Origin of the sequence: 'Nostoc azollae' 0708, from assembly GCF_000196515.1 — a bacterium.
Lineage (GTDB): Bacteria > Cyanobacteriota > Cyanobacteriia > Cyanobacteriales > Nostocaceae > Trichormus_B > Trichormus_B azollae.
Genome location: NC_014248.1, coordinates 3441373 through 3499043, shown reverse-complemented (window position 1 = coordinate 3499043; position 57671 = coordinate 3441373). Strand labels below are relative to the sequence as shown.

The 57671-nt window shown below is 37.6% G+C and carries 45 protein-coding genes and 13 pseudogenes (2 of these 58 only partly in view); 28 read left to right on the top strand and 30 right to left on the bottom strand.

Annotation, left to right across the window (positions count from 1 at the left end):
• From AAZO_RS16280 to AAZO_RS16265, 5 genes and pseudogenes are all read left to right on the top strand, one after another.
• Positions 1 to 235: the 3' end of a DNA-formamidopyrimidine glycosylase gene (locus AAZO_RS16280; protein WP_013192085.1), read on the top strand. Its footprint begins 602 nt before the window's first position; only the last 235 of its 837 coding nucleotides appear in the window; its start codon lies off the left edge, out of view; it ends in the stop codon at positions 233 to 235.
• 547 nt (positions 236 to 782) lie between these two features.
• Complete coding sequence (locus AAZO_RS43915) at positions 783 to 1100, top strand: hypothetical protein (protein ID WP_420807026.1); 318 nt, start codon at positions 783 to 785, stop codon at positions 1098 to 1100.
• A 60-nt stretch (positions 1101 to 1160) separates the two neighbouring features.
• Positions 1161 to 1289 carry a hypothetical protein gene (locus AAZO_RS43910; protein WP_420807025.1) on the top strand — a complete coding sequence of 43 codons (129 nt, stop codon included), beginning with the start codon at positions 1161 to 1163 and terminating at the stop codon, positions 1287 to 1289.
• Between the two features lie 345 nt (positions 1290 to 1634).
• Positions 1635 to 1850: an NAD(P)H-quinone oxidoreductase subunit O gene (gene ndhO / locus AAZO_RS16270; protein WP_013192084.1), complete on the top strand. Its 216-nt coding sequence runs from the start codon at positions 1635 to 1637 to the stop codon at positions 1848 to 1850.
• A gap of 71 nt (positions 1851 to 1921) precedes the next feature.
• Positions 1922 to 2893: pseudogene (locus AAZO_RS16265) on the top strand (malate dehydrogenase).
• Between the two features lie 24 nt (positions 2894 to 2917).
• Here the strand turns inward: AAZO_RS16265 and AAZO_RS16260 are convergent.
• Positions 2918 to 3528, bottom strand: a pseudogene (locus AAZO_RS16260) (metallophosphoesterase); the annotation flags it as partial.
• 169 nt (positions 3529 to 3697) lie between these two features.
• A pseudogene (locus AAZO_RS38795) lies at positions 3698 to 4672 on the bottom strand (metallophosphoesterase); the annotation flags it as partial.
• Positions 4673 to 4876: 204 nt separating this feature from the next.
• On the opposite strand from AAZO_RS38795, the gene AAZO_RS16245 reads away from it, so the two are divergent.
• Positions 4877 to 5710 carry a carbohydrate ABC transporter permease gene (locus tag AAZO_RS16245; protein ID WP_013192083.1) on the top strand — a complete coding sequence of 278 codons (834 nt, stop codon included), beginning with the start codon at positions 4877 to 4879 and terminating at the stop codon, positions 5708 to 5710.
• A 56-nt stretch (positions 5711 to 5766) separates the two neighbouring features.
• Here AAZO_RS16245 and AAZO_RS16240 read toward each other — a convergent pair.
• Positions 5767 to 6405 (bottom strand): annotated as a pseudogene (locus AAZO_RS16240) (sugar transferase).
• 745 nt (positions 6406 to 7150) lie between these two features.
• Positions 7151 to 11275 carry a coiled-coil domain-containing protein gene (locus AAZO_RS16235; RefSeq protein ID WP_013192082.1) on the bottom strand — a complete coding sequence of 1375 codons (4125 nt, stop codon included), beginning with the start codon at positions 11273 to 11275 and terminating at the stop codon, positions 7151 to 7153.
• 661 nt (positions 11276 to 11936) lie between these two features.
• Here AAZO_RS16235 and AAZO_RS16225 point away from each other — a divergent pair.
• The 3 genes from AAZO_RS16225 (at position 11937) to cobT (ending at position 14743) form a co-directional block, all read left to right on the top strand.
• Positions 11937 to 12635: a Crp/Fnr family transcriptional regulator gene (locus AAZO_RS16225; RefSeq protein ID WP_013192081.1), complete on the top strand. Its 699-nt coding sequence runs from the start codon at positions 11937 to 11939 to the stop codon at positions 12633 to 12635.
• Positions 12636 to 12780: 145 nt separating this feature from the next.
• Entirely contained in the window at positions 12781 to 13509 is a 729-nt protein-coding gene (locus AAZO_RS16220) for a DUF2232 domain-containing protein (RefSeq protein ID WP_013192080.1), read from the top strand.
• 109 nt (positions 13510 to 13618) lie between these two features.
• The gene (gene cobT / locus AAZO_RS16215) at positions 13619 to 14743 is read left to right on the top strand and encodes a nicotinate mononucleotide-dependent phosphoribosyltransferase CobT (RefSeq protein ID WP_013192079.1); all 1125 of its coding nucleotides are present in this window, start codon (positions 13619 to 13621) and stop codon (positions 14741 to 14743) included.
• Here cobT and AAZO_RS16210 read toward each other — a convergent pair.
• Positions 14720 to 15094: a hypothetical protein gene (locus AAZO_RS16210; protein WP_013192078.1), complete on the bottom strand. Its 375-nt coding sequence runs from the start codon at positions 15092 to 15094 to the stop codon at positions 14720 to 14722. The genes cobT and AAZO_RS16210 overlap by 24 nt on opposite strands.
• A gap of 395 nt (positions 15095 to 15489) precedes the next feature.
• Between AAZO_RS16210 and AAZO_RS16205 the strand changes: the two genes are divergently transcribed.
• Positions 15490 to 16641, top strand: a complete 1152-nt coding sequence (locus AAZO_RS16205; RefSeq protein ID WP_013192077.1) for an extracellular solute-binding protein — start codon at positions 15490 to 15492, stop codon at positions 16639 to 16641.
• 182 nt (positions 16642 to 16823) lie between these two features.
• Here AAZO_RS16205 and AAZO_RS16200 read toward each other — a convergent pair whose 3' ends face one another.
• Positions 16824 to 17354: a hypothetical protein gene (locus tag AAZO_RS16200; RefSeq protein ID WP_013192076.1), complete on the bottom strand. Its 531-nt coding sequence runs from the start codon at positions 17352 to 17354 to the stop codon at positions 16824 to 16826.
• Positions 17355 to 17450: 96 nt separating this feature from the next.
• On the opposite strand from AAZO_RS16200, the gene bchM reads away from it, so the two are divergent.
• The 3 genes from bchM (at position 17451) to AAZO_RS16185 (ending at position 19207) form a co-directional block, all read left to right on the top strand.
• Positions 17451 to 18137 carry a magnesium protoporphyrin IX methyltransferase gene (bchM, locus tag AAZO_RS16195; protein WP_013192075.1) on the top strand — a complete coding sequence of 229 codons (687 nt, stop codon included), beginning with the start codon at positions 17451 to 17453 and terminating at the stop codon, positions 18135 to 18137.
• Positions 18138 to 18283: 146 nt separating this feature from the next.
• Complete coding sequence (locus AAZO_RS16190; protein ID WP_013192074.1) at positions 18284 to 18796, top strand: hypothetical protein; 513 nt, start codon at positions 18284 to 18286, stop codon at positions 18794 to 18796.
• Positions 18797 to 18826: 30 nt separating this feature from the next.
• Positions 18827 to 19207: a DUF423 domain-containing protein gene (locus AAZO_RS16185; RefSeq protein WP_013192073.1), complete on the top strand. Its 381-nt coding sequence runs from the start codon at positions 18827 to 18829 to the stop codon at positions 19205 to 19207.
• A 596-nt stretch (positions 19208 to 19803) separates the two neighbouring features.
• Here the strand turns inward: AAZO_RS16185 and AAZO_RS16180 are convergent.
• Positions 19804 to 20298, bottom strand: coding sequence for a DUF427 domain-containing protein (locus tag AAZO_RS16180; protein WP_013192072.1), 495 nt, complete (start codon positions 20296 to 20298; stop codon positions 19804 to 19806).
• 606 nt (positions 20299 to 20904) lie between these two features.
• Here AAZO_RS16180 and AAZO_RS38790 point away from each other — a divergent pair.
• Positions 20905 to 21078, top strand: a complete 174-nt coding sequence (locus AAZO_RS38790; RefSeq protein ID WP_228371241.1) for a hypothetical protein — start codon at positions 20905 to 20907, stop codon at positions 21076 to 21078.
• Between the two features lie 315 nt (positions 21079 to 21393).
• Here AAZO_RS38790 and egtD read toward each other — a convergent pair whose 3' ends face one another.
• The 10 genes from egtD to AAZO_RS16125 all read right to left on the bottom strand — a co-directional run bounded on the left by egtD (position 21394) and on the right by AAZO_RS16125 (position 29914).
• Complete coding sequence (gene egtD, locus AAZO_RS16170; RefSeq protein ID WP_013192071.1) at positions 21394 to 22371, bottom strand: L-histidine N(alpha)-methyltransferase; 978 nt, start codon at positions 22369 to 22371, stop codon at positions 21394 to 21396.
• Between the two features lie 40 nt (positions 22372 to 22411).
• Positions 22412 to 23779, bottom strand: a complete 1368-nt coding sequence (gene ovoA / locus AAZO_RS16165) for a 5-histidylcysteine sulfoxide synthase (protein WP_013192070.1) — start codon at positions 23777 to 23779, stop codon at positions 22412 to 22414.
• A 241-nt stretch (positions 23780 to 24020) separates the two neighbouring features.
• Entirely contained in the window at positions 24021 to 25208 is a 1188-nt protein-coding gene (locus AAZO_RS16160; RefSeq protein ID WP_013192069.1) for an FtsW/RodA/SpoVE family cell cycle protein, read from the bottom strand.
• 564 nt (positions 25209 to 25772) lie between these two features.
• Positions 25773 to 26381 carry a class I SAM-dependent methyltransferase gene (locus AAZO_RS16155; protein ID WP_013192068.1) on the bottom strand — a complete coding sequence of 203 codons (609 nt, stop codon included), beginning with the start codon at positions 26379 to 26381 and terminating at the stop codon, positions 25773 to 25775.
• 291 nt (positions 26382 to 26672) lie between these two features.
• Entirely contained in the window at positions 26673 to 27044 is a 372-nt protein-coding gene (locus tag AAZO_RS16150; RefSeq protein ID WP_013192067.1) for a hypothetical protein, read from the bottom strand.
• The gene (locus tag AAZO_RS16145) at positions 27037 to 28038 is read right to left on the bottom strand and encodes an LLM class flavin-dependent oxidoreductase (RefSeq protein WP_013192066.1); all 1002 of its coding nucleotides are present in this window, start codon (positions 28036 to 28038) and stop codon (positions 27037 to 27039) included. The genes AAZO_RS16150 and AAZO_RS16145 overlap by 8 nt, the downstream gene beginning before the upstream one ends.
• 122 nt (positions 28039 to 28160) lie before the next feature.
• On the bottom strand, positions 28161 to 28496 hold the full coding sequence (locus tag AAZO_RS16140) for a hypothetical protein (protein WP_041643312.1): 336 nt from the start codon (positions 28494 to 28496) through the stop codon (positions 28161 to 28163).
• Positions 28497 to 28871: 375 nt separating this feature from the next.
• Positions 28872 to 29183: a hypothetical protein gene (locus AAZO_RS16135; RefSeq protein WP_013192064.1), complete on the bottom strand. Its 312-nt coding sequence runs from the start codon at positions 29181 to 29183 to the stop codon at positions 28872 to 28874.
• Positions 29184 to 29185: 2 nt separating this feature from the next.
• The gene (locus AAZO_RS16130) at positions 29186 to 29449 is read right to left on the bottom strand and encodes a hypothetical protein (protein ID WP_013192063.1); all 264 of its coding nucleotides are present in this window, start codon (positions 29447 to 29449) and stop codon (positions 29186 to 29188) included.
• Between the two features lie 36 nt (positions 29450 to 29485).
• On the bottom strand, positions 29486 to 29914 hold the full coding sequence (locus AAZO_RS16125) for a hypothetical protein (RefSeq protein ID WP_013192062.1): 429 nt from the start codon (positions 29912 to 29914) through the stop codon (positions 29486 to 29488).
• Positions 29915 to 31149: 1235 nt separating this feature from the next.
• Between AAZO_RS16125 and cysK the strand changes: the two genes are divergently transcribed.
• From cysK to AAZO_RS38765, 4 genes and pseudogenes are all read left to right on the top strand, one after another.
• Positions 31150 to 32091 carry a cysteine synthase A gene (cysK, locus tag AAZO_RS16120; protein WP_013192061.1) on the top strand — a complete coding sequence of 314 codons (942 nt, stop codon included), beginning with the start codon at positions 31150 to 31152 and terminating at the stop codon, positions 32089 to 32091.
• 825 nt (positions 32092 to 32916) lie between these two features.
• Positions 32917 to 34543 (top strand): annotated as a pseudogene (locus AAZO_RS43905) (IS1634 family transposase).
• A gap of 294 nt (positions 34544 to 34837) precedes the next feature.
• Positions 34838 to 35947: pseudogene (locus AAZO_RS16100) on the top strand (ISAs1 family transposase).
• A 255-nt stretch (positions 35948 to 36202) separates the two neighbouring features.
• Positions 36203 to 36409: pseudogene (locus AAZO_RS38765) on the top strand (C4-dicarboxylate ABC transporter); the annotation flags it as partial.
• A gap of 198 nt (positions 36410 to 36607) precedes the next feature.
• On the opposite strand, the gene purF reads toward AAZO_RS38765, so the two are convergent.
• The 3 genes from purF to AAZO_RS38760 form a co-directional block, all read right to left on the bottom strand.
• Positions 36608 to 38086, bottom strand: a complete 1479-nt coding sequence (gene purF / locus AAZO_RS16095) for an amidophosphoribosyltransferase (protein WP_013192060.1) — start codon at positions 38084 to 38086, stop codon at positions 36608 to 36610.
• 367 nt (positions 38087 to 38453) lie between these two features.
• Entirely contained in the window at positions 38454 to 40862 is a 2409-nt protein-coding gene (purL, locus tag AAZO_RS16085) for a phosphoribosylformylglycinamidine synthase subunit PurL (protein ID WP_013192058.1), read from the bottom strand.
• Between the two features lie 530 nt (positions 40863 to 41392).
• Positions 41393 to 41512, bottom strand: a complete 120-nt coding sequence (locus AAZO_RS38760; protein ID WP_266889582.1) for a hypothetical protein — start codon at positions 41510 to 41512, stop codon at positions 41393 to 41395.
• A gap of 316 nt (positions 41513 to 41828) precedes the next feature.
• On the opposite strand from AAZO_RS38760, the gene AAZO_RS35505 reads away from it, so the two are divergent.
• Positions 41829 to 41990 (top strand): hypothetical protein, encoded by a 162-nt coding sequence (locus AAZO_RS35505; RefSeq protein WP_013192057.1) that lies wholly within the window; start codon positions 41829 to 41831, stop codon positions 41988 to 41990.
• Between the two features lie 896 nt (positions 41991 to 42886).
• On the opposite strand, the gene acsF is transcribed toward AAZO_RS35505, so the two are convergent.
• The 4 genes from acsF to AAZO_RS35490 form a co-directional block, all read right to left on the bottom strand.
• Positions 42887 to 43963, bottom strand: coding sequence for a magnesium-protoporphyrin IX monomethyl ester (oxidative) cyclase (gene acsF / locus AAZO_RS16075; RefSeq protein ID WP_013192056.1), 1077 nt, complete (start codon positions 43961 to 43963; stop codon positions 42887 to 42889).
• Positions 43964 to 44335: 372 nt separating this feature from the next.
• Positions 44336 to 44692: a hypothetical protein gene (locus tag AAZO_RS42665; RefSeq protein ID WP_187289502.1), complete on the bottom strand. Its 357-nt coding sequence runs from the start codon at positions 44690 to 44692 to the stop codon at positions 44336 to 44338.
• Positions 44693 to 44821: 129 nt separating this feature from the next.
• The gene (locus tag AAZO_RS42660) at positions 44822 to 45004 is read right to left on the bottom strand and encodes a hypothetical protein (RefSeq protein ID WP_187289501.1); all 183 of its coding nucleotides are present in this window, start codon (positions 45002 to 45004) and stop codon (positions 44822 to 44824) included.
• A 240-nt stretch (positions 45005 to 45244) separates the two neighbouring features.
• Positions 45245 to 45415 (bottom strand): hypothetical protein, encoded by a 171-nt coding sequence (locus AAZO_RS35490; RefSeq protein ID WP_187289500.1) that lies wholly within the window; start codon positions 45413 to 45415, stop codon positions 45245 to 45247.
• A 112-nt stretch (positions 45416 to 45527) separates the two neighbouring features.
• Between AAZO_RS35490 and AAZO_RS35485 the strand changes: the two are divergent.
• The 8 genes and pseudogenes from AAZO_RS35485 to AAZO_RS30900 all read left to right on the top strand — a co-directional run.
• Positions 45528 to 46302, top strand: a pseudogene (locus tag AAZO_RS35485) (ATP-binding protein); the annotation flags it as partial.
• 302 nt (positions 46303 to 46604) lie between these two features.
• Complete coding sequence (locus tag AAZO_RS16060) at positions 46605 to 47279, top strand: biliverdin-producing heme oxygenase (protein WP_013192054.1); 675 nt, start codon at positions 46605 to 46607, stop codon at positions 47277 to 47279.
• A gap of 218 nt (positions 47280 to 47497) precedes the next feature.
• The gene (gene hemN, locus AAZO_RS16055; RefSeq protein ID WP_013192053.1) at positions 47498 to 48880 is read left to right on the top strand and encodes an oxygen-independent coproporphyrinogen III oxidase; all 1383 of its coding nucleotides are present in this window, start codon (positions 47498 to 47500) and stop codon (positions 48878 to 48880) included.
• A 477-nt stretch (positions 48881 to 49357) separates the two neighbouring features.
• A complete protein-coding gene (locus tag AAZO_RS16050; RefSeq protein WP_041643308.1) occupies positions 49358 to 49630 on the top strand; it encodes a GlsB/YeaQ/YmgE family stress response membrane protein in 273 nt (90 codons plus the stop codon).
• 52 nt (positions 49631 to 49682) lie between these two features.
• Positions 49683 to 50378, top strand: a complete 696-nt coding sequence (locus tag AAZO_RS16045; RefSeq protein ID WP_013192051.1) for a manganese catalase family protein — start codon at positions 49683 to 49685, stop codon at positions 50376 to 50378.
• 29 nt (positions 50379 to 50407) lie between these two features.
• Positions 50408 to 50686 (top strand): annotated as a pseudogene (locus AAZO_RS16040) (DUF3891 family protein); the annotation flags it as partial.
• An 86-nt stretch (positions 50687 to 50772) separates the two neighbouring features.
• Positions 50773 to 52047, top strand: a pseudogene (locus AAZO_RS30905) (IS701 family transposase).
• A 59-nt stretch (positions 52048 to 52106) separates the two neighbouring features.
• Positions 52107 to 52625: pseudogene (locus tag AAZO_RS30900) on the top strand (DUF3891 family protein).
• A 310-nt stretch (positions 52626 to 52935) separates the two neighbouring features.
• Here the strand turns inward: AAZO_RS30900 and AAZO_RS16025 are convergent.
• The 3 genes from AAZO_RS16025 to psaK (AAZO_RS16015) all read right to left on the bottom strand — a co-directional run bounded on the left by AAZO_RS16025 (position 52936) and on the right by psaK (AAZO_RS16015) (position 55154).
• Positions 52936 to 54126: a site-2 protease family protein gene (locus AAZO_RS16025; RefSeq protein ID WP_013192050.1), complete on the bottom strand. Its 1191-nt coding sequence runs from the start codon at positions 54124 to 54126 to the stop codon at positions 52936 to 52938.
• Positions 54127 to 54318: 192 nt separating this feature from the next.
• Positions 54319 to 54594: a photosystem I reaction center subunit PsaK gene (psaK, locus tag AAZO_RS16020; RefSeq protein ID WP_013192049.1), complete on the bottom strand. Its 276-nt coding sequence runs from the start codon at positions 54592 to 54594 to the stop codon at positions 54319 to 54321.
• A 305-nt stretch (positions 54595 to 54899) separates the two neighbouring features.
• Positions 54900 to 55154, bottom strand: a complete 255-nt coding sequence (gene psaK, locus AAZO_RS16015) for a photosystem I reaction center subunit PsaK (RefSeq protein ID WP_013192048.1) — start codon at positions 55152 to 55154, stop codon at positions 54900 to 54902.
• Between the two features lie 127 nt (positions 55155 to 55281).
• On the opposite strand from psaK (AAZO_RS16015), the gene AAZO_RS16010 reads away from it, so the two are divergent.
• Complete coding sequence (locus tag AAZO_RS16010; RefSeq protein WP_013192047.1) at positions 55282 to 55917, top strand: phosphoribosylanthranilate isomerase; 636 nt, start codon at positions 55282 to 55284, stop codon at positions 55915 to 55917.
• Between the two features lie 132 nt (positions 55918 to 56049).
• Here AAZO_RS16010 and AAZO_RS38750 read toward each other — a convergent pair whose 3' ends face one another.
• The 3 genes and pseudogenes from AAZO_RS38750 to AAZO_RS30890 all read right to left on the bottom strand — a co-directional run.
• A complete protein-coding gene (locus AAZO_RS38750) occupies positions 56050 to 56172 on the bottom strand; it encodes a DUF4351 domain-containing protein (RefSeq protein WP_013192046.1) in 123 nt (40 codons plus the stop codon).
• Between the two features lie 232 nt (positions 56173 to 56404).
• Positions 56405 to 56612, bottom strand: a pseudogene (locus AAZO_RS34020) (IS5/IS1182 family transposase); the annotation flags it as partial.
• A gap of 524 nt (positions 56613 to 57136) precedes the next feature.
• Positions 57137 to 57671 (bottom strand): annotated as a pseudogene (locus tag AAZO_RS30890) (Rpn family recombination-promoting nuclease/putative transposase); it runs 309 nt beyond the window's last position.

Here is a 57671-nt window from a genome sequence, read left to right as displayed (position 1 = left end):
AAAACAAGTCGAACCTTTAAGAACAGCAATAATTAAAGTTCTATCTGCAAGTATTGCCGCAGGTGGGACAACTTTTAGTAATTTCCTCAATGTTAAAGGTATAAATGGCAACTATGGCGGTGAAGCTTGGGTTTACAAACGCACTGGTAAGCCTTGTAAAGTTTGTGGTAATGTCATTCAGCGTATTAAGTTAGGCGGGCGTTCTAGTCATTTCTGTTCTCAGTGTCAGAAGTAGGGAACAGGTGAAAGGAAGGAGTTTTTCCCAATCACAATGGTTAACCAAGAATTGCCGATAAACATTTAAAGGTAGAGTTTTAAATTTATATTTCTTTCTTTAAATCAATTTCAATGACTCGCTTTATACATGAGCAATTTGCCAAACAATATCTAACTGAACTATTAACACCCTATGGTCAAGTAGAAACCAGCAAAGATATCACAACAGAAGTAAGATAAATTGACGTTTTATTTATTCCTTCCTTCATCCCAATGTACAGAAAGTCTAGAAATACTAGGAATCCTGGGAAGAATGGCGACAAACTATGCTATACTTGAACCATTACGTAATGCTATCACCAAAAGTGAAACTCGCAGTTGTATGGGTAAATTATTTGACCTCGATCTACAAATAGAACGTCAATATCATCGCAACAATACCCGAATAAATGAAGTAGCGTTACCAAGTCTGTGGATTTTTTCTTCTACTGCATCAGTAGAACTCCCAGGGAGTTTTAATACTACTGTCGATGAAGAAAACTGGTCTAAAGAAAGGTATTTATTTCTTGGGAGAGGGATTAAAAACTATCATTATTGCTATTCATCAACTTCCCAACACGCCGGAAACGCTGTTTCTTAGGATATTAGGTAAAGGGAAAGTTCAACGACAAGCGGTTAAAGAACTAGAAGCACTACCTAAAAATGGTCCATTTCTTTCCCATATCATACAATTAGTACATGACCTAATTGCTGTTTTATCGGCTCGTCAACGTCAAGAACAAGATATTGATAAAGATGATCAGGAGTTGATTATGAAATTATCGGAAATGTATCAACAACAATTAGAAGAACTGAAAAGACAAAGACTTCAAGAAGGACGATAAGAAGGACGACAAGAAGGTATAGAAAGAGAACGACGCGCTATGATTGAAAGTATCATGTAAGTGCGTTTTGGGGAAGTTAATTCAGAATTAGTAAGAATTATCGACTTTCTCATTACTATGACTAGAGAAGAATTTAGTCCCTTGCTTTTACAATTATCTCGTGAGGAGTTATTAGCTAGATTTGCATAACAATTGATGACAAGAGCGAGAAATCAGTAGCCTCCCACAGAATTTGAGCATCAATCAATAGTTGACGACTGAATGCTTATCATTTTTTTGAGTTCTCTGATTCAGCGCAAAAACAGAGTATTGGGGCTTGACACCTGATTTTAGATTTGTTATCATTAATTTGACTATTAAAGAATAAATATTCATAAATAAATATCATCACAAATAAATATCATAATTTTCTCCAAGACTGCTGACCTGATGGTAGGCGGTTATATTTTTTCAGTAAACAAATTGCGCTTTCACGTCTTGGTGCGAGATATTTTTTTAAATAAAAAAAGCAATTATAAATTGTAAGGGGAACTCATGACAGTTAAAAAAGGAAATATGGTTCGGGCTCTGCGCGAAAAGTTGGAGAATAGCTTAGAAGCCCAAGCTAGTGATTCTCGCTTTCCTTCCTATTTATTTGATAGCGAAGGGGAAGTAGTAGATATCAAAGGTGATTATGCTTTGGTGAAATTTGGAAAAGTACCAACGCCAAATATTTGGTTAAAGCTAGAACAATTAGAAGAGTTTAAATAGGCTTTCCATAGTTATGCTTGTGGTAGGGATTATCTACCCGACTACTGATAACTGATAACTGATAACTGATTATGTCTTCTTCCCCAGTTTTTTGTAAATCTCCCCGTGTGACTGTTGTGGGTGCGGGTAGAGTTGGTAGGACTTTAGGCCAACGGATTGCAGAGAAAAATTTGGCTGATGTGGTGTTGTTGGATATTATGGAAGGAATGGCTGAAGGTTTACCTTTAGATTTGCTGGAAGCGCGGGGACTGGAGTTACTTACATAATCGGCAAATTAGCGGTACTAATAATTATGCTGATACGGCTAATTCAACACAACAATTGTGGTAATTGCCGCTGGTTTTCCCCGTAAACCTCGAATAAGTCAGGATAATTTGTTGAAAATTAATGCCAAAATTGTGGTTGAAGCAGCAAAAAATGTGATCGCACATTCTCCCCATGCTATTTTTATAGTCGTCACAAATCTTTTAGATGTGATGACTTATTTAACTTGGCAAGCCACAAACTTACCCAGAAATCAAGTCATGGGAATGGCTGGAGTTTTAGAATCAGCCAGATTTGAAACTTTCATCGCTTTAGAATTCGGGGTTTTATCTGCGGATGTCAAAGCAATGGTTTTGGGTAGCCACGGTGATTTAATGGTACCTTTAGCCCGTTATGCAACTGTCACCGGTATTCCCATTACAGAATTATTAGATGTAGCCACAATTGAAAATTTAGTAGCAAGAACCTGCAACAGTAGCGCAGAAATTGTACAATTAATGCACACAGGAGGCGCGTTTTTTGGCCCTGCATCTGCCACATCCCTGATGGTAGAATCAATTATATTAAATCAGTCGCGATTATTACCAGTTGCAGCTTATTTACAAGGCGAATATGGTTTAAATGATGTGGTTATCGGTGTTCCTTGTCGTTTGGGATGTACTGGAGTTGAGAGTATTTTAGAATTGACTCTCAATGATGAAGAAAAAGCAGCCTTGCAAACCTCAGCCGATTCTGTAAGCCAAAATATTAAAAGGGCACAGGAAATTTTAGAGAATTAAAAATTTAAAAACCCCAATTAGGAATTACGAATTAATCTTAAATTCATCAAACTTAACCACTTCATAATCAGGATTGCTAGTATCAAAGTGATAACTGCTAATAGTACCTGTTCCTGTGTTGAAAATGCTAAAAACTGTAATCTGATTACTGGCAATATAAGGTAGCGGTTTGCCGTCTTTTGCTCATAATGGAGAAATAGTTGGTATGACTGGTTTTAAAACGTTAGGATCACCAACTGTAGTATAATGTTCTTGATCTTTTGTTGGTACTTCTCGCCTTTCTTCATCCCAAGCAGCACCATAGGAATTACCAACATTAGAAGTTCCTAAGAAGTTCATTCCACTGTCACTAACAAAGTGATTCCATAAATGGGAATTTCCATAAAATACTAACTGCACTTTAGCTGCTTCTAATAAAGGAATTACATCACAAATAATGTAATCTGCATTTTTTGGATATTCATAACGAACAGCTTTGATATTTCCTTCTTGGTTTCTTTCAACATAGTCACAGTATTAGTGTAAGCTGGAACAATATTATCACCCAAAGTGTGGTGTGGATGATGCAACATCACAACTTTATATTTTGCCCGTTGAAATTCAGGACTGTTTAATTCTTGCTGAAGCCAGTTATATTAGACCTATTGTAAAATTGTTTCTGTGGTATGATAGAGAGTTTTAGATTGTATGTATTTTAAGTTTTCTGTGGGCTCCCTAATTGAAACATAACCGTATAAATCTAACTTTTGGCTCAAACAAATACACCCCCCATTATAACATAAAATTAATTCTGCAAGAGGACTATTGTTGACTTTCTTTAAAAATTGGTTCATAAATTAACTGTCCATACCCCCAATTTTTAGGATTCTGCAAATCTTTTTCTGGTTCTATATATCTACCTTTAATGTTGGAATCTAATTTTGGATGTCGCCACATATTCGTAATATACAAAACCACCAAGCGGACATCACCAAAGGTAACTGCATAATATGTCTTTCCACCTGCTTTAGTTTCAGGTAAAGTCAAAATTTATTCGTAAGTGACAGTATTAAAAGAATTATCCGTTAGAGATTTTTCTCCATACAATTTTTCGGTAACTTCACAGGGAATAGTATCATTAAATTCATCATTTAAACTTTCTGTTCTAGCAAATCTCCCCATCACTTCATGATTACCAATGCAAGTCAACATGGGCGCATTTCGAATAATTCTCCCACCTATGTAGGTGAATTTTACGCCGTTATGTTCCATTTTATAATTAGCGCGACCTTGCAAAGCTGGAAATCAAGCATTTCCTCGATTATCATCAAACCATTCTGAAGCACAGTCCAGAATATTAACCAAATCTCCTGGAAACCATACCCCATAAACTCTCTCTACAGTTTCCACCACTTTTTGCAGATTCACGGCTGTCATCGGTTTGAATTGATGATCGGAAGTGAGGAGGATTTTTAAAGGTTTACCAGGTTTTGGGGAAGGTGCAAGGGTAAAAGCTTCGCTGCTAACTTTTTCACCATCTTCTCTAATACTGGTGACTTGATAGGGAATTCGTAGATTCGGAGTTAAACCTGTAACTTAGGCTTCATGTCGCCAAATTTCTCGTTTTACAGGTTGTTGATAAATTTGCCCGTTTTCAATTTGATTTGCTAATCTTGATAGTTGGTCTTCTCTAGTGCGGCTAAGTTTGGTAGTTTTTGTAATTGAACTTTGATCAAGTTTCTCACCGTAAAATACCAAATGTTTATCACCAGGAAACTCGGCCAACCAAACTACTAGCACTCAATTTGCTGTTGGTAGTTGCAAAAACGGGTCTGTCAGCAGTTGAAGTGGTGATATCATAGTAGTTTTACCCAAGGAACTCACGCCTACTACCATCAGACATATTACCAGAAAAAGTACAGCTTTTACAGTATTTCTCATGTATTTAGACCACACACTGAATTAATATACTTCTGACTTTGCGTCTTTGCGTGAAACAAAAATATGAATATCAAAAAATCACAACTGCAAATCTTGATCACATACGGTTTATTGGGTGTGATCGCAGTCCTGACCCTTTTTCCCCTACTATGGCTAATTAGTACAGCCTTAAAATCCCCAACCGAAAATATTCTAGAGTCACCACCTCAGTTATGGCCTAGTCAACCGACTTTAGAGAACTTCACTCGTGTTTGGGAATCTTTACCCTTTGGGCAATATTTATATAACAGTATCACAGTAGCTTTACTAACTGTAATATTGAATTTACTATTTTGTGCTTTAGCTGCTTATCCTTTAGCGAGATTATCATTTGTGGGACGAAATGGAATTTTTATTGCTATTATTTCCACAATTATGATTCCCTTCCAAATCGTGATGATTCCCTTATATATTTTGACAGTTCAATTAAGGTTGACAAATAGTTATTTAGGGATGATTTTTCCCAGTTTAGCTTCTGCTTTCGGCATTTTTTTATTAAGACAAGCTTTTATGGGTGTGCCTAAAGAAATTGAAGAAGCAGCCCGCATGGATGGTAGTTCTGAGCTAGCATTATGGTGGTTTGTAATGTTGCCAGCTATTCGTCCAGCACTCATAACTCTGGCTATTTTTGTATTTATTGGTGCTTGGAGTGACTTTTTATGGCCTTTAATTGTCATCCAAGATGAGAGTTTATATACTTTACCCTTGGGAGTTTCTAAATTAGCAGGTACGTTTTCTCTAGATTGGCGATTGGTAGCAGCTGGTTCTATAATTTCTATTGCACCAGTATTGCTATTATTTATATTTTTACAGAAATTTATTGTACCCACCGATACGGGTAGCGGTGTCAAAGGATAATCAGTTATCAGTTATCAGTTGTTCTTCTTTTCCTACGCCCTGTAACCAATCACCTATTAATAAGCTCCTTTTCTGTCTAAGACCACCCAAATAGTTTTAACAATTAACATCAAATCATAAATAATCGACCATTTATGCTGATAGTCTAAATCCATACGGACAATAGTTTCAAATTCTGTGATGGTTGAACGTCCATGAGTTTGCCATTCTCCAGTTATACCGGGTTTAACTCGCAACCTTTCCCAATGGTGTTGTGCATAATTGATGACTTCATCAGGTGTCGGGGGAAGAGTACCAAGTAAACTCATTTCTCCCTTTAAGACGTTCCAAAATTGGGGTAATTCATCTCAACTGGTGCGACGCAAGAATTTGCCCAAGGGTGTAATACGTGGATCATCTGTACATTTAAAAATGTTGCCTTTGGCTTGGTTTTTGACTAGAGATTTGATTTTATCTCCATCAACCACCATAGAACGGATTTGGAAATTCCGGCCTATGGTACCTCCGTTTAGACCACAGCGGAGTTGAGAATAAAATATGGGGACTAGATCTGAAAGTAAAGTAGCAAGTGCCACAGTAACTACTAGCAGCTATGTAATTATTAAACCTACTATGGCTCCGAGTATATCAATTAATCTTTTTGCAATACTGGTGGTTGATGGGTGTGAGGACTTGAGTGATAGGTCAACCAGAATCTAGCGATTCATAAAACCCAAGCCAGGCATGGTATAGTTTTTCGTTGTAGTTCTGATGGTAGAAAGTGACATAACTGATACTGATTTTTCACACCGTGATTTTTGCGAACTAGATTTTGATGAGACCTCTCGTAGAATTAATTTTATGTTATAATGGGGGATGTCTTTGTTTTAGCCAAGAGTTAGAGTTACACGGTTATGTTTGAATTAGCGAGGGCAAAGAACACCAAAAATACATAAAATCTAAAACTCTCTATCATACCACATAAACAATTTTGCAATAGGTCTATTAGATGTGAACTGTATTGAAATTAATAAGATTATATGTAAATTTTCATACTTTACAAAGCAAAATAGTGAAAATTCATACAATCTTTGAATTCAGGAAGGTTACTTTAAATTTTTGATATTTTTTTGCAAACTAGTACAGTACGGCGTAAATAAACGAACCATTACAAATCGCTGAAAAGCTCACCCCGTATTCATTTTGAATTTTGTTGGACCAGTCTGCTGGAAGCACTATTTTGTTAGCGTAGCTCTTCTGAAAGAAGCATTTTGAATTCAGGGCGGTACTAGTTAAAATATAGATATTACACATAGAACTGCCCACTCTTGAGCTAACAGTATTTCTACTCGAAAGTGGGTATTCTCTATGAAACTGTAGCTAAGTTCTGCGTAAATTATCGGAAATATTGGTAGATATCTACGGAAGATATCTTCCGTAAGGTAGATGTTTTTTAAAGTCTTAATGAAGTGGATTGATTGCCAAAGCAAAATTAACTACATAAGGTTCTTCCAGTGATTGCAGAGAACTGGCTTTGACTGCATCCAAATAGCGACGCAACAATATTAGTTGCTGAGAATTGGGATGATAGGATAGATTACCTTGTTTTTCAAAGAGTGGTGCGGATGTGATCGCATGATAATCTGGATTTTCCTGGGAGTTTTTTGTTAACCACATAGCGTTTAAAGGTTTTTGATTATCTTCTGGATCGGATAAGATTTCCGAAAGCATAGAAGGTATCAAACCTGCCGGTAGTTCCCCTTCCAAGAAAGCCAGTAGTCGCTGTTGACATTGGGAAGTATTGATACCCCGATGTTCAAACAATTGCAGAACTTCACCAAAGGATAAGGAACGTTCTGGTATGACTTTGAGCAATTCAGTAAACAAGAAATAATCTGTATACTGTTGTCTGGGAATTTCTAAAACTTGGGGATGCAGAGGTAACATAGCCAAACCATAAGCTACTCGGCTGCAATTAGCAGCGCCATTTTCCCCCAGATATAAATCTTGAATAATTTTGGCGTTGGGTAGTTTTTGGCGTAACCAACGGTTAACTGTACTGATAGCAGCAACTCCACCAGAAAGAATTGCTTGATTAATAGCTTCTGTGGGAATACCACTAGCTACTAATAATTGATTGAGTTCGCGGTTGAGACGACGGACATAAGGCACAAATACCTGGCTTTCTAAATCTCTTCTCTGCAATACCCAACGTTGATCAGCTAATTCCCAAGTAAAAGATTCTTGGTGTTGCAAAATCAGCTTCAGAGCTAGAGCAGCATCTAATAAAGCTTGTCCTAATAAAGAACTTTCTAATCTTTGTTGGAGGCGGATGCGAGCAGGAATATCTGGTTCAGCAACTCGCGGTAATTCTAACCCATCCAAACTCAAACTAGACCATTGCATCTTCTCTACACCAGGAATTGAGGGTTGCCAATGCCAGGGGTTACTAGCAGAAGTGTTACTATCAGATGCTGATGCACCACGGGGTTGATGAGATTTTGGTGGTAGTAGTAACTGACAAATAATATCCTGCTCCATTGCTTTACCAGCATAGGTAAAACCATGCAACATGAAATCTCTATATGTTAATTGACTCAAATCCGACGGTAAATCAACCAGCGCCATTTCTGTGGATGTTGCCCCAATATTCAATGTCAGGGTATGACCCAAAAGCGGATTTTCACTAGTTTTGAGCAGACGTAAACCTTGATTGTCATGCAACTTGACTGATGTTAAATTAACAGTATCAAGTTCTGGGAGTAGAGTAGCGATTGCTTCCTCCACAAAGAATATTTGTTGCGGATGGCAGACAAGTTTACTAGTGAGTAAAGCTTCCCGCACATTAAACCGATATTGTTCTGACCAGCTAGACGGACAAGTACAGACCACACCAGCAATATTATTGATAATCTCAGAGAAAGTTTGCTTATCTATGCGAACAGCATTAGCAATTAAAGCGGGAGTCGTACTGCTTTGATCCGACTTGAGGGTTAACAGCAATTTGGAGAGCGAGCGCACCACCCAAATTAAAGGTCCCGCAGAAGATTCATTGAATTGCAACACAGGTTCCCATTTCTGCTGGGTACTTTTGTAGGGAATAGCTATATGTAAATAAGGCTTTAAATTGGCAGAATGAAGACTTTGTTTCGGTGCTATTGTAGAAGTTTTATCCTTTGCCACTACCGCAGGTGCTATTTGCTCAATATTTGTGGCGCTTTCAACTTCTGAATGAGGTATAGAAGCCGTAGGTAGATAAACTTCCGCCGGTAAACGAAATGATTGCTCAAAAGAAGTTGCATCTACTTGGCTTTCTGCTGACCAATAAATCGGATAAACAACCAATTTTGAATAATTCAACAACGCCGCAGAAATGCCAGTCGTACCTAAATCAATTCCTAAATACCAAACAGAATCCTTGTCTATAACATTTACCAGAGAATTATCACTCAAATTTTCACCAACAAACACAGCAAATTTCGATTCTGAATTTATTGATTCTGAATGTGTGACTTTCTGGTTTTTTGCATTATTCAGGCTCAAATCTAACTCAGCTTCTGACCCAGGAACATCTAAATTCAACATAGTCATTACTGGGATGTTCCCTGTCGATTCAGTGCCAGGAAGTTCTGCCATTAGAAAACCTGTGTCTATCAGATCCTCGATGTCAGGCAAAGAATTCTGGATATCTTCTAACCTCGTTGTATTTACCGTTTCAGAATTTAACCGCGAATCAAAATTAGCTAAATCTCGATCCAATTGCTGCAACTGTGCTTTATCCAAAATAATCTCCGGTACACCTTCAGTTGCTGAATTTTCTAGAGACAGTAAATTTTCATCTGGTGAAGCAGCGATATAAGTGGTTGCAAGTAAATCTGAATTCTCAGTCTGATTCTCTACAGGTGACGCTATAGCAGTCTTATTTGTTGTAGTTTCTCCCCTATCTTCCACAGATAAAACTCCTACAGTTGGTTCCTCATCACCAACATCAACCAATAAATCAGTCAGAACTGTAATAGTATCACTACTATCTGGCAGAGACACAGATACTGTAGGCAAGCCAGCAAATTCGGCTTGGGGCTGGCTATCCTCAGGTAACAATGATTCTCGCCAGAACTCAGATGGTTGAGTAGTTACTTCTATGAAAATATCAGGAATTTCTGGTAGAGGATCATCCCGCTGCTCAGAAATAGTAGAATTTTCTGACTGCACATAATTTATGATTAATAAATCATCCTGCTGTTCCTCTGGAATATTTGAAGAAATTGAAGATATAGAAATACTCTCAGCCATTTGAGATACTAATTCAAACGTCTGATCTGGAGTAGATGCCTCATTCTTCTCAATCGGCAAACTAATGGCATCTTTTGTGGTACTCTTAGAATTTTCACCACCAAATAAACTCGCATACAGCTGGTCTACTTCATAAGCACTCTCAGACTGCAATTCATTCAGGGTAAGTTCTGATAGCACTGAATCCAAATCCTCCACCTTAGAAGTTTCCTGTGAGTCAGCAGCAATATCTGGAGTTAATTTTTCTTGTAATTCATCAGCGGAGGTAAAAGTCTCAGTCAGGGTAAGTTCTGAGAGCATTGAATCCAAATCCTCCACCGTAGGAGTTTCCTGTGAGTCAGCAGTAATATCTGGAGTTAATTCTTCAACATGATCAGCAACCACTTGTGGTTCTAATAATGGTGATGATGCTATTGTGCCAGTATCTATCCCAAAGATAAAAGATTTAGTATCAGGGGATTGTTGTTGTAAATACTCAGTTAAATTTTTCAAAAAATTGGCCATCATCTGCTCACCTTGCATCCCCTGACTGTACATTCTTGCCAGTGCTTGGGATAAGGACTGATGATAGGTGTGAATATTACGCTCTAAAGACTGAAAAACAATATTGAGAGTTCCATCTAATGAGAGCAAGCGTTGATCTAACTCCCTGGCCAGAGTAGCTAATCGTTCTACCCCATCCGCTGATTCTAAAATAGGTTGAATAGCAGAAGTAACTTCTTGGTTATATTCACCTGTAGTCAAACTGGGAGAATTAGTCACGTTTCGTGTCAAATATGGAATTAAATTTGGCACTAACCGACTAACTAGCACTTGTAAAAATTCGGTAATTATCTGCTCTTGGTTTGCTAACTGCTGTGTTAAAGAATAGTTTTGCAGTCGCTTTTGTTCTAGCTGCCTAATTTCCTGTACAAGAGTAGCTCTTTCTTGCAACATTCCTGTCAATTCTGCTTGCAAAGGTTTAAGCAAGACTGAAATTTCATCTTTTAATTGTTCACGAATAAACTTGCTTTGTTCTTGTTGTGAATGAGAAGAATAGACCTCTTGCTGATTGTCCTGCTCCACATATCGTGCCAACAAAGATGATAGTGGTGCCTCAGACGGATCGGGTATGATTTCGTCTGATGCCTCACTTTCGTTGAGTCTTACCAGAAAGTCACGAATTTTTTGTAAAATGTCTCTTTCTTCAGACCCCTGACCAGACAGCAGTTTTGTTAGACGATTCCCACCGTTGGCAAGTAATTTGTCAATGTCTGCAATCAGTTTGTGAATTTCATCTGTACGGGAAGTCACGTTAAATTACCTTAGCTAAAAATGTACTTTGATGTTTATGGTATTTAGAATTACCGAAGTGCTGAGTAACAAAAGTTATTGCTCTCACTTCTGAGGGCAATTATGTTATGAATTACTGACAGATGCAACTTGATTCCCATGGTTCACCCCCTTTTCAGGTAGTTCACTCAAATTTTGTACTTTTTTGCAGTGTTAAATTTATAATTTATGTAAAAATAGAAACAAAATTCTCAAGTGTACATCAAAAGAAAAGGAGGAAAAGTATACAGGAGGCAGAGGAACTCTATATTGCAAAATCAGAAATTCCCAGTTTTTCACTTTGTCCGTGAACCATTCCTTCGACCCCTTTTTTAGTAACCAGTAAGTACTAAGACAAAATAAAGTTTGTTGAGAAAAAATTATATTGTCGTTTTCTTGTGTAACATAGTTTAGTTTCCTAAATATGAAAGCGGCTGTGATTTTATAGCTTAGGTTTAAAATACGTAAGACTTCAGAAAGTCAGGAGTCACGAGTCAGAATGTTTGACAAATTGGTTAATTATCAAATAGGTATTTTTGGCGTTAGCCTGGAAAACCTGACTGCTGATGGCTGATAGCTGAATGTTTACTAAAATACTGATATTGCTTTTTCTGTTGATAGCAGCTTTGATAAATATGTTCTAATGGAAGATAGATATAGCTTGCAGGCATCTACACATAACTGGATCACCTCAGCACCTTTTTTTCAAGGGTTGCCTGAGTCTATAGTCGAAACAGCCCTCACCCATCTTGTTACCCGTACTCACCCAGCCAATCAAGTGATTTTGCTGGAAAATGACTGGGGTGGTTCTGTCTATTTCATTGTAGAGGGATGGGTAAAAATCCGTACCTACAATTTAGAAGGAAAAGAGGTAACACTAAATATTATTGGGAGTGGGGAATTATTCGGGGAAATGGCAGCCCTAGATGAAGTTCCTCGTTCTACTGATGTTATTACTCTTACTCCAACGATGATTGGTAGTATGCCTGCTCAAAATTTTGTGAAGTTGCTGCAAACAGAACCTTTAGCAGGACTGAGATTAGCGCAGTTAATGGCAAGACGCTTAAGACAGGTAAATCGTCGCTTAAGGCTGCGAGAATCGGATAGTCAATCGCGAGTGGCAGATACTTTGCTATTTTTGGCAGAAGGACAGGGTAAGAGAGGACAAACAGGTACAGAAATTCCCAATTTACCTCATCGGGAATTGAGTAGTCTCAGTGGTCTAGCAAGGGAAACAGTAACTCGTGTATTAACAAGGCTGGAGAAAAAAGGCTTGATCCTTAGAGAGCAAGATGTTTTGTGTATTCCTGATGTGTCAGCTTTGGAAAAAATGATTATTTAGTCCCAGAAGGCATAGGGCAAAAGTCAATAGGCAGGAGGTTAGTAGCTAGTTAGTAATTTGCTAACTATTGCTAGTAATTACTTACATTTAATCAATTAGTCAACAAGCTGACAAGTGGTTTATATCCTGGAAAATAGAAGATGATATGAGTATTTTAGATTCTCTGCCAGATGAACCGCAGGAAGATCCATCACCTGAATCACTAAACTCTAGTAATGAAGCTCAACAAGCTTTAAAGAGCCCCAAACTTCAGGTTGATGCCCCTTTGCGGATGGTGGAAACAGCATTTTTAGCTAGTACGGCTAGTTTGATTTGGTTTATTAATTTCTATTTTCCCTTGGGTCCAGTTTTACGGATATTTTTTCCAGTTCCCATTGCGTTAGTTTATTTACGCTGGGGTAAACGTGCGGCCTGGATGGGTGCTGTTACGTCTGGGTTACTACTGGGGGTGCTGATGGGTCCAGTTCGTAGTATGTTATTTGTTATGCCTTTTGGACTGATGGGTGTGCTGTTAGGGGCTACCTGGTATCGTCGTGTACCCTGGATAGTGTCGATTACTTTAGGTATGCTGTTAGGTACTTTAGGTGTGTTTTTCCGTCTGTGGCTGCTGTCGGTATTATCTGGTGAAGACCTTTGGATTTATGTTATTAACCAGGTTACGGAAATTACTGAGTGGATATTCCTGAAGCTGCAAATATTGGCGACTCCGAGTGTGTTTGTCATTCAATTGGGGGCAGTGGTTTTAATAGCTTTCAACAATTTGATTTATTTGTTTGTAGTACATTTGGCAGCATGGTTACTTTTGGATCGTTTGGGAAATCCTATACCCCGTCCTCCACGTTGGGTACAAGTATTAATGGATTATGAAGGTTAGTTATAGAGAATAGGGAAAAGGCAAAATTTGATTAATTTTCCCATGCCCAATGCCCAATGCCCAATGCCCAATGCCCAATGCCCAATGCCCAATGCCCATTCCCTTTGATATGATCCATATTTATACGCAAATTGAACAGGGTGAAGCATGGTTACGACGATATCGTGGTAGTTTACCTGTGTTTGCCTGTGTTTTAGGTTTTACAGAGACTTGTTTAATTCCAGGCATTTCGGCGGCTGGTTTGACTCCAGAGGATAGAAAATATACTGCTTGTGCTGATGCAGAGTTTTTATATTATGGTGCAGCACATCAGCCTAAATATCCTCTACCACCTTTGACTACTGGTGCTTCTCCTGTGTTGATCTCTCGTGCTGTGGTGGAAAAACTAAAAATACCAGTTTATTTATTCAATGCGGGTTTACCCTTAATTCCCTCTGTGCCAATAATTGATTTGGGTGGGGCGATCGCTCGATGTTTAAGTACAGGTGCAGCTCTGGAAATAGCTACGGTAAAACATTTATTTGAACAAGGTTTACTGTGGGGTTCTCAACTGAGTGCTAATATTTCACACAGCTATTTGATTTTAAGTGAGTGTGTTGTCGGTGGTACTACAACTGCTTTGGCAATTTTAACTGGTTTAGGTATTGAAGCCGCCGGAAAAGTTAACAGTAGCCATCCTGTTTGTAACCATGAGCAAAAGTGGGCTGTGGTGCAAGCTGGGCTGGCAAAAATTCCCACTTCTGTAGATCCTCTTAAACTTGTAGCTGCTGTGGGAGATCCCATGCAGGTGGTGGTAGCTGGGATGGCGATCACAGCTAGTCTTCACTGTGGGGTTTTATTGGCTGGTGGTACACAAATGCTGGCTGTTTATGCTCTAATCCAAGCGCTCGCTCAAGCTTACTCTTTATCTTGGCAACGAGAAGCAATAGTCGTTGGTACAACCCGTTGGGTAGCAGAAGACTCAACTGGGGGTACAGTTGACTTATCCCTCAGTTTAGGCAGAAACAGCTTGAATCCTTGTCAAGAAACGCCTTCCCTCTTAGCTACACAGTTAAGTTTCGCGGATTCTTGTTATCCCCAACTCCAAGCCTATGAGCAGGGTTTTGTCAAAGAAGGTGTCGGTGCTGGAGCAGCTTGTATAGCCGCCTACATCAGCCAAAATTGGCAGCAAAATGAACTTTTAACAGCTATTGAAGACCAATTTGAGCAATTAATGAATTCGCTCTCGCATTAATTGTTCTTCTAAAGCTGCAATCCGATTATATGCCGCTGTTAATTGTGCTGTCAGTCGGTGAATTTGAATTTCTGGCGTTATTTGCTTATCTCCAGCTTGGGGATTCATCTCTGGATAAATCCCGTCTATTAACACATCCTTATGCTCTAAATCAGAAGTTAAATTGCTCCATGCTTTTAACTGGTAATGTTCAACTTGATGATTTTCTAGATAATTATTTTTTGGCTGTTTTTGCTCTGAAAAGTAGTCAGATAGACCCTGAGACAGTTTTCTATCAAGCTTTTCAATCACCTGATACAGAGCATCTACTTTCTCGCTCAAAGTCAGTATCTGTTTTTGTAATGACTCCATTTAATACCTTTATCCCAAAAGAGTTTCTCTATGTTATTCAATTTACTGCTCAAGTTAAAAATACTTATGATTTATTTAATGTTTCAAAATTTTCTTAGTTCTATGTCAATAAAATAATTATTTATATATAACTCAAAAAATAATAACAGCATGACTCCGATTTCTATTGAAAAAAGTTAAGCATTTGGTCTTTTTTGAGAGAAATCCAAGGAGCAGGATCATGAGGTTGCTTCCTCGATCTGAAGACCCCACGCCCAGCCTAAACAGATAAATTTGAATTTGCTGAATTTGCTATCATCGGTTTCTGAGGGCAGAATATGGATATTTGTTCAGATATTTAACTCTTGCTACTCCTGTCGTTTAAATTCTATTTATACTCACCAAATCAAAGTTCAATGAATCGACGCTCTTTTTTGTTAGGTGCAAGCGGACTGGTATTTTCCCAGATACTCATGGGTTGTGCTGGTAAAAACCAGACACATCTAAATGTACAGTTATTAAAAGGTTCTATACCTGGTCAGGTGGTTAATCAATTTCGTAAAACTCTAGAGTCAGATGCAAATTTAAAGTTTGTCCCTATTAATCAAATTTTAGATTTATTTAAGCAATTACAAATATGGCAAAAACCAGAAACTAAAGATCAACAGGGATGGAAAAGTTATATTCCCTTGATGCAAAGTCAACAACAATCTAAAGCTGATTTAGTGACATTGGGAGATTTTTGGCTAAAAGCAGCAATTGAACAGAAACTGATTCAACCACTAGAAACAGAAAAAATTAAACAATGGTTAAGTTTAAATCTCAGGTGGCAGCAATTAGTAAGACGCGATGATCAAGGAAATATAGATCCACAAGGAAAGATTTGGGCTGCACCTTATCACTGGGGTAATACAGTCATTATTTATAATGGGGAAAAATTTCAAAAATTTGATTGGCAACCAAAAGACTGGAGCGACTTATGGCGGAGTGAATTGCGATCGCGTATTTCCTTACTTAATCATCCCAGAGAAGTCATTGGTTTGGTTTTAAAAAAACTAGGAGAATCCTACAATACGGAAAATATTACTCAAATCCCCGACTTAAAAGCAGAATTACTGGCACTACACCAACAAGTAAAATTTTATGATTCTACTACCTATCTAGAACCACTACTCACCGGAGATACTTGGTTAGCTGTGGGTTGGTCAAATGACGTTATGCCTATACTCAGTCGTTATCCAAAACTTACCGCAGTCATTCCCCAATCAGGAACTGCAATGTGGGCAGACTTATGGGTAAGTCCGGCTGAAGTTGAGCAAAACACCTTAGCATCTGATTGGATTAATTTTTGTTGGCAACCAAATATAGCCAAACAAATTGCCATACTGACTAAAAATAATTCGCCTATAACAAATATTGTAGCCTCTGATCTTCAGAAACCATTACAAAACTTGTTACTAAATAATCAGGAATTATTTGATAAAAGTGAATTTTTACTCCCCTTACCAGCATCAGTCAATAAGGGTTATAAGTATTTATTTAACAAAATAAAAAATTCCGAACAATGAGGAAAATGAACTTGTTTATAGTACACTACAGCGTCAAAAGATAAACCATTTAAGATATACGAAAAGCCCACTCCATCAGATTCCTCAGCCCCCCTTTTTGAGAATTAACCAATTTCTCAAACATTCTGACTTCTGACTCGTGACTCCTGACTCCTGACGATTAAATTTTAATTTCCAGTCGGTTATAAATTTTGACGAAGCCCTAACTTACTATGAATACTCATCTCGATCTTGCATGAAGATGGACTGATACTCAAATTACAAGTGTAAGCTGCTAACATATCTCGGTGATAATTAAACACTCGGATGTTATAACCAAAATTCCTAGCCATACTACCCAAGCCATTAACAAAGTTGTAACGATCTAAATAGTCTAATAAACTCCAAATTTGTTGATTTACTATCAAATCTACACGGGCTGGTTCTTGTTCAGAAGCTGGGTATGCTATCCAATTATCTAGAAGTTTATTTTCAGAGTTTTCCTTTGCCCACCATAAACTAGGGATAGTTAATCCTGATTGACTAATAATATTAGCTGTAATTATAGAACCTGTGGGCTTAGTTAATAAATTTAGTTCTAGTGGTGCATCAGAAGGACGGGCTATAATCTCAGTCCGTGAGGGTAGAAGGGGTAACATAGAAAAAGTAATCAGGCTGAAGCTGAATATTAGTAGCAGAGGTTTCTTTTGAGTAACTAAGTTGTATTTACGCATAAGTCAATCTGAAAAAAATTGTACCCGTTACAAAGCTAACTTCTTGCTTAAAATCATTATAATTTTAGGAATTGTGAATCCTTAACAATCAAGGTTATGAATGCAGCCGACGATAAAACAATAGTACGTGAATACTTTAATTCTACAGGTTTCGACCGTTGGAAACGCATCTATGGAGATGGTGAAGTCAACAAAGTCCAGCTAGATATCCGTACTGGACATCAGCAAACCGTGGATACCATCATCGGCTGGTTAAAAGATGATAACAATTTATCTGAGTTATCAATCTGTGATGCTGGGTGTGGTGTGGGTAGTTTGAGTATTCCTCTAGCATCTGAAGGTGCTAAGGTTTACGCTAGTGATATTTCCGCTAAAATGGTTTCAGAAGCTCAAGATAGAAGTGTAAAGCTTTTTTCCAATTCTACAAATCCTACTTTTGCAGTACAAGATTTAGAATCTTTGAGTGGTAACTTTCACACTGTTATTTGCCTGGATGTTCTGATTCACTATCCCCAAGACAAAGCAGATGAGATGATTTCTTACCTATGTTCTTTGGCACAGTCACGTATTATTCTCAGTTTTGCCCCTAAAACCTGCTTTCTTTCTATCCTCAAGAAAATAGGTAGTTTTTTCCCAGGACCGAGTAAAGCCACCCGTGCCTATTTACACCGTGAAGCTGATGTGGTGAAAATTCTGGAAAAAAATGGCTTTACAGTGCAACGTCAAGCAATGACTCGGACTCGTTTCTATTTTTCTCGATTGTTGGAAGCTACACGCGCATAGTTTAACAATCGCAACGAAATCAATAAACTTTTTTCACAAGTAGGGAACGGGGAAATCCTTTTCCCTGCTGCCTGATAATTAATGACTGGAAGCTTGGCGCAAGTAAGGTTACAATCGCAAGCAAAGTCTAACTCTGAAGTAAAACTATGAAGACGGCAGAAAAATTGGCTGCTGGTTGGCTGCTTACACTCGGATTCATGTTTTTAACAACTACAGTATCAGCTGTAATTACAAAAAATACTACTCTCAAGCCGATCTTACCAGGTATACCGGATGAATCATTAGCAAAAGATCTTGTCAATCAAGAAGCGCTATATCAACTTGATAATACTGCTGCTCAAGGTATAATGTTTGGCTTTCCTACGGCGCTATTGGGGGCATGGTTAGCATTAGGACTGTATAAGCAAAACCGACAAAGTACAAAGGCGTTGACAGAACAAAAAAATGAATATTTACGATCACAAGAGCAAGCAAAGCTATCACAATTTTATCAGATGTTACAAGAAAATGATGGCAGAATCACATTGTTAAGTTTTGCCATGCAGTCACAGTTAACAGCAACGGAAGCCAAACAATATTTAGATGAGAAAGCTAAAGAACTTAATGCAAATTTTCAAGTGAGTGAGGAAGGAGGCGTATCATATCACTTTGATGTTTAGTCTCACTCTGCTAATTTACAGCTAGGTCTAATGACGCAGATTTTTTTTACTATAGCTGCTATTTTTGGCGGTTTGTCTGTTGCTGCTGGTGCTTTTGGCGCTCATGCTTTGCGAGAAAAAGTCAGTGAACGAATGCTAGAAATTTTTGACACTGGCGCTCGTTACCAAATGTACCATGCTCTAGCACTTTTGTTAGTAGCAATCCTCATCAGTCGTGTAGAAACTCCACCCACTACACTTTTTATTAGTGGCTGGTTATTTATCATTGGTGTGACGATTTTTTCAGGTAGCTTGTATGTTCTCAGCTTAACTGGTATAAAATCCTTGGGAGCTATCACACCCTTGGGAGGATTATCACTCATGGCTGGTTGGGCTGCTTTAGCTGTCACTGCTGCAACTATCAAGTTATGATATATAAACAATATCTCCGACTTCTTGAAGAAATCGGGGATTTGGACATTGATCAAGAATACAAAGTTTGAGCCTGACAATATATTATATGTGTTGTGGCGGTTAATTAAAATATTTAAACAAAGATTGTAAGAATTCAGGAGTCAGGAGTCAGGAGTCAGAATGGTTGAGAAATTGGTTAATTATCAAATAGGTATTTTTGGTGTTAGCATGAAAAAGGTGATTGCTGATGGTTGAATGCTTAGGTTTTCTCTGCAATTTCAATAAATTTTTTGCTCTTTTCAATCATCATTCTCACATCTTCCTCACGCAAACGAACCGTATCATAAATACTGTCATATCCTTCTATTCTTTTATCTTGAGCATCTATTCAGATAACGGTGAAATTCAAGGGTAACAATTCCCTTTTTAGCAACTATATGATAAAATATGCGCTGGATAATGGGTTGAGAATATTTGTTTATCAACTCAGAAAAATAAACATTAAGATAGAAAATCTTAGTTGAAAATTGAAGTTTATCTGCACTGTAGATAATTTATAGATGATGTTCCTGAATTGTCAAACTATCAATTTTCATGCCCGAAATTTCCATCCTTTACCATCCCCATGTACCTGGTTTACCTTTAAAGGATCCCACAATATCCGCAGTGATCCAGCCGCTATAAAATTCACCAGATTGGGGTTTTACTAGCTCATCATTAACATAATAAGCACCCATTAAAGCCGTAATAAATCCATAGTATTTTTGAATGGGGACAAGATTTGTAGTTGGATAAAAATATCTCCAAGCAGCATATTTAAGATGCTTATCACCTATACTGATGTCATAATATTGATATGCACCTTTCCATTCACACAAATTTCTCTTGGGTGTGGCGATTAAATGTTCTAGTTTAATGTCTTCTGGGGGGAAGTAATAGGTAGGAGGATGACTAGTTTCTAAAACTCTTTTTCCTCTGTTGGTTTCGGCTAAAACAATGCCATTGCAAATTACTTTGACATGTTTGTTGATATCTTGTAAAATAGCAGGACGGGGGTAGTCCCAAACCGATTCTTGACCTGCTTGTGGTAGAATTAGATTTGGTCTCATTATGATTTATTTTCTGAATTGATGGAAATTTTTCTAATTATTTAATTAACCACCAGCGGACATTTTTGTGAGTCCTCCATGATAGTTAATAAATTTAGATTCGGCTTTACCAATTTGAGCTAATCGAAATTGCTACTTAGAAATATCCTCATAGCTGAGATGGTGTGTATCACAACTTGGAGTGCAGAAACCACCAATTATAGATGGATCATGTGGCTTTTCTTAGTTCTAAACCATTAGGCCACAGAAGTGGCATTCCCATTTCTCTTGCAGCTTTGGTGATTTCTACAACCTCTTCTCATCCTCCTGGAAACAAGACCCGACCGAGAAATTTATCTGCACTGATGACTGTACATTTTGCTCCTGCTTCTTTTTCCAGAGCAATCTATTTGAGGCTGGTTTGGGGTGACATCCGACGATAGCCAGATGTGTAAGTTGGAGTTTGGTAAAAGTCACATTTGGGATCGCAACCAATGTCGGAATACACCGAACCTATAGGTAGAGGTACGAGGTCTTCAACAAAAGGCTCTTCTTAATATTCTTGTCCTAAACATTGCTTGGCTACTTCTAGCGATGGTAAAGCTGACTCATCAGGACTTATGGCTTGTGTGCGGGTGGGATAATAACTACCATCAGCTAAAATTTACTCCTGTGAGTTTTTCCCAATTTACTCCTGTGAGTTTTTCCCGTGGAGTTTTACCGAGTACATACTTAAAAATTGGCGAGTTAGCTGCACCAGATTTGTCAACTACTATAGCTGTTGCACCTGCATCCAGATAGTAACGAGGTTCAGCTATCGCATGGCATCAGAACCTCCTACTACAACTGGTTTTCCTGGACTGGCAAAATGTGCGCTCGCCATACAGGTTACTTGAGGCTCTTGGGTATAATTAACAGTCACACCCCAAGCATCATAAGCTTGAGGATCTATATCAACAATCCTCTAAAGTCAGTTCAGAATTTAGAGTTACATTGAGCAGCATAATCTTCTGTTAGATATTTACTGGTTTTGATTTTATTTTATTGGGAAATAAAATCAGTATTCAGAAGTTTACAAATATTTTAACTCTTGACTCCTGAATGCTCACATCAAATTTATTCCACTTGACAAAGAATCAATCCAAACCATCCTTTTTCATCTGTCCAACTTTTCAGTGTTTTTAATCCTTTTTTGTCTAGTTGTTTCTCCATAGTCGCTAAATCAAATTTGCGAGAAATTTCTGTCATGATACTTTCTCCATTTGTAAATAAAACTTGTAAATCCAAAAGTTCTAAAGATACATAATGATTTTTTTCGCAATGTAAATACATTTCCATTTGATTATCAACCTCATTATAAATTGCTTGATGTCTAAATAAACTGATATCAAAATTACCTTGAAAGCGCCAATTCAAATGAGAAAGCACATTCAAATTAAAATCAGCAGTTACTTCTTGACTATCGTTATAAGCTGCCTCCAAAATATCCTTGGGTTTTTGTAAATCAACACCTAACAAAAAATAATCACCTGGTTGTAAAGTGCGAGAAACTTGATCTAAAAAACTATCACATCCTTCCGCATTAAAATTTCCGAGTGAACTGCCTAGAAAAAACAACATCCGTGACTGTAAATAATTTGATCCCAGATGAACTAAAGCTTGTTCATAAGTTCCTAATAATCCATGAATTGCAAAATCGGGATATTTTTCTTGTAACTCTAGAACACTAGTTTTGAGGATTTTTCCACTCACATCAATGGGAAGATATCTACAAAAATCTGTAATTTTTTGATAAGCATCTAATATAATTTGAGTTTTAGTAGAACTCCCACTACCCAGTTCTATTAATTCACAACAACGGGTAATTTCTGCAATTTCATCAGCATATTGTTGTAGAATCCAGGCTTCTATACGAGTCGGATAATATTCTGGTAATTCACAAATCTTTTCAAATAACTGAGAACCATGATCATCATAGAAATACTTAGGAGATAAAGTTTTCGGAGTTTGACTCAATCCCTGAATCACATCTTCCCCATTGTTACGTAATTCTTGATGATGATGATCTAAAACTGTTAAAGGTTGAACAATCATTTTCTAAATCCTCTCTATGATTCTGCGTGATAAAGAATATTTATTGTAAATCCTGAGCAACTCTAAACCCAACGTGCTGATAGAAATAGGGACGGAACCAATTACGATAACATGGCGAAGCCATCGTACCATTTGTAGCCCAAGAACCACCAAGCATCATCTGATGTTTAGTATCAAAAAAAGGCGCAGAGTGATCTTCATAAAGATAATGGGGTTGAAATTCTGGTAAGGGGTAAAATGTGTCTCCTAACCATTCCCAAACATTACCACGCAAGTCAGAAATACCAGATCTATGATTTGCAGAAAACATGCCTACGGGGGAAGGTGAAATAAATTGTAAATTGAGATTATATTTATTTACTAAACTAGAACTTTCAAATATTTCTTCTGATATTTTTAGGGATTGATTCCATTCAGCCTCTGTCATTAAACGAGTTTCTGCACCTTGCCATTGACAGTAAGCAAGGGCTTCGTAATGGTTGACTTCTACTGGCCAATCTAAAGGTAAATCTATTTCATCAAATGTGGCACGATAGCGGTAGTTATGATAAATTTCATCGGGTATCCAAAATTTTGGATGTTGAACATTGTATAGTTGTTTCCAGTTCCAAGATTCAGTATTCCAGTAATCTAAGTTATTGTAACCACCTGCCTGGATAAATCCTATAAATTCCTGATTAGTGATTAGGTTTTTACTGGTTAAAAAGGGTTCGACTTCTACTTCTAGATTACCATATTCGCTATCCCAGGCGAAAGTTAAGTCATTTGGACATTTTCCTAATTTCACTACACCACCAGCAATTTCCCGCATTTGATTATCAGTAGATATCCCATTGGTAGGGGCGTAATTCCATCCTTGGGGACGCTTTAATTTATCAATGGGTAACTGACGCAGTAGCATAGATGAGGTTTCAAAATGAATGCGACTGTGTTCTATGCCCATCAATAAAGCCCAGAGGGGGTGTTCGGGATGAATAGGCAGATTTAAAGGAGTATTTTTGAGAATTTTGGTAATTTCTGTTCTGGCTTTTTCTCGATATTGCCAAACTTTTTCTACATCTGGCCAGATGATATCCTTTGTTGCTGCTTCTAGTTCTGCTGGTGTTTCTGGATCAACTCCGATTTCAAAGATAATTTCATATTGGGGATTGATGCGATTTTCTAATAAGCCCACACGAATTAATTTGTTAATATAAAAAACTGCAGAGTGACCAAGATAAAAGATTAATTTATTTCTTAAAGGATCAGGATTGAGGTAAAATACTTCGTCCCTGATTATACTTTTAAGTAGTGTTTCTTCCAGTTGCCAGGAATTTTCAAAATAATCGAGTAGGGTTTTGGAATTGCAATGATTGAGTTTAGGAACTTGATCAGATGCAAGTTTATGGTCTTTACGAACTGTCTCCATGATATAAATTGAGTTCTGTTAAAGATAAAGAGCGATCGCACAATTTTGACTGTCTTTTTATTTAGATATCGCACATTGGCCTTCTTTTGTTAGTTTTAACCAAAATTTAAGACTTTTAAAAGCTTAACTAGTAGAAAATCCCCGACTTTTTCCAGAAGTGGGGGATAAATTCATATTGTTATGAAAGGGGAGTAAGAGGTAGACGTTGGGAAGTCCCATCATTAAAATCAGGTTACATCATCTAAAACATCCTTCCTCTGCGTCCATTCTCAGGTTTGGTTCTTCGCAAAGGTACAACTTCAGCTTCACTACCTTCTCTAGCTACGCGAATCAATAATGCGGAAGCTACTAAACTAGCAATCATAGAATTACCACCATAACTAAACATGGGTAGGGGTAAACCTGTCGTTGGTAGCGCCCCTGTAGCTACACCAATATGTAAAAATGATTGTCCAACCATGACCACAGTTACGCCAATAGCTACTAATTGGGCGGTAGTATTTTTAGCTTTGAGGGCGATAATTAATCCTAATGTAGCAAAGCCAGTTAAAAGGAATAAAAGTAACACACAGCCAATGAAGCCAAATTCTTCAGCGAAGACTGCAAAGATAAAATCAGTATCTTGAATAGGTAGATAAAATAGCTTTTGTTGAGAAAGGCCAAATCCAGCCCCCCAGGTTTTACCTGAACCTACGGCTAGTAAACTTTGTACTAACTGATAGCCATCTCCTGTTGCATCAGCCCAAGGATTGAGAAAAGACATTACTCGTCGGCGTTGATATTCTTTAATACTGATACTGAGTAAGGCTAATAATATTCCCCCTATAGCTGTGCTGCCTAAATATTTATACGGTAATCCTGCGGCGAGGGCAATAAACCAAATAGTCATTCCGCATAGTGCGGTGGTGCTGAGATTAGGTTGGGCTAGAATTCCTAACAGTATAAGACAGAAAACACGCAACCAAGATAGACGAACTCCCCAACTGAGTTTTTCCCATTGACCAAATAATCGCGCACTTTGCAACACTAAAAACGGTTTAATTAATTCCGATGGTTGAATGGGAATTGGACCTAAAGCTATCCACCTGGCAGCATCAAAGGCTTTTCTACCTAGTCCTGGTACGAGGGTGAGAAAAATTAAGATCAGAAAAAAGATCAAAAAGTAGTGAGATACCCCCAGAATTTTCCGCAAGGGCAGATTCACAATAATATTAAAGACAACTAAGGAGACTAAAACCCAAATAATTTGTCGCTTAAAATAGTATAGTCCGTCACCCTGACGTTGATCAGCTACGGCATAAGAGGCGGAGAAGAGGATAATCAAGCCGATAAATAGCCAAACATAAGTTAACCAGCGCACCAAACGCGCTTCTAAAGACCAGCTAGAAACGGAACTATCAAAAATGGGGATTAATTGCCGTAGGTTCACGATGTGTTACAGATGTGGAAACATTAAGTTATTTTAGATTTTTCAGCTTCATTTAGTTTAAGATTATGAAAGTTGGGATCACTTCATTAATTCTCCGATGAAATACTTATAGCAAAATTCAGAAGTTCAGTAGAGACGTTCCACTAGAACATCTGTACAGGAGGCAAAACTGATATATTAGTATCCCCCCTATTCCCTCTTCATATTTGCAAATGACCCTTAATGCTGGGGAAAAATCTCTGCAAAAGATACGGAAATATCTACTTAATTCTATAAAAAACCATTTACTGAGTCTTTACCTAATATCGGTGCTATTATTAATAGACCTCTTGCAAAATTGTTTCTGTGGTATGATAGAGAGTATTATATTTTATGTATTTTTGCTGTTCTTTGCGATCGCTAATTCAAACATAACCGTGTAACTCTAAGTTTTGGCTAAAATAAAGATAAACTCCTTTTATAACATAAAGTTAATTCTGCAAGAGGTCTAATAAACTTGTATCAACTATCACTGCTAATAATTTCTACATCAATGCGGAAAATAACCCTTCTCTCTTGCCAACATCATCCGGGTTTAGCAAAAATCGTCAATAAAACTGGCCCTAATAAATAGTAATGACCTAAACATAAAAGTCCAGCATCAGCACCTAATTGTTGACGCTGTTCTCGACTATATAATTTAATTCCAGCCGGAGAATTAGCCATGAGATTAAATGCTGGATTATTACCAGTAATATCAACTAAATAAAAGCGTCCACCTGGAGAAATTACCCGTTTTATTTCACTGAAAACCTGTTCTGGATGGGGATAATGTAAAAAACTGATGGTATTAAATACCGAATCAAATTGACCTTCAGCAAAGGGAAGTGATTCCGCATTACCTTCAAGATAAATTAAGCGGGGATGGTGGCGGTTCTTCTGTCTAGCTACCCGTAACATTTGGGGAGATAAATCTAATCCTGTACCACGTATTTCAGGAAAATTATTTGCTAATCTATCTAATAATCTTCCAGTTCCACAACCTAAGTCGAGTATATTGGTATTTGATGGTAATTCAACGTAGGAAAGCAATCTTTTATGAATGGCTTGATAGATAAAAGAAGGAAATGTCCAATCGTAACTTGATGCCCAACGATCAAAAATTTGTTTTTTGTTAGTTATAAACTTATTCATTATGATTTCTATGGTATTGTATTTATTTTTCAAGAAATTTTTAAAGAAATAGACCTCTTGCAGAATTAATTATTGTTATAAAAGGGGTTTGTCTTTGTTTTAGGCAAAACTTAGAGTTACACGGTTATGTTTGAATTAGCGATCACAAAGAACAGCAAAAATACATAAAATATAAAACTCTCTATCATACCACAGAAACAATTTTGCAAGAGGTCTAATTTTACCAAAAGATGCAAAGGTACAAAGTTTATTTTGGATCTTTGCACCTTTGCGCGCAATAAAGCTTAAAATTTACAACCAATCTCGATAAGCCGAGATTTCATTAACACCAATTTCAAAGGGCATCCCCTTACCAAAAGGAGGATAAACACGAATTTTCGCATCCTTTGTCAACCTTTCTAATCTATTACCCAATTGGGGAATCTTACTGACTATATGCCAGTAAGATACTATGTCAGGACAGTCAATAATTAACATGAGGGCAGAGGAATTTTTTGTCATATACCACTGACAGTTAGATAGCAGAACTTGGGTAATGTGATCGCACCCATAATAAAAATATCTGCCAATAGACTGCTCTAATTCCATCTGTAGCATACCATCCTGTTTTGTCACCTCCATTGGAGGTAAATCATCAGGTGGAAGCAAGGGAAGTTTAGACATAATTTCGCACCTCTTGATTGTACCGCTCTAAACTTTCTCGATTTTTTTGCAATGAAAAAGATGAGGGTTTAAGCGCCAGTGTGCCGAGATTTAATTCGTCCTGAAATTTCTCGATTTTGCCGCGACAGGTTTCTACATCACCAATAATGGAATTTTCGATCAGAAAGTCTTCTTCAAAACAGATATTTGTTTGATCATAAGCTTTCTGGGGTTGGGGACTATTCTGCATTACTTGAGTTGAATTAGCGGTCATTTTGTTGCTAAATTTGCGAATGAATGGTAAAGCTTCACTCACCGCTTCATCGTAGGTTTTAGCAACAAAAAAGAACCGTGCTAACAGGAATTTATCCGCACCACTGGAATTTAACTGCCGATATTTACTGACCGTATTTTTCAATCTGACCAGAGAAAACGGGGGGCCACCCATTAAACCGAAGGAATTTTCAGCAGCATAGGTGATCGCATCATCATCACCACTGGCAACATATACAGGAATTGGTTTTTGGAGTGGTTGAGGATAAACTGTCAAATCCGCACACTGATAGAATTGCCCATTAAATGTGACGTTAGTTTCATATAAAAGCTTTTGAATCAGTGCTGCTGCTTCCAGCATCCTCTTACGAGATTCATGGGTCGATACACCAAAATGCTGATTCTGTTGAGGAAAAGGACCACCCTTAGCTATCCCAAAAGCTAATCTACCACTACAGAGATTATCCAAAGTTGCCATATCTTCAGCTACCCGAATTGGGTTGTGAAACGGTAATAATACCGCTCCTGTCCCCAAACAAATAGTTGACGTAACACCTGCCAAATGTGCCATTAACGGCACAAGTGACGGGCTGAGATTGGATTCATTAAAATGATGCTCACTCACCCAAGCTTCTTCAAAACCCAAGTTCTCTGCCTGTTTCACCAGTAAAACTTGTTCAAAGATAGCGCGACGGGCATCTTGGTGATAATTGTCGTAATTGCAGAACAGTCCAGTTTTCATGCTTGGCAAAATTTTAGTACAGCACAGCAGAAATAATTAGAAAGTTAGAATCAAACAAAAACGTAGATAATATGAGCATTCCTGCCTTCTAGGTTCTGCTTTCTAGCTTCATTTTCCTGCCATTAGGCTGCCACTAAATGCAACTCCAACCACAAGCGCGGTTGAGATAATTTAAGTTTGGACATCGGATCCCGCAGCAATCGCTTGGCATTGATGAAAACTACTTGAATTAGTCCCATATTTTCTGCTATTTCCCTCAATATTTCTTTTTGCGCTTGCACTAATGGCATCATTTGTTCCGAACAATAAATTCCTATATATTGAAAGCGTTTAGCAGGTCGTCCCCAGAAGCCGGTGATGACTTTCACATGACACCTCTCCAGTAGTTCCCCAGTCCTAGGGTAATAATGTTTGACAACTCTTGTGAACTCTTGAGCTAGGATATCTTCAGCAATCATTTGACTGATATTTCTGTAGCGTCCATCACTACGATTTAGTATAACATTATTTTCTGAAATCAACATGACAATTAGACAATTTAATGTAAAAAATATATTAAAATTATTCTGAATTACCATGACAAAAAGGGGTGTACTTTAATTAAGTATCACCCCTAAATAATGACCATATATAGCAACTAAAAGGCGCAAAATCCAGAAGCTAAAAACAATGCACCAAAAAGCTTTTACTCTTGACCGCGAACCGCTGCTGTATTGTAAGCATTCAGCCATCAGCCATCAGCCATCAGCCATCAGCTTTTTCAGGCTAACGGCAAAAATACGTATTTGATAATTAACCAATTTGTCAAACATTCTGACTCCTGACGCTGTATTTTATCGGGAATTGCGTTCAGCGACTAAAACATCGGCAATGATATATGGAATATTTTTTAAATCCAGATATCCTTCAGAACCAGAGATAGGAGAAATGAATGTATAGTTGGGGTCACAGCTTCCTGTATCGTAGACCTGAATAAACCACTTATCAGGAAAACCTTCAACACCCAATTCTACAATATACCAAAACTCACCAGTTAAGCGGGAGTTAAAGATAGTAAACCAATCTCGATAATCTTCTGGAATATTCCAGTCTGCCAAGAGGAACTCTAAACCTATTCGTCCAGCATCAGTTGATGTCAATAGCATTATTACTCCTGATGTACAACCTCATTAGAAACTTCAGGATATAAACCCAATTGTTTCGCTAGTTCCCGTGCTATAAAAAATAAAAACTGAGCGCCATCTTGATTACCTTCATGGGCAAACATAGTGGCTACTTGTAGCATTGAATGTATTAAACCAGAATCAATTAACTCTGGTTGAGCCTCCAAAACTTCTGGTTCTTGGCCATTAGGACATCTGAGCAGTTCATCAATCAAATTAAAATACTGTATTTGGCGTTCGTCTGTCATGGTAAATTAGTTTAAGGTGAATAAGAAAACTGAAACTTATTGCTCGATGCTTTGCTGCCAAAGTCTTTCTAGCATTTCGACTTGTGCTTTTAAAACAGCAGCACGATAGACAAGATACCTGTCGTAACCAAGAATCCCGAAGCCAATACCAATAGGTGTAAACAAAACCAACCATTGCAGAATCGTGGCTATCTTATATTGTTCAGCTAGAATTTGCAGTTGCACAAAGAAATTATGTCGAGATAATTTTCTGTTAGCTGGAAATTGAGGAGTATTTATGCTTTCTAGCTGAAGAGATAAAGGGTTATAACCTTTCTTAATCTTCGTGACTTGACAGGATAAATTCTGTGTATTAACTAACTCTATATGTCGTCCACAGATTAAATTAAAGACAATTATTCCCGGATATAAGATTGCTAAAGTAACTAAACTAGCTGTCAGCACATCTAAAAGTTTTAATTTCATCCTTGCTCTCCCTTGCTAGGTGAAAATTACCCAGTAAGAAAATATATTTTATGGACTAAAATTACACCTTTGTATTGTCAATGCTCAAAGACCCATCGAATTTTATTTTCTGATTTAGTGAGTTTTGATTCTTAAAATATATCTGGTATATGATACCCAATAATTTAATTTCTGGTTCGAATCTAAAACTATCAATCTAAAAATTGTAGGTTTATGAGTTTAGAATTTATGCGCATAGCACTCATAAAGTATGACTAAGCAATTCAAAATTAAAAATCTCAAATACACTCCATTTTGTATTGGTTAATACTGACAGGATTTACCCTTCTTCGCATGCATAAAGATGAGAATCAAATGAGAGTTAAGAAGTCCCCCCTAGTTCTCTAGATTTTCATCTAGGAATTTCGGGGGGTAGAGGGGAATCTCTGCGTAAATCCTATAAATGTTTATATCAGCCCCTCTCCTCAACCCAGTTTACTCGACTGAAATTAAGATTATTAAAATAATTACATTAGCACTCAAAGCCTGTAAGACTTATCTAGTAAGATCTATAAAATTTCTATGGGGTAGAGGTCCTAGTGTTTTTCGGAGGGGGTACTAGCATTTATCGGATAGGGTGCGGGGATTTTTGTACTCAACATCAAGGCTTTACTTGTCAATGATTGATAATTTTTGAGGGTGAGTATTAGCTATTAAAACTTGTACTCAAATCACAGTATATCATGACAAATTAGATCTGAATTAAAAATAAACTAAATGACTGTAAAAATATATTAAATATTTGTAAATAAATCACCTAACCTTCATAAGATCAGCAAATGTAGATGTCTAAGACCTGGGATAATTTTATTGATATAATCTAATTGATATAAACTCTGCGACAGATACTAGTACCGCAAGGACGAATTCAAAATGCTTCTTTCAGAAGACCTAAGCTAACAAAATATCTCCTTCTGAGACGCTACGCGAACAAAATTCAAAATGTATACAGCGTGAGCTTTTCACAGATTTGCAATGGTCCGTTTATTTACGCCTTACTGTACTATCCCTAAGAATTTAGGGGTTAATTATTGATTTCATTCAGCATCCAGTAATTATGACTGTTGCAGACCTTGGTGATATCTAATTAACTAAATGTTGATTAATTACACATTAAGGTTGTAAACAAACATATTGTATTGTAAATACAGACTGAAAATTTCTATTTAATTACGATATTAATTAGGAGCTAATAGATGCGAATAGCTAAAGACGTAACAGAACTTATTGGAAAAACCCCCTTAATTCAGCTAAATGAAATTCCTCAAGCTGAGGGAGTAGTTGCCAGAATAGTTGTTAAATTAGAAAGTATGAATCCGGCTGGTTCGGTCAAAGATAGAATTGGCGTAAGCATGATTCTGACAGCAGAAGCAGAGGGGACTATTTCACCAGGAAAAACAATTTTAGTAGAAGCAACTTCTGGTAACACAGGTATTGCTTTAGCAATGGTAGCAGCAGCCCGTGGTTACAAATTAATTTTAACTATGCCAGAAACCATGAGTCAGGAAAGACGAGCCATGCTGCGGGCTTATGGTGCTACTTTGGAATTAACTCCAGGAAACCAAGGAATGGGGGGAGCAATTAATAAAGCTGAGGAAATTGTCACTAACACTCCCAACGCTGTAATGTTACAACAATTTAGAAACCCCGCTAACCCGAAAATTCACCGAGAAACAACGGCTGAGGAAATTTGGGCGGATACTGATGGGGAAGTAGATATATTAATTGCTGGTGTAGGAACTGGAGGAACAATTACTGGTATTGCAGAGGTAATTAAACAACGGAAACCGAGTTTTCAGGTGATAGCTGTAGAACCTAGTAATAGCCCAGTTCTGTCTGGAGGTAAATCAGGTTCTCACAAAATTCAAGGTATTGGTGCGGGATTTATTCCTGATATTTTGCGTCAAGATTTGATTGATGAAGTGGTTCAGGTTAATGATGAACAAGCAATGGAATATGGACGCAGATTAGTGAGGGAAGAGGGTTTATTATCAGGTATATCTTCGGGTGCAGCTTTATGTGCGGCTATTGAAGTGGGTAAACGCCCAGAAAATGCTGGTAAATTAATTGTGATGATTCAGCCTTCTTTTGGGGAACGTTATTTGAGTACATTGATGTTTCAAGAATTGATGAGTTAAGGAAATCTAACCTACCCGCTACAATAGTGAGTAGGATTTAAAATTGCTAAACCCCTACCCACTTCATAAAGTTTTAATACTAAAATGCTCACCCTCTTGACTAACAAGGTTTATTCTCTTGCCCATGATAGGTGCGTAAAATAATCACATGATCAATGTAAAAATCAGCTAGTACCGCCTTAAATTCAAAATGCTTCTTTCATAAGAGCTACGGTAACAAAATAGTGCTTCCAGCAGGCTGCGCCAACAAAATTCAAAATGTATACGGCGTGAGCTTTTCAGAGATTTGGAATGGTTGATTTATTTAGGGTTTGCTGAAAAAGTCATGAAAAGGCAAGAGAAGAATTGACTAAATAGTCAGACAGGGGAAACGATAAGTTTTTGTGGGCTGCGATTATCCAAAACATAATTTTCATTAATAAAAGAAGTAAAAAAAGATGTGGTTTTGAAAAATACGCATAAAAAGACATAAAAAAGCCGTAATAGGAGGTTCCTGCTTTCCCACGGACAGGGCTAATATGTGGTTGGTTTAAACTGACAATGCGGTCTTCTACACTCTGTTTTTTATTTTCATAAAACCCACCTTCCGCACCCTAACTGTCACAGATAGTAGTACACAAGAACTAAAGATCCTTGAAGGAAGAAAAGGCTTAATAAGAATAAGTATGATTAAAATGGCAATAGAGTGGGAGAATAAAGTTTTGTGAAGAAGATAAAAGAAAAGAAAATTGAATGATTTAAAAATTAAATTAGAACAGAAGAAGAAATGATTGAATCACAACAGGAGTTGTGGATAATTCTGTTGTGAAATCAAAGCTTCAAAAAATGGAGATCAAAACCTAGACCATTTAGGCATAGTAGCAGGAATAATAGACGCCATAGGAGTAGTAGAAATAATCCTTGAAATTGCAGAGAAAGTAAGTCCAGGTTATGTAGTAAAAGCCATGATAATCAACGGGTTAGGATTTGTATAAAAACCCGTATATATGTTTCCCCAAGATTTTGAAACAATCCCCTGTGAGCATCTAATAGGAGCAGGAGTAACACCAGAATATCTCAAGGACGATAAACTGGGGAGAGTCATGGATGAACTATTTATAAAAGGATTGGATAGAATATTTTTTCTTGTCGCCTTCAAAGCAGCCCAAAAATTTGGAGTATCCCTATGAGCAGGCCATCTAGACTCATCATAAATGCACATACATTGGCAATATAATACCAGCTTACCAGAAGTAATATTTGAGAATCAAAAAGTAGGAAATAATCAAGAACTAGAAGAATTAGCAGTAAAATCACCAAAAGAAATAACCATCACCTACGGTTATTCTGGTGACCATAGACCGGAGTTAAAACAGTTCATCATAGAAATGATATCGTCATGAGATGGAGACATACCAATATATATTTTTAAAACTAGCATCGGGAAACCAAGCAGATTCATCATGCTTTGGTAAAATAGCAGTAGAGTACCAAAAACAGTTGAAAGTTAATAGTCTCATAGTAGCAGACTGGGCCTTATATACAGAATGAAATCTGAAAATGATGTCAGCTTTAAGCTGGTTATATCCAGTGCCATTAAGCGTAAAATCAGCACAATGATTAATATCAACATTACCAGAACCAGAATTTGTTGATAGTAACTTACCCCGATATAAACTAGCTTCAAAAACAGTAAATTATGCAGGCATAGAATAAAGATGGTTAGTAGTGCAAAGTCAAAAAAGAAGAGAATCAGACATGGGTAAACTCTCACAAAAAATTACCAAGGCACAATCAAAAGCTGTGCAAGTTTTGAAAAAGTTATCACCAGAAAAATTCGCTTGTGAAGCTGATGCTATCAAGGGGTTATCTAAACTATTCAAACAATTCAAATATCACCGAATTAACCAGAGTAACGTTACTCAAATCAAATCTAAGAAAAAAGATAGTTCAGGAGAGATATCCTAATGAAATATCAGCTACAGTCTCCCAGAATGAAAGTAAAATTAATACAGAATTTCTGAGGGCAGGGCCTTTTATTTTTGCTACAAACCTTTTGGATTCCAATGAACTTACCCATGACTCCATCTTGAGTGAATATAAAGCTCAACAGTCTTGCCAGAGAGGGTTTGCTTTTCTCAAAGACCCATTATTTTGTGCAGACAGTATTTTCCTAAAAAGTCCAGAGAGAATAGAGTCCCTGGGAATGATTATGGGTTTATATCTGCTGGTTTATACTTTAGCGCAACGACAAATCAGAACCGCTGTGAGAGAGTCTAAATCAACAGTAAAAAATCAATTGGGCAAACCAACTGACCGCCCCACTTTACGCTGGATTTTTCCATGCTTTCAGTCTATTTATTTAGTTACACTTAACCAAGAAAAACACATCTGTTACTGGACTCAAGAGAGAGATTTCATTGTGAATCTTTTACCAGAGCATTGTTTTCCCTACTATCAATTAGTTACCTAATTTCTCTCTCTATTAATTTAATTTCTATCAGAAAATAACCTCATGTCGTTGATTTATAGCTCTACTTTACTATGTCCATAATTTCTTTTTTTACTTCAATCTATTAGTCTAAGTTATGATTTATTTCTTGAATATCTGCCTTTATCTGTTGAGCAGGGCGAACGCATGTAAATATGGTACATCTTATATACTAAGAACCGAGAAAGGTAGGGAGGGCTGATGATATGGAGGTTGACCAATGAGGCTCTGATGGTAAGGTCATTGTAAAAGTAGAAGAAGAAAGTCCCAAAAAGTGTGAAGCTCAAGCCCGAAATCACGATTACTGACCACGTTGCACAGATGGAAGATCCAAGAGTAGAGGGGAGGAAACGACACAAGTTAATTGACATTCTTACCATTGGAATTTGTGCAGTAATTTGTGGAGCAGATAGTTGGGTGGCAATTGAACTCTATGGCTGTACAAAATATAAGTGGTTAAAAACCTTTTTAGAACTAGGAAATGGGCTCCGGTCCCAGGACACATTTGGAAGGGTATTTTCACAATTAAATCCGCAACAATTTCAAAATTGTTTCTTGAACTGGATGAAATCAGTACATAAGATAAGGGATGGTGAAGTTGTGGCAATTGACGGGAAAACTTTATGTAGTTCTCATGGTAAAAATAGTGACTAGAGTGCAATCCAAATGGTAAGTGTATGGGCAACTACAAATAGATTAGTGTTGGGACAGGTGAAGGTGCATGAGAAGTCAAATGAAATTACAGCAATTCCCGAATTATTAAAGGTTTTAGAATTAGCTGGATGTATTGTCAGGATTGATGCCATCAGGTGTCACAAAGACATAGTAAAGTTAATTACGCAAGAAAATGCAGATTATGTAATTTCTTTAAAAAAGAACCAAGGTAATCTGTATGAGTCAGTAGAACAGCTATTTAAGTCAGGGATAAGTACAGGTTTTCAAGAGCTTCAACATAGCACATATAAAACCGAAGAAACAGGGCATGGTCTTCATGACATCCACAATTATGTGATGTTACCTGGAATTGGGTTTCAGCTTGACCCTGATTCAGTTTGGTCAAATCTAAAAAGTGTTGGGATGGTAGAATCTATCGGATAAGTGGATGATAAAACAACAGTAGAGACTCGTTATTTTATTAGTAGTCTTGACTCAAATACAGAACAATTGGCTAATTCTGTCCGCAGCCATTGGGCAATAGAAAATTCATTGCATTGGGTATTAGATGTAGCTTTAAAACAAGATGACTGCCGGATTAGGAAAGATAATGCTCCACAAAACTTTGCAGTAATGCGGCAGATAGCAGTCAATCTTTCGGGTAAAGAGAACCCCGTGAAGCGGGGGATAAAAAATAAACAGTTTTTGGCAGCAATGGATAATAACTCTTGAGAAAGAGTTTTAGCTTTAGCCTCAACTAACTTGTCAACAATTTACTTAATATTTTCTTCTACTTATTTTTACAGATAAGTTTACCTATTTATGGATGAATAGTTAGCTCATTTATCCTTAGCTAAGAGTTATTCACTTGGAGATAAGCTAATTCATCGCCTAATAGAAAAGTGATTGATTTTGTTTATATATCCATCAAGCTTTGTACTTATATATATAGATGATTTTAAAATCCTCATTAGTTTTTATTAGGAAATAAGCTGCGTTTCCCCTGATCTATTGACTCCTCTGGGCCGTGTTATTTCTTATTGCTCCTTATTAAGAATAGGTTTTGATGCTATTTTTGGTGCTTTACTGTTTCTCCAATTCCTTTTTTCACTGCATATGTTTGTCTTTATGCTCACTTGGATCTTTTCTCTCCGTAATTTCTCTCTGTGGCAGTTTAGGGTGCGGAATGTGGGCTATAACCACAGTTGCTTTTTTCTTGCACCTTATTCACTTTTTATCCCCCCGAATCTCTTGATTTATCTAGGTTTTTCGTTTATATGGCTTAACGCCACGCTACACTATCAGCAAGCCCTAATTACGCCATACTGTACTAGGTATATAAAGATTTGGGCAGGCAAGATACCTACCCCACCCATAAGATAATAAAATTACCTAAACTACGGCTTTTTCCAAAATCAATTTAGAACGCTTCACTTGTTCAGGAATAGGCACAGGATAATCACCTGTAAAACAGGCAGAACAGAAACTATTAGTATCTTCTTTTGTTGTTACTAACATTCCTTCCCAACTCAAATAAGCGAGAGTATCAACTTCCAATTGCCTCGTTATTTCTGCTACTGATTTTGTCGCAGCAATTAGTTGATCTTGTGTATCTGTATCAATACCGTAGAAGCAAGGATGAGTGACAGGAGGGGAAGAGATTCTCATATGTACTTCCGCTGCACCTGCATCACGCAAGGCTTTAACGAGTTTACGGCTGGTAGTTCCACGTACAATAGAATCATCAATTATTACTACTCGTTTACTGAATAAAACATCTTTCAAGGGGTTCAATTTCATTTTAATTCCTGTTTCGCGCATACTTTGGGTAGGTTGGATAAATGTCCGTCCGACGTAGCGATTTTTAATTAACCCTTCACCATAAGCTATACCTGATGTTTGGGAAAAACCAATGGCCGCAGGTATGCCAGAATCAGGTACACCAAAAACTATATCTGCTTCTATAGGTGATTCTTCTGCTAATCTTCTTCCTAAGCGCATCCGATAGCTGTATAAGGTTTCATTGTGCATCAAGCTATCAGGACGGGCAAAGTAGATCATTTCAAAGATACACAATTTGCGCTGGGGCTGTTGATTCCAAGGGAAAGAAGCTAAACCATTTTCTGTAATCCAAACTAACTCACCTGGTTCGACATCACGCAAGTATTCTGCACCGATAATATCTAAACCGCAGGTTTCAGAAGCCAGAACGTAACGAACTGGACTACTATCTAATGTACCAATTACCAAGGGACGAATGCCGTTGGGGTCTCTTACTCCCATAACACCATCGGGTGTACCAATGACTAGACTAAATGCTCCTTGACAGCGGTGAAAGGCGCGAATAGAGCCTTCTAACCATTCTGCACCGGCATTAACTTCTTCTGCGATCACATAGGCAATCATTTCTGAATCTGTGCTTGTTACCAGGTTAAAATTACTTTTGAGCAACTCTTCCCGCAATTGAATTGTATTTACTAAATTACCATTGTGTGCTAGAGCTAATTTGCCTAAACGAGTGTCGACCACCGCAGGTTGAGCGTTAACTTTACGACTAGAACCAGTAGTAGAATAACGGGTGTGACCAACAGCAATATTACCGGGTAAATCTTCTAAAATAGATTCATTGAAGACTTGAGACACCAAGCCCATATCTTTGTGCAGGTGTACGTGCTTACCCTCAAAAGTAGCAATACCCGCTGATTCTTGACCCCGATGTTGCAGGGCATATAATCCGAAGTACGTTAATTTTGCAACATCTTTTTCTGGTGCGTAAATACCGAAAACACCGCAAGCTTCTTCAGGCTTATCATGGTGGTTTTCATGGCTGTTGATAGATTGATCCAGAGTGACGGGATGATGAGGAATCATGCTGGTTTTGCTCCTGGTGGGGTGTCTGTCAATGAAGAAAGGAGTTCAGAATATTCCTGTGTCTCTAAAAATACAGACACAGGAGAAATTATATTAATATACTTGGTCTTCTGAACTGCTTTCTTCGTCACTGGGATTATATCAATGGATAGTTGCAAAATTCTTAACAAATCCTTAACCATCCATTAAAAGATTAGCGTAATTTGTGGAATTTAGTCCAAAAAGTACAAAATTACTATCAGCAGGTAGAGGAATTTTGGATTTTAGATGGAATAATCTCCAACTAAAAATACTCGCTGCGCTCTATTCGCACTTGCTGGTTAAAGTAGAAATGGGAAGAAATAACTTTCTCTTCCCTATCACTTATTTAGGTATTAACATGGATAGCGAGCCGATTAGATATTGCTAGATCATAGCGCTCGCTCATTTCTTGAATGCTAACCTTGATTAAATCATGGTTGTCATTGGTGCAAATCTGCAAACCTAATTCGGAATTACTAACCACACCTAATTTCTGCCAATTTTCTGGCAAATACTCCTGTAAATAGGATTCCCAAACTTCGAGATGTTCCTCACTCACAGAAACCAAAATCCTTGCACCACCTTCACCAAATAGCACCTCATCAAATCTCAAATCATGAGTTGCAGAAATACCCAAATTAATCTCTGCGCCAAGATGACCAGAAAGACAACATTCAGCCAAAGCTACCGTTAAACCACCTTCAGCAGTATCATGAGCGGAACGCACCCATCCAGCGCGAATACCCTCACGACAAACTTTTTGTACACGACGTTCCAAATCAAAATCTACCCTGGGCGGCTTACCAGCAATTGTATTATGGATCGTTGCCAAATATTCCGAAGCACCCAATTCAATTTTAGATATTTCTGCCCCCCTTTCTAAGGGGGGTTGGGGGGATCGAGATTTCACATCTATACCAAGAAGGTAAATCAAATCACCTGGGCTTTGTAAACCTTGTCCACATATTTTAGTCAAATCCTCTATTAAACCAACCATCCCCACCACTGGAGTCGGATAAATTGGTTGGGGATTTCCCTGACTATCTAGTGTCTCATTATACAAAGAAACATTTCCGCCAGTCACAGGTGTAGAGAACTCCTGACACCCCTCACTCAAACCCTGACAAGCAGAAGCTAATTGCCAATAACCAATTGGTTTTTCAGGACTACCAAAATTGAGATTATCAGTCACAGCCAAGGGTTCAGCACCCACACAGCTAAGATTCCGCGCTGCTTCCGCTACCACAGCCTTAGCACCCTCATAAGGATCAAGATACACATAACGCGAATTACAATCTACCGTAGCAGCCACCCCAGATTTGAGATTTTCAGCTTTAGTTGTGAGATTGAGGATATCTTCCAAAGGACGTAACCGCAGCACCGCAGCATCAGCACCACCAGGTAACAACACCGTATTATTCTGTACTTGATGGTCATATTGGCGATAAACCCAGCTTTTAGAAGCAATAGTTGGCGTATTCAGCAAGATTAATAAAATCTCATTCCAACTTTTCCAAATTCTGCCAGTTTCAATTCCTGTAGCATCACAAGCAGGTAAACTATCAACCGTCCAAGCCCAAGCTTCGAGCGCATATTGTGGCGGGTTTGTCAATAGTTCCCGTTCATATAAAGGTGTATTTTCTGCCAAAGCATCAGCTGGAATTTCAGCAGCTACTTTACCCTGAAATAATATCCTCACAATGGGTTCAGCAATCACCGTACCAGCAACCACTGCTTGTAGTCCCCAACGGTGGAAAATATCAATTAATTCCTTTTCCCGTCCTTTATGGGCAACAAACAGCATTCTTTCTTGAGATTCCGACAACAGATATTCATAAGGTATCATTCCTAACTCACGAGCCGGGATTTTATCCAAGTCAAACTCAATACCCACACTGCCTTTCGCAGCCATTTCCGAAGTAGAACAAGTTATACCAGCCGCACCCATATCTTGTGCTGCAACAACAGCCCCAGTTTTGAACGCTTCCAAACAAGCTTCAATTAGAGATTTTTCTAAAAATGGGTCGCCTACTTGCACTGCAGGGCGGTCATCCATTGATTGATCAGTTAATTCTGTACTGGCAAAACTTGCACCACCCATACCATCCCGACCAGTGGTAGAACCAACATATAATACAGGATTACCAAAACCAGAAGCACCAGATTTTACGATATCTTCTGTTTCCATTAATCCCAGTGCCATGACATTAACTAAGGGATTACCAGAATAGGCTGAGTCAAAATAAACTTCACCACCAACAGTGGGAACACCGACGCAGTTACCATAGTAGCTTATACCAGCTACAGCGCCCGTAAATAACCTTTGAGTTTTCGCATCATCTAAATCACCAAATCTGAGAGAATTTAATAAAGCAATAGGACGCGCACCCATTGTAAAAATATCTCTTAATATACCACCCACACCCGTTGCTGCACCTTGGAATGGTTCAACGGCTGAAGGGTGGTTATGGGATTCTATTTTAAAAGCTAATCTCAGTCCATTCCCAATATCAACAACTCCAGCATTTTCACCTGGTCCCACGAGGATGCGGGGGCCTGTGGTGGGAAACTGTTTCAGTAAGGGACGAGAATTTTTATAACAGCAATGTTCAGACCACATTACCCCAAACATTCCTAATTCAGCTTTATTGGGATGACGACCTAAGCGACGGACTATTTCTGCATATTCTTCAGGCTTGATACCTTCTTCTGCTATTTGTTGCGGAGAAAATGGATTTTGTTCGGTGGTGGTCATGGTAGTTATGCACCAAGAGGACAGAGGAATATTCTATCTGTTTACGGATCAATTGGAGTATAACTTTCCTTTCGCTCATGAATAGATACCGTACTTAGCCCGGTATAGTGTACAATTAACTAACTAGAGAGGGACGAGAATTTAGAAAGGAGTATGTGTCTGCCTTTCCATAGTATTAAGATGAGGAAACAGCCAAGGAAAGAATCAGGGTTGGGAATAGTTACGGATAGTTCCTATCCATGAAAGTGTTGATGACAAATTCATAACTGACCTCATATCTATAACATGTATAAAATGGGCAACACTCATGAACCAATTCCTAATGTGACTAAACCACAAATAGTAAGAATTACTTGTGACTAAATTGGGGAATCCAGGGGAAATCTTTGTTGAGGTACCCGGAATATTTTTACAAGTCTAATGACCTGTTCAACAAAAACACCCTTGGTGGAAAACTCTTTGTTTCCTGCCTTTTGTTCTGAGACGCCATGGCATAATCCCTATCATGTTTTTCTAGCTGTTCACGGAGACTAGGAGGGAAAACATTTTGTAATATCTCTAGCCAGTAATGAAATGTCTCCTGTGCTTCCGTTTTGTTTGGATATACCGAAATGCAAACCTAAAACCTCAAATGTTGGCATTTTCCTCACATAGAACAAGCATAGACATACCTCTTCTTTTATTTCTAGTTTCCCTTTCCCCCCTCCTCCTTTCTAATTTATACCTATCTTTTTACTTTCTATGTAACCTTGAAGTGTTTTGTGCTACATTTCAGGTTGGGCTAACAAGTCTTGAAACTGATGGTTAGTTCTTCCCAGTATTTGTTTTGTACGATGTGGATATTCTTGAATATAGTTAATTTAGTGGATTTTTCCTTTTGGTACACCCTCAAAATTCCCTTCTACCATTTTTTTCACACCAAGTTAATCTTCCTGACAGGTCTACTATGTAGCTCCCTGATGAAATATGCAAGATATCCTAACCATTACCATTACCCCAGAAATGAAAGCAGCACTTTTAGAAATTACTCAAGCTGAAGGTATATCTGCTGATAGTTTAGTTGGTAAAGCTATTGAGGACTATATATTTACCCACAAATTCCACGCATTGCGTTCTTATTTGATGTAAAAGAATGGAACAGTCTACACCGATGAGGAAATTTCTGAGATAATTTCATGAAGCTAGTACTGCCGTGAATTCAAAATACTTCCTTCTTTCATCAGAGCTACACTAACAAAGTAGTGCTTCCAGCAGGCTGCGCCAACGAAATTCAAAATGTATACGGCTTGAGCTTTTCAGACATTTGGAAGGGTTGGTTTATTGACGCCGTACTGTACTAGTTATAGATGTAGATAGGTGTTTTCATGTTGGTTACCTGTTAGGTAGGTACAAATTTGTAATGACAGAAGTTTAGATGTATTGATTATAGTTTGTAATTCTTTCTGCACTTGTTCAAGTTCTTAGCATTTTTGATTAATAAAATATTTTTTAAGTTTTTTGCGGCTTTCTCGATTTTCTGGCTCTATTTTATCTTGTTTTTATATCAAATCTTCCCAAATTAATAGGGAGCATCCCAATTTTGCAAAAACATCACAAATTTTCATTCTGAGCGTAAGATTTAGCTGTAGAAACTATCCAATTGATGATAGAGTTTCACGAAGAGATTCCCCAGAAAGATTTGTAGGTTGTAAATAGGAAGGCACAAAAAACCGTAGACGCGCAGCGGCTTCTCGGAGAGAAGTATGTACCGAAAAGTAAAATTTATCAAAACCTCTTCCCTATTGCCTATTGCCTTGTCATAACGACAATTTTAAACACCCACCTACTTACAGCAGATTGCAGATAAATGAGGTACAGAATCTAAATTGAAACCTAGACGGTAAGAGAGTCTCACTCGTGACTCCTGACTCCTGCTGTAGTTATTAGTTAACGTAAGCATGCAGCTTTTTCAGGCTAACACCAATAATACCTATTTGATAATTAACCAATTTCTCAAACATTCTGACTCCTGAATTCTTACTTAGTTAATAAACAGTCTCACGAGCTTTCTCCGCGTTGATGGGTTTAATTAGGTAAAGTTTCAACATATACCACAAGATGTTTTGCATCAAAGGTATTTTTTGGAATAACTTCACTATTCCCCATTTTTTACTGTTATTGATTGCAATTAATTTCTGATTATTAATTGCACACTGTTCCAAATACCAGAAAAAGTAGGGGTGATCTGTATTTAAGATAGTGGGAAAAGCCCTTGCTGCAGTTTTGTTGGTTTCTGTAATTACCTGATTATTGTATTTACGGGGATGAATTCCCAAGATTTCATAGAAATTTGCCCGTTCAAAAACTGTTATTGTATGGGTAACAAACACAGTCAATAAAAAGAACCGCACCCATAAGCGTGCTTTCCAATTATTCCATAACTGGGGTTGAGAACGTAACAAAGCCTTGAAGAAATCCCCGTGTCTATTTTCATCCTGACACCAGCTTTCAAACTTTCTAAAGAGGGGATAGAACTGGAATTCTGGATTTTCTGCCATGTGGCGATATACTAAAATATAACGCCAGTAGCCAATTTTCTCTGATAGGTAAACTGTGTAAATTACCCAGTCTGGAGGAAAGAAAGTATAGCTACGGTTTTTCGTGAGATAACTTAAGTCAAGGGAAAGACTAAAGTCTCCCATTGCCTTATTCAAAAAACCCGCATGACGTGCTTCATCTCTTGCTAGATATTCAAACGCTTCAGACAATAAGGGGTTACTATATTTGATACGACGGGATAACTCTTTAAAGAGTAAAAACCCAGAGAACTCCGAAGTACAAGAACGTTCTAAAAAGTCAATAAAAGCCAGCCGTTTCTCACCCGGAATATGATTCCAAGACTGTTTAAATTCATCATCACGAACGAAGTGATGGCGGTTATAATCAGCCTTGAGTTCATCAACTACAGCCCTAATTTCTGCTTCATGACCAGAAATATCCAATTTCGCCACAGCATTAAAATCTGTGGTATAAAACCGGGGTGTTAATAGTGTTTCTTGAACAGGTGCTTTGACACCTGGTTTCAATAACTCAACTGGGGGAGTTTCCAAAGACTTAACCATGATACTCCTTTGGCTATTTTATGCTTGTAAAATTATCTAACCATAAATAGTTATTAGTAGTCATCAGTTAAATTATTGAAAGTAAATTGTACAAAATTATCTGAGAAGATGTTTGAAAATTTATTTGTAAAGTATCAACTCCTAGGAGTTGATACTTTACAACCCTCACCTGAAATACTTTAGCAGAAGCATAAATCTTTAGCGGCTTATTGATGCCGATTTGTCAACAGTACCACCATTATCAATGGTGCTAGGAGGTGAAGTAGAATGATTTGCACGTTCTACCAACTGATGTGGAGACTGAATACCTAATTTTGATAAATTTGCTCTCCATTGATTTTGAGTTCTATCAAGCTGATGAAGATGATACTTTTATAATAAATTTCCGTATTCTGTACCACTACGGTTACTCAATACTGCTGCTATTACTTCTGCTTGCTTGAGTTGTTTAGGAAAGGCTTTCAGCCCATAGAGTCCAGGAATGGGATCAATAGGACGACCAAAACTATCTAAAATATGATGAATACTATTTCCTGTGATTATTCTTTCTAATTTGCGTCCGTCACCAAAATCAATTGTTACTTTGGTAACTGGTTGTACTAGTTGCAAATGTGAAATAAAGTTTTCTATCAGTTCTTGAATAATTCCTGAATTTCGATATAATGCGACTCTAACAGATCGGCTCTTAGCACAACTGAGTTCTGTATCTAATCTACGTAACAACCCCAAAGGAAGAATTAGTTTACCACTAGTTTTAGCGGCAGCTTCAGCTTGTTCTAAATCTGTGTACCAATATAAATTAGATGCATAACAATCTCGTTGTTGACATAATTGGTCTAAAGCTATTTTGATTTGTGGTCATGTTAAATCGTTAATATGGGATTTGAGAAAAGTTTGTAATCCTGTTGCAACCTCTTGACGTAATCTTGTAGCTTCTTGAGTTAATTGAGATGTTTTCGCTGTGGTATCTTGGGTATAACCAGCTTGGGAAAAGACGCAACTGGCTAAAATGAAAACAAAGGTAAATTCTAAATCTGTCAATTTGATAGTTTTAAACTTGATTCAATTTACTATGACAAGTATGGTACTTAATTTTTGATATATCTACTTGCTTATTCTTCCTTTTGCTGATGTTGGTGGATACTTACTAACTTCTATTAAGAATGGAAGTTAATCACACTTTGGGGAGTAGTACCAGCAGCAATAAAATCTACAATTTCATCGTAGACTTTGATTGTTTTGAGAGATGTATTCATGGCGGTATCCTTTTTTTTTATTATTTTAACTGTTTAATTCTGCTAATTTATTTTTCGCACACTCCCGCACTTGCTCATCTAGTTCATTTTCTGCTCTGTCGTGGAACAATGGTAAGGTTTCGCGAGCATTGGGATATGGCTTGATGATTATTTTCAGTGCAAGTAGTCGAGGGTTATTTTCTCGTTCTTCTATCAATTAGCAATACCCATATTCTCGCGCTACGTTGGTGGAAATAGAGGGGACAGAGGCTGTTTTCCCCTTTACCTCTTCTGTGATTATTTGCGGTGATTGGGATCACTTACAATAAGTGATCTGGAATTTGTTAACTAATGCCATCAAGTTCACACCCCAAGGCGGTAATGTAGAAATCAGGCTAGAGCAGATTACTATCAGCAACCCAGAAGCAAAAAATTATGTCAGCTGCGGTTGCCGTGAGCATCAACAACCACCATTCAGGAAATATGCTCAGATTCAAGTAATTGACAATGGAATTAGTATTACTCCTGATTTTCCCCCTTACGTCTTTGATCGCTTTAGTCAAGCTGATAGTTCCAGCACTAGGTCTCATGGTGGACTAGGACTAGGATTAGCACTCGTGCGTCATTTAGTAGAATTACATGGTGGTACTGTCGATGTAGAAAGTTCAGGTAAGAACGAAGGAGCAACATTTACAGTCAGGCTGCTACTTCTGGAAGAAAGCAGAAATGTAGAGGATCAAAAGTATCGGGAAGGAGCAGAAAAATCTCTCTCTGTTTCTCTGGATTCTTCCATCTCTCTGCCTTAAATCGCAGGTATACGTGTGTTAGTTGTAGATGACGAAGCTGATACCCGTCAACTTATTAGGACGGTACTGGAAGAATGCCAAGCAAAAGTTACAGTAGTGGCATCAGCTTCAGAAGCATTATAGATGCTTACTCAGTGGAAACCTGATGTTTTCGTTAGTGATATTGGAATGCCAGAAGAAGACGGAATACGATCTATAACAGGCAGGTTTTCAGCTACATTTACCTAAACCTGTTGAACCAGCGGAATTAGGTACAGTAGTCGCTAGTCTAGTTAAACGCAATACAAATATTGTCTGATAGGGTAGCGTGGCCCAAGCTATATCAGGATTTACAAGACTTAAAGATTTACAGATTTACTCATGCAAGTCTAAAGAAATATGTATATCTTTATATTTATAAGAAGATTAATAGTTAAATAAATTTAAGTAGCAAGAAAAATCAACTAATATCTATATCAGCATTGGTGCTTGCTGGATAGATTGGTGCAGCAAAACCACATCTCTAGAATAGCAATTGTGTAACGTTGACATCGACGGTGAACTGATAAACAAGTCGATGACTATTGAGAAAATTTGCGTGTGAACATGAAGGAAGTAATAATGAGTAATAATTTAGCCGTCAAGCTGCGTTCTGGTACTCGACAAGCTCATAGAGATGCAGAAAATACCGGTTTCATGAAATGTTCTATCCAAGGAGTTTTAGAGAGAGAATGCTTCATTAAGGTTTTAAGTGATGTGTATTTTGTTTACAGTGAACTACAAACAGCAGTTGATAAAAATAAACAATATCCTGTAATTAGTGTAATGTATCTTCCTGAACTAAATCGTCAAGCATCTCCAGAAAAAAATATGATGTTTTATCATGGGAATCTATGGCCGCACCTCATCAGTCCATTAACGGCTACTCAAAATTACATTGCACGTATTTATGAAATATCTGCTCATGAACCTACTTTGTTATTAGGTCATGCCTATACCCATTATATCGGTGATATTTCTGGTGGACAAATGCTACCAAATATTGCTCAGTCAGCTTTAAAACTATCTGGATATGAAGAAACTCCCTTTTACAAATTTGAGCAAATTCCCGATAAGCAGGAATTCAAAAATAGGTATCGTCAAGCATTAGATACCGTCGCTGTCGATGATATCACTGCTGATAAAATTGTCCCCGAAGCTAATGATGCTTTCTACCTGAATATGGAGATAATGAAAGAATTGGAAAGTATTTTAATTCAAGATTTAGGTCGAGCTACATATAATGACCTAGTTTGATATAGTATTTTTAATCAAGACTGGGTTTCTTAAAGTAAGTCCTAGCTAGTTAGTTTCAGTATTTAAAGCTGAAGCATACAAATATATTGGCAATTAGTAATCAAAGATTGCCAACTTTACAACAATTGGTTGGGAAAGATTAGCGTAATTACTCCCAATTCAAAAATTACAATTCCTACAATCACTAGCAGTGAACTAAAAGTCTCTCGGAGGTTTTAATGGTCTTTCTACTACCAGGTGTGAAATTTGATCTGGATCTGATTAAAAAGTATGATACCCGCGCACCCAGATACACCAGCTACCCACCCGCTACAGAGTTAACTGAAACGTTCACAGCAGCAGATTTCCAACCCTCTATTGCTGCTTCTAATGAACGTCAAAGTGCCCTATCTTTGTATTTCCATATTCCATTTTGTCAGACTGCTTGTTATTTCTGTGGCTGTAATACTGTAATTTCTAATAACAAGAATATTGCCAAAGCATATCTACACAATTTGGTACAAGAAATTCACAACACCGCAGAGTTGATTGACACAAGTAGAAAGGTGCTTCAGGTACATTGGGGTGGTGGAACACCTAATTATTTGGAACTCGACCAAGTTGAATTTTTGTGGAATAAGATTAATCGTTATTTCACTATTGATTCATCAGCAGAGGTTTCAATTGAAATTAACCCCCGTTATGTCAATAAGGAATACATTCAGTTTCTGAGAGATATTGGCTTTAATCGGATTAGTTTTGGTATCCAAGACCTTAACCCGAAAGTACAAGCAGCGGTAAACCGTATCCAACCGGAAAAAATGCTGTTTGATGCTATGGGTTGGATTAAGGAGGCTAATTTTAGCAGTGTCAATGTAGACTTAATTTATGGTTTGCCATACCAAACTCTGCATACTTTTCAGGAAACGGTAGAAAAGACAATCATTCTAGACCCTGATCGAATTGTGGTGTTTAATTTTGCTTATGTACCTTGGATGAAACCTGTGCAGAAGAGGATTTCCCAAGATACATTACCCGCAGCACAGGAAAAGTTAGATATTCTGAAGATGACCATTGAGGAGTTGACAAATAACGAGTATTTGTTTATTGGCATGGATCATTTTGCGAAAACTAATAATGAATTAGCGATCGCTCAACGTAATGGTACTCTAAAACGCAACTTCCAAGGCTATACTACCCACGCAGAAACAGAACTTTTTGGGTTTGGTTCTACATCTATCAGTATGCTAGAAGATGCTTATGCTCAGAACCATAAGAGTTTAAAGGACTATTATCAGGCTGTATCAGCAGGTGTTATTCCTACCAGTAAAGGCATTAAATTAACCCAAAATGATATCATCAGAAGGGATGTCATTATGTCAATCATGTCTCACTTTCAGCTACATAAGTCAGACATTGAAGATAAATATCACATCAATTTTGATGAATATTTCTCTCAGGAACTAGAAGAGTTAAAACCCCTAGAAGGTGATGGACTAGTAAATTTATTTACCAACCAAATCGAAATTACAGATATTGGTAGATTACTGGTCAGAAATATTGCAGTTAATTTCGATACTCATACCAGAACTAGAGAAAGAAAATTCTCTCGTGCAATTTAAGGGGAGCATCCCAATTTTGCAAAAATATCGTAAATTGTCATTCTGTTAGCGAAGCGTGGCGTAAGCCATGCGGAACGGAATGAAGTGTATCCGGCACGCTTCGCTAACATTGTGCTGTGCTTCATACATACCCTGCGGGAAGCAAGCTACAGCATGACAATAGACTTATACATTTGGGATGCTCCCAATTTAAATTTAAGTATGGTAATTGGAAACATCAGGCTTATGTAATTCGTAAAAATTGCTCATGGTCACCCCAACTTCTTCAAGAAGTTGGGGATATCAAAAATAATTCAGGAATTCAGGAGTATGGCTTCTGAACTTATTTCAATTTTTAAACATATATTTTCAAGAAATAAAAAAATATCAATTATCTCCACCTTTTGGTTTACATGATTCTGTCAAATGATATAAATAACCATCTTTTATCATTGATAAAATTGATATAAATAAAATCCTTAGAGGTAATAAGCAATGATCAATATTATTGCTTGGCTAATTTTAGGACTATTAGCTGGTGCCCTTGCTAAAGCTATTTATCCAGGTGATCAAGGTGGCGGCATTGTGTCCACAATAATTTTAGGTATTATTGGTGCTTGTATTGGTGGAACTTTATTTACACTACTCCGCACAGGTACTCTACAATTTACTGCTGCTACTTTAAGTATTCCTGGACTATTGGTTGCAATACTTGGTGCAGTAATTGCCATTTATCTATGGACTTTATTCCAAAGAAGTAGCAGAGCCTAAATTGAGCCTAAATCTTGAAAGTTGAAGTTTAACACCTGAATTAATTAATTGTATGTTTTTCCACAAAAAAGAACCAATTCATTTTGTCAAAGTTGATGAATCTAACCCTCATTTTGCTCAATTACTTCTAGAGCAATTTGGCGGTGCAACAGGAGAACTGACAGCAGCTTTACAATATTGGGTACAATCTTTCCATGTTGAAAATCCTGGTATTCGGCATATGCTCCAAGATATTGCCATTGAAGAATTCGGTCATTTGGAAATGGTTGGTAAACTCATCGAAGCTCACACAGAAAATACCGACCAAACCGAAGCTTACAAAAGCACTCTTTTTGCACTGCGAGGAATTGGACCCCATTTTCTTAATAGTCAAGGTCAAGCTTGGACTGCCAGTTACTTGAATGAAGGTGGTGATGTAGTCCGTGATTTACGCGCTAATATTGCCGCAGAAGGTGGCGCTCGTCAAACCTATGAGGAGTTAATTAAACTGGCAACAGATCAGGGAACTAAAAATACCTTACTCCATCTTTTAACGCGAGAAGTTTCTCATACCCAAATGTTTATGAAAGCTCTGGATTCTTTGGGTAAGTTAACTGATCCTTTATTTGGTAATATTCAACCAGATGAAACTGTCTCTCTTTATTACAATTTATCAACAAATGGAACTGAGCAAGAACAGCGTGGACCTTGGAATTCTGAACCAACATTTAATTACGTTGCCAATCCTTTAGAATCTCGAACTCAATAATTGGTAAATTGTGATTTATCTACAATTTTATGTTACTTAGGGTGGAAAAAATCCACCTTTATTTAAATTTATTAATCACGAATTCCAAATTAGCAATTACTAGGATTGTCAATCCGAGAAAAAGTGGTTGGGAAATCATTTACCATCGCGCTCATGCTTTGCTTGCGGCTCAACTAGCAGGACAATGGCAACGCAAAAATGCTCCCGCTAGATTGTATGAAACCTTGGCTGCTATTTCCCAAGATGGTGATTTAGAAAAAGAGTGGGAGGAAGATAATTTAACTGACGCAGGTGCGCCAATGGATTTTGTGCCTAACGGGACTTAAACAAAAGTTAAGAGTAAAAAGAGGAGTATAATGCAATTTCGGTGTAGCTTTCAGGGTAAAAGAAGCTGATGAAAGAAACCACTGCCGCAGCAATGGCACCATGGTTTGAAAAATGGTGTTAAAGGTTTGATGATGTATTTACTCATCAAGGGGAAAAAAGAGAGTTTAGACATTATTTAGGGGGATGATTGGGTGAAAGTGAGAGAAAAAACCTATTTCAAATGGCAGAGAATGCCCTAGGGGTGACTTACCAACGATTACACCACTTTTTAACTGAAGCACCTTGGTCCAGTTCCCAAGTCAATGACCGTCGGTTAGAGATTATGAACAAGTGTAGTCAGAGGAGAATCACCGGAGGATTTAGCTTAATAATTGATGATTCTGTCCATAGAAAAAGCGGGAATTTTAGGGATGGAGTAGGAAGACAATATATTGGAGAAATTAGGACAAGGGATACTGGAGTAGTAGTAGTAACAACACATACATCTATTATGATGCCAGTAAAAGCTTACCATTAAATATAGAGTTATATCACCACGGTGATTATTTACCCAAAGGGAAACAAGACCCTCTATTTGAGAATAAACCTGAGTTAGGAATTAAATTAATAGATCTGACCTTAAGCCGTGGTTATCAACCAGGAATAGTAATTATAGATCCTGGATATGGCCACAATACATCTTTCTTATTAAAGATAGAAAACCGGAATTTAAAGTAGTTAGGAGGATTAGCTAAAAATCCCAAAGTCCGTGCCAGTGACCAAGAGGATAGTCCAACAATAATTAGGTTAGATGAATTAGCACAAACTTTACCCCAAGAGGCTGTTACAGAAATTCAACTGGAGTTAGATAAACCCAAAATATTATGGGTAGTAACTAAAGAAGTAGAAATATCAGCCTTAACTAACTGGAAAGGGGAATATTGCTATCGTCATCAAGGCTTCTACTTTCTCTCAAGCCACTGATATTGACTACTTTATGACCAATGTTTCTTGAGCAATTGTCACACCCCAATGGATAGTTGATACATATTCTCAAAGAAATTGGGTAGAAGTTGTTTACAGGGAAGCCAAGGGATGGTTAGGACTCAACGAATATCAAGTTGGAGATAACAGCAGTTGACTGCGCCATTTTATTTTGGTTTTCTGTGCCTACACTTTTATTCTTTGCCATCAGTGGACTGGAGGATTAAGACCAAGGTGGGCTAAGAAACCTTTGAATACTTCTACTGAAGCTTTAGAAGGGTTGAGAACAGCCATATCTTTTCTATTTATTAATTGGTTCAACTGGAATCCGGACGTGTTTGCTTTTTACCAAGCCAGTTTGGGCTACATTTGGGCTTGATTTTTGTTTACGTCCCGTTAATACAAATATAGATTATAGATGTCTCCAAAGTAGCTAATTTGGGAGTAAATGCTCTTTACCGTGGTAGGTGGGTAGCTTTATTAATTTCTAAGCACATTAGCCGGATACATGAACCAGCTCGTGGCCGACTGGCAGAACAGGATATATTTTTAGATGAACAACTCAATCACCAACAAAATTTGCAGAAAGAATTAGGAGTAGCTCAAGCTCAGGTAGACGCAGCTTATGCTTTTATGCAATGTTGCTATCGCTTGTCTTTGATTCTCTGTTAGCAAGAACTCCCTGGTGATGAACAATGGCTAGAAATTAGTCTGGGTCCTGATGGACAGCGTTATGACATTATGCAACGTTGCGATGGTCTGGTAAAAGTTCAACCCTGGCCTTTTAAACATGAACAATTTACAGTCAATATCGAAGCCTGCAAATTATCTCAGGTCAAGTTTAACCACTCTCAAGAAATTTCTCAAGCTCTTTGTCAAGCTCCCATAAATGTTCTCCATAAATGTTCTGGAATGGACTTTTGTCAAGAGTTAGTCCCAGCATTTTACCTCTGTTAACTTCTGTAAAGAAGTAGTTAAACTTATTTACATAAGTTAACTAATGCCTATCACTTAATCCAAGAGAGCGGCATACTCAAGGACTGAGCGATTAAAAGCCAGAGGTAATATGTCCGTCCATCTCAACAAAGCGGTCTAGTTACTGCACGATATGTCATCGGTAGAGTTCTAGTGGTTTTGGGTACTAGTTAAGAAATACTGACATCGGTTTTCTATCTTTTATTGACATTTGATCTTCTCCCAACTACCTCAGCTGTACAGCTGAGGTTTTTTGTTTTATATCCAACAATCTAAACCGTTGCCAGCCCTTCTAAACAGACTTCGCTATGACTCCTAGTTGTAACCCTGGGGGAAAACTACCTTCTTCTTTAATTTGCTTGATTTCAGCATCGGTAATTCGCAAATTCAACTTTTGTGCTAAACATTTGACAGTATCTCCCCTATCAATCACACCAGCTACAGCACCTGCGGGAGAAAGTACCGTAATTTGAGGTAGCTGTTCGTTTTCTAGTTTGTTAATTACCTCTGCTAAGGAAGTGGATTCACTAACTGTGGGTATTGTTGTGAGGGGATGGACAATGCTTTGTAGAGTTTGGGTTTCCCACTGACTTCTTTCCGTTGTTCGCAAATCATCAACTTTTACTAAACCTCGGTAACGTCCATCAGCAGCAGCAAAGTAAACATGAGGGGAAGATGATTCTAAAAGATATAAGTCAGCAAATTCCCGCAATGTTTGGTCTGCATCCACTACGCGAAAATCACGAGTCATAGCATCACTACCTACTAGCTTGAGTAGAGTTTCTTGTAATGTGGTTACACGGTCGTAGCTGTTAGCATTGCGAATCCCGAACCAACCTAATAACACGATCCACAGACCTGTCACCAATTCCCTGGTAAAGAAATCTAAAGCAAATCCTATAGCGATCGCACTATAACCTAAAATCTGTCCAGACCGGGCTGCCCAATGTACTGCTTGAAAGCGATCGCCTGTAAGTTTCCATAGTGCTGCCTTTAACACCTGTCCCCCATCTAGAGGTAAGCCAGGAATCAAGTTAAATAAAGCCACAATCAAGTTAACTCTTGCTAAATCCCTGACCATAAAACTTAGTAGAGTGGTATCAGGTATGACACTAGAAACTAGACTTAGCAGCAAAAATAGCACTATACTTACCAAAGGACCTGCGATCGCTACTTGAAAGGCTTTACCAGGTGTTTTTGATTCCTCCTCTATTGCAGCAATCCCACCAAAGAAAAATAGCGTAATAGAGTTAACTTTAATCCCTTGTAACTGTGCCACCAAGCTGTGACCCAACTCATGTAACAGCACAGAAGCAAATAACAGCAGTGCCATTACGAGTCCAGCACTCCAAGCCGTGACATTTCCCCACTGTTGATAAGCCACCCCAAAATTTAAAGTTGCCAACCCCAAAACTACAAACCATAAAGGGTCTAGAAACAGCGGAATGCCAAAGAAAGATCCAATTTGCCAATTTTTTTGCATTACATTATATTAATGTATCTATTTTTTAGACCTTACGCACCTTAAAATGCCAGTTTATAAAAAATATATAACTAGCGAAGGTCATATTTATAGAATAGACAATTAATTAAAATTAATACACCATAGCAGCGAATCTCAATTTGGTACAATCCTTTTCTTCCCCCACACCAAGCCTGTGATTCGATCCTGAACCTATAAAACACCCAAATTAGTCAAACCTAAAACCGCAGCCACACCGATAATATGACCAAAACTCATCGCTGCCAAGAATGTAGCAACACTAGGATTATTAAATAATGCTGGAAAAGGTAAAGGCATCTTTCGACCGACATGAGGATAGCTAATTGACCAACCGGCAAGCACAAGAACTAATAGACAGCTGCCAATGATAATTCCTGTTATTGTCCAGTTCCAACTTGTTACAGTCTTGGGAACAGTAGCTTGGACTACTAATAATATTGATGACATAGGAGTTGATTTCCATCTCTAAAGACAGTCATCTTTATCTTCTATCTCTTCAACCAAGTGATTCTTCTCTCAAAAGGAAGGTAAATAATTTACTCCCCATCTCCCTCATCTCCCTCATCTTCCCAGTCACCAGTTACCAGTCACCAGTCCTCAGTCCTCAGTCCTCAGTCCTCAGTCCTCAGTCCTCAGTCCTCAGTCCTCAGTCCTCAGTCCTCAGTCCTCAGTCATAAAAAAGCGGCAAGCAATTTGATATTTACTTACCGCCAAATTTTTACTATCTGTAGCTAGAGAGTATCAAATTGAACTTATAAACGACCAATATTAGTCAACCCCAAAACAATACCAATACCAATCACATGACCAAAAGCCATTGCACCAATAAATCCTGCCACACTAACGGGAAGTATAGGGAGTTGGGGTCCAACCTTGGGGGCTTTACTTACTAAACTCAATAAAAGCACAACAAAACAGCTAGCACTGATAATAATTCCCACTGTAGGACTCCACACAGGTGTTGCGGGAACAATTGCAGCGGCGGCTAGTAAGATAGATGATATCAAGATGTATTCTCCTACAATGAAAAAATGAATGTAAGCCTACAAAATTATAGAATTACGTAGGATAAAGCAAGAGTTTTTCATCTAACTTAGTAGAGTTTTGTGATTATTTTTAATTTCTCAGACTTAAATGCGAGTTAAAATTTGCGGCATCACTCAACCACAGCAATCTATAGCGATTGCATCCCTTGGTGCAACAGCACTAGGATTTATTTGTGTACCTACCTCACCACGCTACGTTACTATAGAGCAAATTCAGGCAGCAATAGCCAAAATACCTGACAAAATTGATAGAATAGGTGTCTTCGCCAATAGTAATATTTCTGAAATTACGCAAATAGTAATTGCATCTAATTTAACTGGTGTACAGTTACACGGAGATGAATCACCAGAATTTTGCCACAAATTGCGTCAATCTCTACCCCATATAGAAATTATTAAAGCCTTGAGAGTTCGCAATCTGGAACACCTACAAACCACAGCCAACTATATTGAGTATATAGATACCTTATTACTCGATGCCTATCATCCTCAACAATTAGGCGGTACAGGTCAAACTTTAGATTGGCAGGTGTTACAGGAATTTAGTCCCATTCGTCCTTGGTTTCTAGCCGGAGGACTAACACCAGATAATATTTTGACTGCAGTAAATCAAATTCACCCTAGCGGTATTGATTTATCTAGTGGTGTGGAACTCTCACCAGGTGATAAAGATTTGGATAAGGTAGGATTGTTGTTTGAAAGGTTAAATTCTGTATTTGTCTAAATCAGGATATCCATGATTTAAGGATTTACAGGATGTTCATTGATAATAACTATACGTGATTTACTCATCCTGTACCCGCAAATTTGGCAAGTTGGAACTTTTACTTTTGTCATTTAGCTCAGATATTCTCATTTAAATATTTAAATTATCTAACCAATTTTGCAAATCTTCTACAGTATCTAAATCAAATATCACCTCTCCCAAAGCTTCTATCACTTCTATATTTAAACCTCTAATTCTGGTTTCTAATTCCATATGTATAGTTGGCTAACTTCCTATTAATTTGACGAATAATTAGGGCTTGCTGAAAAAGTCGTGAAAAAATAAGAGGAGAATTGAGTAGGTAGTCAGGTAGGAGAGAGGATAAGGGTGTATTATATAGATATATCATAAACATCATGTTTACTAATAGAGGAAGTTAAAAAAGATGTTATTTTGAGAAATGGGCATAAAAAGACACAAAAAAGCCGGAATAGGAGGTTCCTCCTTTCCCACGAACTATCGGACGAATATGTGGTTGGTTTAAACTGACAATACGGTCTTCTATACTCTGTTTTTTATTTTCATATAACCATAGTTGCTGACGGTAAACTTCTGCCACTACCAGTAACATCTTAATATTGCCTATTACTCAGTTTTACGAGTGATGCACCCACATCTATTAGTTGCTGAATGTGAGCTAAGTTTCTTTTAATCGGACATTCTGCACCCAGAACTGTCACACCCCAACAAAACGTATGTATTTAGTACATAGGAACTAATTACTGGGAGAATTGACTAGAATTTATTGGAGCTAAATAGAAATTACCACTATTAAGTTAGCTTTATTGTTAATAAATACGACTAGGTACAAAATTTCGGTTCTTAGGTTTTTTTGATGGAAAACCTGGTTCAAAATCATTAGACCTCTTGCAGAATGAATTTTATGTTATAATAGGGGGTTGTCTTTGTTTTAGGCAAACCTTAGAAGAGTTACACAGTTATGTTTGAATTAGCAATCCCAAAGAACACCAAGAATACATAAAATCTAAATCTCTCTATTATACCACAGAAACAATTTTCCAATAGGTCTAATGTAATCTTTTACTCCTCTTTGAGGACTTAACTTCCGTAGTAAATGCTTGTGACAGTTAAGGGTGCGGAATGTGGTTTTGAAAGTTTAATGAAACGAAAAGCCTTATTAACTAACGAAATTAAACAAGGCTTTTTTATTCAAAATTTATCTGTAATTAAACATTGATTTTCTATTTTTTTCATCATCCTGATTTTGTATTCCTTGTGCAGCTTGCCTAACTATTTCAATTGTTAAATTTAATGCCTGTGAGATTTGTTCAACCGTTAAATTCAATGCTAACAATCTAGGTACGGATTCTAATTTTGCTTCCAAGCTGCCTTCTTGTCTTCCTCCCTGATAAACCTTTGTTTGCTTCAAATCACTTAGACTAAACATAGCTTCAATCTCCTTTCTACTCATCCTGGGAAATTTATAAACCAAGATTGTTTCTACTAATTCTAATAACTGCTGCTGTTGTTCATTGCTGATTTCCTGCTGAGTTCTGTTGATTAACTCTTTAGCGGTGATAATTGCCTTGTCTTGATCTTCGATGATTAAATTAATTTAATAGTACCAATACCAATAGGCAAAGATGCACTTTCACCTAATTTATTGAGATAAATTCGGCTGACACGCTGACTGGTAAAAAATTCGCTGTAATCTTTATTATCTGCTGTATCTAAACTCCGACTCGGATAGA

What these genes read in the sequence shown, in the direction of transcription:
- cysK (WP_013192061.1), top strand. Translation starts at nt 31,150, where the DNA reads ATGCGAATAGCTAAAGACGTAACAGAACTTATTGGAAAAACCCCCTTA.
- cobT (WP_013192079.1), top strand. Translation starts at nt 13,619, where the DNA reads ATGATCCATATTTATACGCAAATTGAACAGGGTGAAGCATGGTTACGA.
- ovoA (WP_013192070.1), bottom strand. Translation starts at nt 23,779, where the DNA reads ATGGAGACAGTTCGTAAAGACCATAAACTTGCATCTGATCAAGTTCCT.
- AAZO_RS16140 (WP_041643312.1), bottom strand. Translation starts at nt 28,496, where the DNA reads ATGATTGCTGAAGATATCCTAGCTCAAGAGTTCACAAGAGTTGTCAAA.
- egtD (WP_013192071.1), bottom strand. Translation starts at nt 22,371, where the DNA reads ATGATTGTTCAACCTTTAACAGTTTTAGATCATCATCATCAAGAATTA.
- AAZO_RS16190 (WP_013192074.1), top strand. Translation starts at nt 18,284, where the DNA reads ATGAAGACGGCAGAAAAATTGGCTGCTGGTTGGCTGCTTACACTCGGA.
- AAZO_RS16025 (WP_013192050.1), bottom strand. Translation starts at nt 54,126, where the DNA reads ATGCAAAAAAATTGGCAAATTGGATCTTTCTTTGGCATTCCGCTGTTT.
- AAZO_RS38750 (WP_013192046.1), bottom strand. Translation starts at nt 56,172, where the DNA reads ATGGAATTAGAAACCAGAATTAGAGGTTTAAATATAGAAGTGATAGAA.
- AAZO_RS16060 (WP_013192054.1), top strand. Translation starts at nt 46,605, where the DNA reads ATGAGTAATAATTTAGCCGTCAAGCTGCGTTCTGGTACTCGACAAGCT.
- AAZO_RS16130 (WP_013192063.1), bottom strand. Translation starts at nt 29,449, where the DNA reads ATGACAGACGAACGCCAAATACAGTATTTTAATTTGATTGATGAACTG.
- AAZO_RS16150 (WP_013192067.1), bottom strand. Translation starts at nt 27,044, where the DNA reads ATGTCTAAACTTCCCTTGCTTCCACCTGATGATTTACCTCCAATGGAG.
- AAZO_RS16245 (WP_013192083.1), top strand. Translation starts at nt 4,877, where the DNA reads ATGAATATCAAAAAATCACAACTGCAAATCTTGATCACATACGGTTTA.
- purF (WP_013192060.1), bottom strand. Translation starts at nt 38,086, where the DNA reads ATGATTCCTCATCATCCCGTCACTCTGGATCAATCTATCAACAGCCAT.
- purL (WP_013192058.1), bottom strand. Translation starts at nt 40,862, where the DNA reads ATGACCACCACCGAACAAAATCCATTTTCTCCGCAACAAATAGCAGAA.
- AAZO_RS16200 (WP_013192076.1), bottom strand. Translation starts at nt 17,354, where the DNA reads ATGCGTAAATACAACTTAGTTACTCAAAAGAAACCTCTGCTACTAATA.
- acsF (WP_013192056.1), bottom strand. Translation starts at nt 43,963, where the DNA reads ATGGTTAAGTCTTTGGAAACTCCCCCAGTTGAGTTATTGAAACCAGGT.
- AAZO_RS16010 (WP_013192047.1), top strand. Translation starts at nt 55,282, where the DNA reads ATGCGAGTTAAAATTTGCGGCATCACTCAACCACAGCAATCTATAGCG.
- AAZO_RS16210 (WP_013192078.1), bottom strand. Translation starts at nt 15,094, where the DNA reads ATGGAGTCATTACAAAAACAGATACTGACTTTGAGCGAGAAAGTAGAT.
- AAZO_RS16135 (WP_013192064.1), bottom strand. Translation starts at nt 29,183, where the DNA reads ATGCTATTGACATCAACTGATGCTGGACGAATAGGTTTAGAGTTCCTC.
- psaK (WP_013192049.1), bottom strand. Translation starts at nt 54,594, where the DNA reads ATGTCATCAATATTATTAGTAGTCCAAGCTACTGTTCCCAAGACTGTA.
- AAZO_RS16185 (WP_013192073.1), top strand. Translation starts at nt 18,827, where the DNA reads ATGACGCAGATTTTTTTTACTATAGCTGCTATTTTTGGCGGTTTGTCT.
- AAZO_RS35505 (WP_013192057.1), top strand. Translation starts at nt 41,829, where the DNA reads ATGCAAGATATCCTAACCATTACCATTACCCCAGAAATGAAAGCAGCA.
- AAZO_RS16045 (WP_013192051.1), top strand. Translation starts at nt 49,683, where the DNA reads ATGTTTTTCCACAAAAAAGAACCAATTCATTTTGTCAAAGTTGATGAA.
- AAZO_RS16205 (WP_013192077.1), top strand. Translation starts at nt 15,490, where the DNA reads ATGAATCGACGCTCTTTTTTGTTAGGTGCAAGCGGACTGGTATTTTCC.
- bchM (WP_013192075.1), top strand. Translation starts at nt 17,451, where the DNA reads ATGAATGCAGCCGACGATAAAACAATAGTACGTGAATACTTTAATTCT.
- hemN (WP_013192053.1), top strand. Translation starts at nt 47,498, where the DNA reads ATGGTCTTTCTACTACCAGGTGTGAAATTTGATCTGGATCTGATTAAA.
- AAZO_RS16180 (WP_013192072.1), bottom strand. Translation starts at nt 20,298, where the DNA reads ATGAGACCAAATCTAATTCTACCACAAGCAGGTCAAGAATCGGTTTGG.
- ndhO (WP_013192084.1), top strand. Translation starts at nt 1,635, where the DNA reads ATGACAGTTAAAAAAGGAAATATGGTTCGGGCTCTGCGCGAAAAGTTG.
- AAZO_RS16155 (WP_013192068.1), bottom strand. Translation starts at nt 26,381, where the DNA reads ATGAATAAGTTTATAACTAACAAAAAACAAATTTTTGATCGTTGGGCA.
- AAZO_RS16145 (WP_013192066.1), bottom strand. Translation starts at nt 28,038, where the DNA reads ATGAAAACTGGACTGTTCTGCAATTACGACAATTATCACCAAGATGCC.
- AAZO_RS16220 (WP_013192080.1), top strand. Translation starts at nt 12,781, where the DNA reads ATGAGTATTTTAGATTCTCTGCCAGATGAACCGCAGGAAGATCCATCA.
- AAZO_RS16225 (WP_013192081.1), top strand. Translation starts at nt 11,937, where the DNA reads ATGGAAGATAGATATAGCTTGCAGGCATCTACACATAACTGGATCACC.
- AAZO_RS16125 (WP_013192062.1), bottom strand. Translation starts at nt 29,914, where the DNA reads ATGAAATTAAAACTTTTAGATGTGCTGACAGCTAGTTTAGTTACTTTA.